The 57,671-nt window shown below is 37.6% G+C and carries 57 protein-coding genes and 8 tRNA genes (2 of these 65 cut by a window edge); 19 read left to right on the plus strand and 46 right to left on the minus strand.

From position 1 onward, the window contains the following. Positions 1 to 351: the 5' portion of a DNA alkylation repair protein gene (locus BN1068_RS18740; RefSeq protein WP_260051977.1), read on the minus strand. Its footprint begins 15 nt before the window's first position; 351 of the gene's 366 nt are visible here — the first part of the coding sequence; it begins with the start codon at positions 349 to 351; the stop codon falls past the left edge of the window. A 228-nt stretch (positions 352 to 579) separates the two neighbouring features. Between BN1068_RS18740 and BN1068_RS23735 the strand changes: the two genes are divergently transcribed. Further along, positions 580 to 750: a hypothetical protein gene (locus tag BN1068_RS23735; protein ID WP_175637199.1), complete on the plus strand. Its 171-nt coding sequence runs from the start codon at positions 580 to 582 to the stop codon at positions 748 to 750. 107 nt (positions 751 to 857) lie between these two features. On the opposite strand, the gene BN1068_RS18745 is transcribed toward BN1068_RS23735, so the two are convergent. The 3 genes from BN1068_RS18745 to BN1068_RS24220 form a co-directional block, all read right to left on the minus strand. Next, positions 858 to 1,283, minus strand: a complete 426-nt coding sequence (locus BN1068_RS18745; RefSeq protein WP_175637200.1) for a DUF6157 family protein — start codon at positions 1,281 to 1,283, stop codon at positions 858 to 860. 81 nt (positions 1,284 to 1,364) lie between these two features. Further along, positions 1,365 to 2,234, minus strand: a complete 870-nt coding sequence (locus BN1068_RS18750; protein WP_175637201.1) for an SDR family oxidoreductase — start codon at positions 2,232 to 2,234, stop codon at positions 1,365 to 1,367. Between the two features lie 21 nt (positions 2,235 to 2,255). Next, positions 2,256 to 2,381, minus strand: coding sequence for a hypothetical protein (locus BN1068_RS24220; protein ID WP_260051960.1), 126 nt, complete (start codon positions 2,379 to 2,381; stop codon positions 2,256 to 2,258). Positions 2,382 to 2,803: 422 nt separating this feature from the next. Between BN1068_RS24220 and BN1068_RS18755 the strand changes: the two genes are divergently transcribed. Further along, a complete protein-coding gene (locus BN1068_RS18755) occupies positions 2,804 to 3,685 on the plus strand; it encodes a putative RNA methyltransferase (protein ID WP_077604365.1) in 882 nt (293 codons plus the stop codon). Positions 3,686 to 3,774: 89 nt separating this feature from the next. Here BN1068_RS18755 and allB read toward each other — a convergent pair whose 3' ends face one another. Beyond that, positions 3,775 to 5,130: an allantoinase AllB gene (gene allB / locus BN1068_RS18760; RefSeq protein WP_077604366.1), complete on the minus strand. Its 1,356-nt coding sequence runs from the start codon at positions 5,128 to 5,130 to the stop codon at positions 3,775 to 3,777. Between the two features lie 235 nt (positions 5,131 to 5,365). Then, on the minus strand, positions 5,366 to 5,749 hold the full coding sequence (locus BN1068_RS18765; RefSeq protein ID WP_077604367.1) for a winged helix-turn-helix transcriptional regulator: 384 nt from the start codon (positions 5,747 to 5,749) through the stop codon (positions 5,366 to 5,368). Positions 5,750 to 5,941: 192 nt separating this feature from the next. On the opposite strand from BN1068_RS18765, the gene BN1068_RS18770 reads away from it, so the two are divergent. Continuing rightward, positions 5,942 to 6,523 carry an NADPH-dependent FMN reductase gene (locus BN1068_RS18770; protein ID WP_077604368.1) on the plus strand — a complete coding sequence of 194 codons (582 nt, stop codon included), beginning with the start codon at positions 5,942 to 5,944 and terminating at the stop codon, positions 6,521 to 6,523. Positions 6,524 to 6,596: 73 nt separating this feature from the next. On the opposite strand, the gene BN1068_RS18775 is transcribed toward BN1068_RS18770, so the two are convergent. Beyond that, on the minus strand, positions 6,597 to 7,217 hold the full coding sequence (locus BN1068_RS18775) for a CGNR zinc finger domain-containing protein (protein WP_077604369.1): 621 nt from the start codon (positions 7,215 to 7,217) through the stop codon (positions 6,597 to 6,599). Positions 7,218 to 7,392: 175 nt separating this feature from the next. Between BN1068_RS18775 and BN1068_RS18780 the strand changes: the two genes are divergently transcribed. Beyond that, positions 7,393 to 7,854: a hypothetical protein gene (locus BN1068_RS18780; protein ID WP_077604370.1), complete on the plus strand. Its 462-nt coding sequence runs from the start codon at positions 7,393 to 7,395 to the stop codon at positions 7,852 to 7,854. A gap of 222 nt (positions 7,855 to 8,076) precedes the next feature. Here BN1068_RS18780 and BN1068_RS18785 read toward each other — a convergent pair whose 3' ends face one another. Next, a complete protein-coding gene (locus BN1068_RS18785) occupies positions 8,077 to 8,637 on the minus strand; it encodes a GNAT family N-acetyltransferase (RefSeq protein WP_077604371.1) in 561 nt (186 codons plus the stop codon). A gap of 279 nt (positions 8,638 to 8,916) precedes the next feature. Between BN1068_RS18785 and BN1068_RS18790 the strand changes: the two genes are divergently transcribed. Further along, positions 8,917 to 9,333 carry an ester cyclase gene (locus BN1068_RS18790; protein WP_077604372.1) on the plus strand — a complete coding sequence of 139 codons (417 nt, stop codon included), beginning with the start codon at positions 8,917 to 8,919 and terminating at the stop codon, positions 9,331 to 9,333. A 223-nt stretch (positions 9,334 to 9,556) separates the two neighbouring features. Here the strand turns inward: BN1068_RS18790 and BN1068_RS18795 are convergent. The 9 genes from BN1068_RS18795 to BN1068_RS18835 all read right to left on the minus strand — a co-directional run bounded on the left by BN1068_RS18795 (position 9,557) and on the right by BN1068_RS18835 (position 11,213). Beyond that, positions 9,557 to 9,640, minus strand: a tRNA-Leu gene (locus tag BN1068_RS18795). 12 nt (positions 9,641 to 9,652) lie between these two features. Next, positions 9,653 to 9,740 (minus strand) — tRNA-Leu (locus BN1068_RS18800). Positions 9,741 to 9,750: 10 nt separating this feature from the next. Further along, positions 9,751 to 9,826 (minus strand) — tRNA-Lys (locus BN1068_RS18805). Between the two features lie 236 nt (positions 9,827 to 10,062). Beyond that, positions 10,063 to 10,137 (minus strand) — tRNA-Gln (locus BN1068_RS18810). Positions 10,138 to 10,144: 7 nt separating this feature from the next. After that, positions 10,145 to 10,221: transfer RNA gene (locus BN1068_RS18815), tRNA-Asp, on the minus strand. A gap of 26 nt (positions 10,222 to 10,247) precedes the next feature. Beyond that, positions 10,248 to 10,319 (minus strand) — tRNA-Glu (locus tag BN1068_RS18820). 16 nt (positions 10,320 to 10,335) lie between these two features. After that, positions 10,336 to 10,426 (minus strand) — tRNA-Ser (locus BN1068_RS18825). 8 nt (positions 10,427 to 10,434) lie between these two features. Next, positions 10,435 to 10,506: transfer RNA gene (locus BN1068_RS18830), tRNA-Asn, on the minus strand. 254 nt (positions 10,507 to 10,760) lie between these two features. After that, complete coding sequence (locus BN1068_RS18835) at positions 10,761 to 11,213, minus strand: SprT family protein (RefSeq protein WP_077605165.1); 453 nt, start codon at positions 11,211 to 11,213, stop codon at positions 10,761 to 10,763. Between the two features lie 429 nt (positions 11,214 to 11,642). Between BN1068_RS18835 and BN1068_RS18840 the strand changes: the two genes are divergently transcribed. Next, the gene (locus BN1068_RS18840; protein WP_077604373.1) at positions 11,643 to 13,130 is read left to right on the plus strand and encodes a catalase; all 1,488 of its coding nucleotides are present in this window, start codon (positions 11,643 to 11,645) and stop codon (positions 13,128 to 13,130) included. Positions 13,131 to 13,244: 114 nt separating this feature from the next. On the opposite strand, the gene BN1068_RS18845 is transcribed toward BN1068_RS18840, so the two are convergent. The 15 genes from BN1068_RS18845 to acpS all read right to left on the minus strand — a co-directional run bounded on the left by BN1068_RS18845 (position 13,245) and on the right by acpS (position 26,499). After that, entirely contained in the window at positions 13,245 to 15,404 is a 2,160-nt protein-coding gene (locus tag BN1068_RS18845) for a Tex family protein (protein ID WP_077604374.1), read from the minus strand. 131 nt (positions 15,405 to 15,535) lie between these two features. Then, complete coding sequence (locus BN1068_RS18850; RefSeq protein WP_077604375.1) at positions 15,536 to 16,141, minus strand: PP2C family serine/threonine-protein phosphatase; 606 nt, start codon at positions 16,139 to 16,141, stop codon at positions 15,536 to 15,538. Further along, entirely contained in the window at positions 16,138 to 16,929 is a 792-nt protein-coding gene (sigB, locus tag BN1068_RS18855; protein WP_077604376.1) for an RNA polymerase sigma factor SigB, read from the minus strand. Before sigB ends, BN1068_RS18850 begins: the two co-directional genes overlap by 4 nt. After that, positions 16,901 to 17,377, minus strand: a complete 477-nt coding sequence (gene rsbW / locus BN1068_RS18860) for an anti-sigma B factor RsbW (protein WP_077604377.1) — start codon at positions 17,375 to 17,377, stop codon at positions 16,901 to 16,903. The genes sigB and rsbW overlap by 29 nt, the downstream gene beginning before the upstream one ends. Then, positions 17,377 to 17,709 carry an STAS domain-containing protein gene (locus BN1068_RS18865; protein WP_077604378.1) on the minus strand — a complete coding sequence of 111 codons (333 nt, stop codon included), beginning with the start codon at positions 17,707 to 17,709 and terminating at the stop codon, positions 17,377 to 17,379. Before BN1068_RS18865 ends, rsbW begins: the two co-directional genes overlap by 1 nt. Positions 17,710 to 17,901: 192 nt before the next feature. Further along, positions 17,902 to 18,915, minus strand: coding sequence for a PP2C family protein-serine/threonine phosphatase (locus tag BN1068_RS18870; protein WP_077604379.1), 1,014 nt, complete (start codon positions 18,913 to 18,915; stop codon positions 17,902 to 17,904). Between the two features lie 368 nt (positions 18,916 to 19,283). Next, positions 19,284 to 19,685, minus strand: coding sequence for an anti-sigma regulatory factor (locus tag BN1068_RS18875; RefSeq protein ID WP_077604380.1), 402 nt, complete (start codon positions 19,683 to 19,685; stop codon positions 19,284 to 19,286). A gap of 3 nt (positions 19,686 to 19,688) precedes the next feature. Further along, positions 19,689 to 20,045 (minus strand): STAS domain-containing protein, encoded by a 357-nt coding sequence (locus BN1068_RS18880; protein ID WP_042532428.1) that lies wholly within the window; start codon positions 20,043 to 20,045, stop codon positions 19,689 to 19,691. Positions 20,046 to 20,048: 3 nt separating this feature from the next. Next, positions 20,049 to 20,918: an RsbT co-antagonist protein RsbRA gene (locus BN1068_RS18885; protein ID WP_077604381.1), complete on the minus strand. Its 870-nt coding sequence runs from the start codon at positions 20,916 to 20,918 to the stop codon at positions 20,049 to 20,051. A 297-nt stretch (positions 20,919 to 21,215) separates the two neighbouring features. Next, on the minus strand, positions 21,216 to 21,917 hold the full coding sequence (locus tag BN1068_RS18890; RefSeq protein ID WP_077604382.1) for an HAD family hydrolase: 702 nt from the start codon (positions 21,915 to 21,917) through the stop codon (positions 21,216 to 21,218). Positions 21,918 to 22,188: 271 nt separating this feature from the next. Then, the gene (locus tag BN1068_RS18895) at positions 22,189 to 22,551 is read right to left on the minus strand and encodes a type II toxin-antitoxin system PemK/MazF family toxin (RefSeq protein ID WP_042532419.1); all 363 of its coding nucleotides are present in this window, start codon (positions 22,549 to 22,551) and stop codon (positions 22,189 to 22,191) included. Positions 22,552 to 22,556: 5 nt separating this feature from the next. Further along, on the minus strand, positions 22,557 to 22,820 hold the full coding sequence (locus tag BN1068_RS18900; protein WP_371863303.1) for a CopG family ribbon-helix-helix protein: 264 nt from the start codon (positions 22,818 to 22,820) through the stop codon (positions 22,557 to 22,559). A gap of 604 nt (positions 22,821 to 23,424) precedes the next feature. Further along, a complete protein-coding gene (locus BN1068_RS18905) occupies positions 23,425 to 24,462 on the minus strand; it encodes a LolA family protein (RefSeq protein WP_077604384.1) in 1,038 nt (345 codons plus the stop codon). 68 nt (positions 24,463 to 24,530) lie between these two features. Further along, positions 24,531 to 26,045 (minus strand): bifunctional ADP-dependent NAD(P)H-hydrate dehydratase/NAD(P)H-hydrate epimerase, encoded by a 1,515-nt coding sequence (locus tag BN1068_RS18910; protein ID WP_077604385.1) that lies wholly within the window; start codon positions 26,043 to 26,045, stop codon positions 24,531 to 24,533. 97 nt (positions 26,046 to 26,142) lie between these two features. Then, positions 26,143 to 26,499: a holo-ACP synthase gene (gene acpS, locus BN1068_RS18915; protein WP_077604386.1), complete on the minus strand. Its 357-nt coding sequence runs from the start codon at positions 26,497 to 26,499 to the stop codon at positions 26,143 to 26,145. Positions 26,500 to 26,629: 130 nt separating this feature from the next. Here acpS and BN1068_RS18920 point away from each other — a divergent pair, with 130 nt between their 5' ends. The 3 genes from BN1068_RS18920 (at position 26,630) to nagB (ending at position 29,365) form a co-directional block, all read left to right on the plus strand. Next, positions 26,630 to 27,415, plus strand: coding sequence for a rhomboid family intramembrane serine protease (locus BN1068_RS18920; protein WP_077604387.1), 786 nt, complete (start codon positions 26,630 to 26,632; stop codon positions 27,413 to 27,415). A 153-nt stretch (positions 27,416 to 27,568) separates the two neighbouring features. Further along, entirely contained in the window at positions 27,569 to 28,327 is a 759-nt protein-coding gene (locus BN1068_RS18925; RefSeq protein ID WP_077604388.1) for a prepilin peptidase, read from the plus strand. Positions 28,328 to 28,633: 306 nt separating this feature from the next. Beyond that, the gene (gene nagB, locus BN1068_RS18930; protein WP_077604389.1) at positions 28,634 to 29,365 is read left to right on the plus strand and encodes a glucosamine-6-phosphate deaminase; all 732 of its coding nucleotides are present in this window, start codon (positions 28,634 to 28,636) and stop codon (positions 29,363 to 29,365) included. Positions 29,366 to 29,438: 73 nt separating this feature from the next. On the opposite strand, the gene BN1068_RS18935 is transcribed toward nagB, so the two are convergent. Next, a complete protein-coding gene (locus BN1068_RS18935; protein ID WP_077604390.1) occupies positions 29,439 to 30,908 on the minus strand; it encodes a degradosome RNA helicase CshA in 1,470 nt (489 codons plus the stop codon). A gap of 839 nt (positions 30,909 to 31,747) precedes the next feature. Between BN1068_RS18935 and BN1068_RS18940 the strand changes: the two genes are divergently transcribed. Both BN1068_RS18940 and BN1068_RS18945 read left to right on the plus strand, forming a co-directional pair. After that, positions 31,748 to 32,659: a DMT family transporter gene (locus BN1068_RS18940; protein WP_077604391.1), complete on the plus strand. Its 912-nt coding sequence runs from the start codon at positions 31,748 to 31,750 to the stop codon at positions 32,657 to 32,659. Positions 32,660 to 32,682: 23 nt separating this feature from the next. Continuing rightward, positions 32,683 to 33,537, plus strand: a complete 855-nt coding sequence (locus BN1068_RS18945) for a DegV family protein (RefSeq protein WP_077604392.1) — start codon at positions 32,683 to 32,685, stop codon at positions 33,535 to 33,537. A gap of 109 nt (positions 33,538 to 33,646) precedes the next feature. Here the strand turns inward: BN1068_RS18945 and BN1068_RS18950 are convergent, their stop codons facing one another. The 9 genes from BN1068_RS18950 to BN1068_RS18990 all read right to left on the minus strand — a co-directional run bounded on the left by BN1068_RS18950 (position 33,647) and on the right by BN1068_RS18990 (position 40,993). After that, positions 33,647 to 34,342, minus strand: coding sequence for an alpha/beta hydrolase (locus BN1068_RS18950; RefSeq protein WP_077604393.1), 696 nt, complete (start codon positions 34,340 to 34,342; stop codon positions 33,647 to 33,649). 255 nt (positions 34,343 to 34,597) lie between these two features. Then, the gene (locus tag BN1068_RS18955; RefSeq protein ID WP_077604394.1) at positions 34,598 to 34,933 is read right to left on the minus strand and encodes a YppG family protein; all 336 of its coding nucleotides are present in this window, start codon (positions 34,931 to 34,933) and stop codon (positions 34,598 to 34,600) included. 75 nt (positions 34,934 to 35,008) lie between these two features. Then, positions 35,009 to 35,296, minus strand: coding sequence for a glutaredoxin family protein (locus tag BN1068_RS18960; protein ID WP_077604395.1), 288 nt, complete (start codon positions 35,294 to 35,296; stop codon positions 35,009 to 35,011). Positions 35,297 to 35,693: 397 nt separating this feature from the next. Then, positions 35,694 to 36,305 (minus strand): PepSY domain-containing protein, encoded by a 612-nt coding sequence (locus BN1068_RS18965; protein ID WP_077604396.1) that lies wholly within the window; start codon positions 36,303 to 36,305, stop codon positions 35,694 to 35,696. A gap of 254 nt (positions 36,306 to 36,559) precedes the next feature. Beyond that, on the minus strand, positions 36,560 to 37,192 hold the full coding sequence (locus BN1068_RS18970) for a PepSY domain-containing protein (RefSeq protein ID WP_077604397.1): 633 nt from the start codon (positions 37,190 to 37,192) through the stop codon (positions 36,560 to 36,562). 155 nt (positions 37,193 to 37,347) lie between these two features. Further along, complete coding sequence (locus BN1068_RS18975) at positions 37,348 to 38,754, minus strand: sensor histidine kinase (RefSeq protein WP_077604398.1); 1,407 nt, start codon at positions 38,752 to 38,754, stop codon at positions 37,348 to 37,350. Further along, entirely contained in the window at positions 38,751 to 39,440 is a 690-nt protein-coding gene (locus BN1068_RS18980; RefSeq protein ID WP_077604399.1) for a response regulator transcription factor, read from the minus strand. The genes BN1068_RS18975 and BN1068_RS18980 overlap by 4 nt, the downstream gene beginning before the upstream one ends. Before the next feature lie 184 nt (positions 39,441 to 39,624). Next, the gene (locus tag BN1068_RS18985) at positions 39,625 to 39,945 is read right to left on the minus strand and encodes a thioredoxin family protein (protein WP_077604400.1); all 321 of its coding nucleotides are present in this window, start codon (positions 39,943 to 39,945) and stop codon (positions 39,625 to 39,627) included. A 235-nt stretch (positions 39,946 to 40,180) separates the two neighbouring features. Further along, positions 40,181 to 40,993 carry a DUF368 domain-containing protein gene (locus BN1068_RS18990; protein ID WP_077604401.1) on the minus strand — a complete coding sequence of 271 codons (813 nt, stop codon included), beginning with the start codon at positions 40,991 to 40,993 and terminating at the stop codon, positions 40,181 to 40,183. A 286-nt stretch (positions 40,994 to 41,279) separates the two neighbouring features. Between BN1068_RS18990 and BN1068_RS18995 the strand changes: the two genes are divergently transcribed. The 3 genes from BN1068_RS18995 (at position 41,280) to mqo (ending at position 44,595) form a co-directional block, all read left to right on the plus strand. Continuing rightward, entirely contained in the window at positions 41,280 to 41,471 is a 192-nt protein-coding gene (locus BN1068_RS18995) for a hypothetical protein (RefSeq protein WP_077604402.1), read from the plus strand. A gap of 472 nt (positions 41,472 to 41,943) precedes the next feature. Continuing rightward, positions 41,944 to 42,804 (plus strand): dimethylarginine dimethylaminohydrolase family protein, encoded by an 861-nt coding sequence (locus BN1068_RS19000; RefSeq protein ID WP_077604403.1) that lies wholly within the window; start codon positions 41,944 to 41,946, stop codon positions 42,802 to 42,804. Between the two features lie 285 nt (positions 42,805 to 43,089). Next, entirely contained in the window at positions 43,090 to 44,595 is a 1,506-nt protein-coding gene (mqo, locus tag BN1068_RS19005) for a malate dehydrogenase (quinone) (protein ID WP_077605166.1), read from the plus strand. 306 nt (positions 44,596 to 44,901) lie between these two features. Here mqo and BN1068_RS19010 read toward each other — a convergent pair whose 3' ends face one another. Then, a complete protein-coding gene (locus tag BN1068_RS19010) occupies positions 44,902 to 45,498 on the minus strand; it encodes a TetR/AcrR family transcriptional regulator (RefSeq protein ID WP_175637202.1) in 597 nt (198 codons plus the stop codon). A 230-nt stretch (positions 45,499 to 45,728) separates the two neighbouring features. Here BN1068_RS19010 and BN1068_RS19015 point away from each other — a divergent pair, with 230 nt between their 5' ends. The 3 genes from BN1068_RS19015 (at position 45,729) to BN1068_RS19025 (ending at position 50,227) form a co-directional block, all read left to right on the plus strand. Then, positions 45,729 to 48,938, plus strand: coding sequence for a YhgE/Pip domain-containing protein (locus BN1068_RS19015; RefSeq protein WP_077604405.1), 3,210 nt, complete (start codon positions 45,729 to 45,731; stop codon positions 48,936 to 48,938). Positions 48,939 to 49,179: 241 nt separating this feature from the next. Next, a complete protein-coding gene (locus BN1068_RS19020; RefSeq protein ID WP_139344889.1) occupies positions 49,180 to 49,548 on the plus strand; it encodes a CidA/LrgA family holin-like protein in 369 nt (122 codons plus the stop codon). Continuing rightward, complete coding sequence (locus BN1068_RS19025; protein ID WP_077604406.1) at positions 49,541 to 50,227, plus strand: LrgB family protein; 687 nt, start codon at positions 49,541 to 49,543, stop codon at positions 50,225 to 50,227. The genes BN1068_RS19020 and BN1068_RS19025 overlap by 8 nt, the downstream gene beginning before the upstream one ends. Positions 50,228 to 50,624: 397 nt before the next feature. Here BN1068_RS19025 and typA read toward each other — a convergent pair whose 3' ends face one another. The 3 genes from typA to BN1068_RS19040 form a co-directional block, all read right to left on the minus strand. Next, entirely contained in the window at positions 50,625 to 52,445 is a 1,821-nt protein-coding gene (gene typA / locus BN1068_RS19030) for a translational GTPase TypA (protein ID WP_077604407.1), read from the minus strand. Positions 52,446 to 52,767: 322 nt separating this feature from the next. Then, positions 52,768 to 54,135 (minus strand): sensor histidine kinase, encoded by a 1,368-nt coding sequence (locus BN1068_RS19035; protein ID WP_077604408.1) that lies wholly within the window; start codon positions 54,133 to 54,135, stop codon positions 52,768 to 52,770. Positions 54,136 to 54,137: 2 nt separating this feature from the next. Continuing rightward, positions 54,138 to 54,827, minus strand: coding sequence for a response regulator transcription factor (locus BN1068_RS19040; RefSeq protein WP_077604409.1), 690 nt, complete (start codon positions 54,825 to 54,827; stop codon positions 54,138 to 54,140). A gap of 299 nt (positions 54,828 to 55,126) precedes the next feature. Between BN1068_RS19040 and BN1068_RS19045 the strand changes: the two genes are divergently transcribed. Continuing rightward, positions 55,127 to 56,479: a S1C family serine protease gene (locus tag BN1068_RS19045; RefSeq protein WP_077604410.1), complete on the plus strand. Its 1,353-nt coding sequence runs from the start codon at positions 55,127 to 55,129 to the stop codon at positions 56,477 to 56,479. Between the two features lie 621 nt (positions 56,480 to 57,100). Then, positions 57,101 to 57,671, plus strand: the 5' portion of a protein-coding gene (locus tag BN1068_RS19050) for a DUF6574 domain-containing protein (protein ID WP_077604411.1). 302 nt of this gene lie beyond the right edge of the window; 571 of the gene's 873 nt are visible here — the first part of the coding sequence; the start codon lies at positions 57,101 to 57,103; the stop codon falls past the right edge of the window.

Below are 57,671 nucleotides of genomic sequence, written 5' to 3' on the forward strand. Positions count from 1 at the left end.
ATTTTTCTCTTCATTTCCTTTATTTTTCTTAATAGCTTTTAAAGCTTCTGTTTTACTGAGCCTGGACAATGGTGTTTTATCAACAAACTCAAGTACAGACTGTGGATTTGTTTTGGAATATTCTCTCAGCGCCCATCCAATAGCCTTATTAATGAAAAACTCCTCTGATCCCAGACATTGATTAATATAACTATATAGCTGTTCCTCGTCTGTCCTTATTTTATATTTTAATTGGAATAAAATTGCTGTCCTTTGCAGCCAGATATTCCCCGAGTCTATCCATTTCCCGGTGACAGCTTTTTTATTTTGTGGATATTGCATAAAATATTGCCCAACATGTTTCGTTGCAATCCAATCTAAAGATTCTTTTGAATCGTCATTGAATCACTGCAACATAAATTACTACTACCATTCAGTATTTAACAATATTTCCAGTAGTCTGCCCGGATTTTTGTTATATAAAAACAGTTATGTTAGAATTTGAAATATACAATTAACTCGACTTAAATATTCTTTTACAAGAAAAGCACGCCTATAACTTCTCCATCCACTGATAAAGACAAAGGAGGTCTCAGATAAATGAAATATGTGAATGGTTTATATGCATCACTTGTATTGATAATGTTAGTTCATTTAATCGATAATACTCTATTGGATAATAAGTATTCTGGTATAGCAATTTTTATCTCTTTATTTATTTTCTTAGCTGGAACGATGTTTTTTATCAATGCAAAAAATCATATTAAATAAATACATAAAAGTATCAAGAGCCAAGGAATCTTGATATAGCCTTTTTTTTAAAATTAATAAGTCCATATTTTATGGGGTAGTTCCTCATCTTTCTCTATGATCGTCCATTATTTTTTCCTGCTGCTTCGCATGGCTGGGATTACTTTTAACTCTCCACTTTCATTCTCAGAAAACTGCTTATACTCAGGTGTCCCGATACCGTAAAGCGCAATTTTTCCTTCTTTGTTAAAATGAATCCCCCAGCCCAGCTTCTTCGGCAAGGTAGAACTTCGTAAACAAGCTTGGGATTTTGCAAAAAAAGCCTCTTCTTCCGCAGCTAGATTTTCTTTTGAAATCTCTTTATGCCTTACATGTACCTCAAAGAGCAGCTCACTTTGACTATATATATAAGGATTAGCGGATAAGAGTTCATATTCGATTTGTGCTTTCGTCGGCTTCTTGCCACGAGCTGCTGGAAGCTGTCCCGCTGTTGCCGTGCTATCCGGGGCTACAGTTATAAACGTCTGATAATAATTCAAATCCTTCTTCACCATTTGCTTGCCTCCCTGCTATTGATGTTTTCTTTATCATAAAGTTAGTAAATCTCCCGTCAAAACGGAGCTTTGTATAAATTTTTATCGTATCCATTCATATTCTGTGAAATCATCTGTCTTCAAGCCCGTCCACTGCATACTTTTGGTATATAAAATCTTTTGAAGCTCTTCATTATACGAGACGGGTGATGTCCGCTCTGTCTTATTATCTTTAAAAAATTCCCCAGTAACACCTTTTACTTCACTGGAAGCAGCTAAATAAACCGGACGAGCTGCGCCCTGCTCAGGATTTTTTGAAAATAACTTCATTAATGGTCTAAATAATTTAGGCGACATCCGTGTTGCCTGCGGTGTATATATAAATCCCGGATGCAGTGCATTAACAGTTATACCACTGTCTGCCAATCTTTTCCCCATATAATACGTCATCATAAGAACGGCTGTTTTTGCAGTTTTATACGCCTGCATTCCTGAATAGCTGGAAGAAGTCTGGTTTATTGCATCATCCGGATTAAAATTTTTATCCTGCATGACGGACGCAATATTAATGATTCTTCCTGACCCGGACACCTTTAACTTATCAAGCAGCAGATGACTTAATAAAAACGGAGCCAGATAATTGACGGCAAAGGTCATCTCAAAACCATCCTCACTGACTTGATATTGACCAAATACACCGCCCGCATTGTTTATAAGAACATCTATTTTTGAATAATGCTCCTCAACCTGCTCTGCCAGCCTTCTGATATCCTGCTGTGAAGACAGGTCAGCAACCAGCAATTCAATTTCCCTATTGCCAGTAGTATCTATTATATTTTGGCGTGCTTCTTCGCCTCTTTTCTCATTTCTGCACACTAAAATAATGTGACAGCCTTGTTCGGATAAATTGCGCGCTGTTGCAAATCCAATACCTGAATTAGCCCCTGTTATTAAGATAGTCTTTCCTTCCACCTGTATCCTCCTTTTTATTAACTATGGATTTAAAATTTCTCTTAATTCCTGTGTGGTTTCTTCAGTTGTAAAAAAATCATTATTAAATTTACCAAAACTAGTTGATTCAGAAATAGAAATTGCATTTATATTGTATGTCTCAATCATCAGTATTTCCTCCTTTGGTTGACATCCTGTTAATACAAAAACAAAGGAAAATGATATCAAAACGATAAATAAAAATCGCAAGTTCACTTCGTCCTCCTCCACATACAGAATAATTCATTCTAGCTTGTTTATTTTTTTACAATTTAAGGTACGCTTATCTATCAATAATAACAGAAAATTTAAATTCATACGATTATTCCTGTTTGAATCAGAAGTCCAGCTATGCTAATATATTCATGAATTAGATTTCTATAATTCATTTAAATTTAAAGGAGTTTTTTTATGTATTTTCAACCTCTTCTTTATAGCTGATAACTAGATGTAGATTGTTTCCAAACCCAGTTCATATCATTTTTGCATGTATGACAGGGGTTTATTTGTCTATGTCTTTTTTCTGTCTAAATAAAGAATGAGGTGGCTAAATGAATAAAAGAACATTGGCTGCAGAATATGCAAACCATTCTGAAGCTATTTTTAAATGTCCTGTCTGTAACTCATCGATGAGAGTTTTCGAGCTGAAAAGTTTAATCTGCTCAAATAATCATACATTTGACTTTGCCAAGCAGGGATATATCAACCTGATGACTCACCCTGTAAAAAATAAGTACAGCAGAAAGCTTTTCGAAGCGCGCAGAAAACTTATTGCAGAGGCTGGTTTTTTCGAACCATTAAGTCAAGCAATTACTGAAATCGTCTATAAGCACGTTGATATTAATAAGAAAAGTCTTTCGTTAATTGATATGGGATGTGGTGAAGGTTCGCATCTCTTTAACATCTGCAAGAGTATTCGTTCTAAGTATCAAAAAATAATAACAGGAATAGGGATTGATATTTCTAAAGAAGGGATTCTGGAGGCTTCTAAAAGCTATACCAATAAGATTTGGACTGTTGGTGATCTTGCGAATACGCCTTTTATGAATGAGCAATTCGATGTTATGCTGAACATCTTGTCACCATCAAATTATAATGAATTTAACAGAGTCCTAAAAGCGGATGGTTTATTAATAAAAGTCGTTCCGCAAAGCAGCTACTTAAAAGAACTAAGAGAAATTATTTTCAATCAGCCTGAAAAACAATCCTATTCTAATACAGATACTGTTATAAGATTTAATGAAAATTTTCAAATGGTGGATAATTCAAGGGTAAGTTATACTGTTCCTCTTGATAAACTATCCATTCAATCACTGGTTGAAATGACTCCCTTATCGTGGGAGGCGCCAAAGGAAGAGGTTAAATCCTTCTTGAATGGAGATACAACTCAAATAACCGTTGCTTTAGAAATATTAATTGGCAAAAAACAATAATATACAGTTAAAAACCCTATAAAACAAACCTGTCCGTTTTGTTTTATAGGGTTTTCTGAGAAAGTAATACTCAACAATTAAAATGGCTGTTATTTTGTCAATAGTTCACCTTTTGGTTCACCAATAATACCCTTTTCAAGGTCAAATACGACATTCCCCCGTAAGATTGTTTTAGTTACACGGCAGCCGATTTTTCTTCCTTCATAGGCGCTGTGCTTGTTCTTATAGTATAAATTTTCTCTTGTTACAGTATAAGACTCGTCCGGATCCAAGAAAATGATATCCGCATCCTTTGCAATTGCAATTTCACCTTTGTTTGTTAAATTGAAACGTTTAGCAGGAGTTGTTGCGATGAGTTCGACAAATCTTTCAATAGGAAGTCCGCGCTGCTTTACTGCAAGATCGAACATTAAGTCAACATTGTTCTGTGCTCCGCTGATACCGCCCCATGCTTCAAAAAGATTATTGGCCTCTGTTTTTAAGTTCTCTGTACACGGTGAATGATCAGATGTTAACCAATCAATATTGCCATTTAATAATTCTTCCCATAACTTGTCATGGTCTGCTTTCTTTCTTAGTGGCGGCTGACATTTTGCATATGCGCCAATCTCTTCTACATCCTCTGCAGACATTGCAAAGTAATGCGGACATGATTCTACGGTTACATCTAAACCTTCTGCGCGAGCTTTTAAAATTTCCTGTACTGCTTCAGAGGTACTAATATGGACGATATGAAGCCGGCACCCTGTTTCTTTTGCAAATAATAACGCGCGCTGTACTGCCTCAACCTCTGTAAATACTGGACGTGCATCCGGATAATCCATTGCAGAAACCTTTCCTTCACGGATGAATTCTGCCTCTAGTTTCGAAGTTATATCCGGATTTTCTGCATGAAGGCAAAGGATTTGATCTAATTCTGCCAGCTTTTTCATGCCTTTATACAAGGTGAAATCATCAACGCTTTCAAAATCACCCGGAGTATCACTGCCCACATTAGATAGAAATGCTTTAAATGCAGGAACTCCAGCCTTATCCAATTCTTCCAGATCATCTATATTTCCAGGTACAAGCCCGCCATAGAAAGCATAATCAACATAGTTTTGTGTTTTAGCTGCTTCCAGCTTTAAATCAAGTGCTGCTTTATTTGTTGTAGCTGGCAATGCATTTAAAGGCATTTCCACATAGCTTGTCGTACCCCCGGCAGCTAATGCCTTTGATCCGGTTTCAAACCCTTCCCATTCCGTTCTCCCGGGCTCACTAATATGAACATGCGTGTCCACCATACCTGGCAGCACATACTGTCCGGAAGCATCTAGTATGTCTGCAGATGCTTCTGTAATTTCCTCGGCAATCACAGTAATTTTCCCATCTTTAATACCAATTTCAATCTTTTTCGGACCATCAGCTAATACTACTTCACCATTCCGAATAATTAAATCTAACATGTTGATTCCACCTCTTTATAAAATGAGAGCAAGAGTAATTGTTACTGTTATCGTTGTTGTACTTCGAAATCTTTTCATGAAATCTAACTTAAGAGCGGCGTATAATAATCCAGATCTTTTTAATCATTCATTGATTTTCCATCATTACACTTTCTTTATTATGTGATTAATCAATATCTTCCATCAATGATACATTGTCTAACCTGCTCGTATATCATTTCCCCTAATATGACAATTAGTTTGAACCTGCTTTTCCTTCCTGTTCCTCATTATCTTCCCCATGCAATTCCTTTAAATGCTTGAGATGCTCCGTCCCCCAGCTCCTCATGGATACTAACAATGGTGTTAACCCGTGTCCATATTCCGTCATCGAATATTCCACTTTTGGGGGCACCTGTTGGTAGACTTCACGATGAACAATGTCATTATATTCTAACTCTCTTAATTGTGAGGTTAACATTTTTTTAGTGATTTCCGGAATAGCCCGCTGCAGCTCACTAAAGCGTAATTTTTCATTTTCCATAAGATGAAATAAAATAATCGGTTTCCATTTACCAACAATAATATCTAATGCAACTTGAAGCTCTCCACAATTTTCACCCACAGTTAGATTCGCCATTTTTAAATTTCTCCTTTATAAAGACATGCGTAAAATCCTTTTATATCAATTGGTTTCCTAAAAGTAACTAGGTATATTTAAAGTGCCTTCTTCTCAAAAAGAAACTTTAGGTTTATTATAACTCTAGTAATCAAATTAATACAAACTTATTATTTGATTCATTTCATATAAATTTATACGGAGGGTTACAGCATGACTAGAATTGGTATTATTACAGGAAGCACACGTGACGTACGTGTTAATTTACAGGTTGCAGAATGGATTAAAGATTTTGCAGATAATAGAGATGTGGATGCAACATTTGAAATCGTTGATATTAAAGAAAGTGGTCTTGGACGCTTTAATGAAGCAATTCCACCGCTTATGACAAATAAAGAATATACAACAGAAGAGCAAAGTGTCTGGTCAAGAAAAATTGATTCGTTTGACGGCTTTATTTTTGTTACACCTGAATATAATAAAAATTTCCCGTCAGGTCTTAAAGATCATTTAGATTACCTAGGTTCAGAATGGCATCATAAAGCAGCGGGTATCGTAAGCTACGGTTCCACCCTTGGTATTGCAGCTTCCCTTGCACTGCGCACCACTTTATCAAACTTAAAAATTGCAACGGTAGAACCACAAGGTGCATTCAGCTTATTTAATGATTTTGAAAACATGGCAACTTTCAAACCAATGGAGGTTCATAAACCAAGATTTGGTGAAATGATTGATGATGTTGTTGCCTGGTCAAATGCACTTAAATCAGTTAGAAAAGAAAAAGCTTTAGTGTAAAACTTAATGAACAAATAAAAGGAGCTTTCGTCAAATACATGTTTATACATTTGATGAAAGCTCCTTTGTTTTCTTATTTCAGGTTACTCTTTTTCTTGTAATACCGCCGCGCTTTTTCCCTGTTTCCACAATCCGCCATTGAACACCAACGACGGCTTTTGTTCCGGCTTGAATCAAAGAACAGCCATCCGCACGGTTCTCCTTCACACTGCTTTACTCTGTCCAATTTTTCCGAAAGTAAAAGGTCTATTGCTGACTGCACAATTGGCCAAAGCATATAATCAAGCTCGTGTTCTCCTTTTTGAAAGCTTAAAATATACGTACTTTCTTTTGGAATAATTTCAGCCAAACTATACGCCCTTGTCAAATATTTATTTAAAATAGCACGATCAAGTGAATCAGGCTCTAAACCAGCAGCAATTGATCTGAATAAACGAAAAATAGCTTCCCTTAATTCAATGGCTTCTTCTAAAACCTTTGCAGCCTGATCTGGATGATGTTTTGCCTTTTCAAGTAAGCTCTTTTGTTGAGGACTGCTTAAAATATCCGCATATCGGCTCCATTCCACTAATTTTTCATAATTTATTAACCAATCCTTTGCGTTATCGCTATTATGCCAGCTGACAGTATTGGCAAAATCTAAACATAAACGCTCTCCAATTAAATTTTCAGCACTTGTGTTTAATTTAGACATTTTCCGCATCCCTCCTTTTTATAACCATTATAAAGTTTATTGACAGTTATAATCAATCCTTTTATAATATAACCATTAAAAGTTATTTAGAAGGTTATACTTAATCAGGGGCATTTTTCATGGTTTAATTCAAAATAATTTGTAAGGGGTTACAAAAAATATCGGAGGGATGAAGATGAGTGACGCATTAAGAAATGCAATGGAAACGATGATAAAGGAAACATTTGAAGGACCACCTGGTGAAGGCAGTATGTTCACTGAATCACGGCCAAACAGCGGGCTCTTCGGGAGTCTGAATCAGTTAACCGCAAATGAGGCTTCCACTGCAGTTAATGGAACGACAATTGCTGCACATGCTGATCACACCCGGTTTTATTTATGGGGGACCAATGTCATCCTGAAAGATGGTAAACAGCCGGAAATGGATTGGGGAGAAAGCTGGAAGATTAATTTAGTTGATGAAAAGAGATGGAATCAAATTCAGGAAGAATTGCGGCATGAATACGTAACATTTTTAGAAAGACTCAATACGATTGAATGGAGTGAGCCCCCTACAAAAGAGGTATTAGGTTCTTTGGCTCATTCAGCATATCATCTTGGAGCTATTCGACAGATGTTGAAGGTGATTAAGGGGTAGGTTTTTAAACCACATTATGAACTTTAGTCCTGTATAAAACAATCCAACTGCACTCTTTAATTGTGCTATTTTTACTTGAATATTTTCAAAAGAAAAGGAGTTCATTTAAGAATTCCTTTTCTTATTTATATTGGTATAATGCTTTTTGAAATAAAACTGGGTCATTTTTCTTGTGTTATTCTATAAAAGTGACTGCTAACTGAAGTTTAACCTACGTTAGCTTTAGCATCGATTCCAGTCACTTTTTAATAAAGAAAAAGAATAATGATCATAATACTTACCTCTGAATAAATGCTTTTCCCGATAGATCCCTTCTTTTTTAAATCCAAGTTTTTCTAATAATTTTATAGAATTGACATTCCCTAAAGCGACATATGCATTAATTCTATTTAATTTCATATTGTCAAAACCGCTTTTAATTGCACTTATTAATGCCTCTTTCATATAGCCCTGTCCCCAGTATTCATACCATAAGTCATAGCCTATCTCAGCTATATTGTTCGCTCTGTCCCAACAGTCATAACCACATGTGCCAATTTGTTGATGATCGTTATCCTTTGTAACTAATATCCAGCGGTTGTACCCTTTTCTTTCAGGCTCTGAATTCCAATCAACAAATTCTGCCGCTTCATTTTTAGTCGTAAATAATTCTTCATCATATAAAAATTCACATACTTTTTCGTTGCTGAATAACCGATAAATAAAATCAATATCCTCCCTTCCTATATTTCGCAAAATTAATCTGTCAGTTTCTAAATCTGGAAAATTTTTAAGTACAGTCATCAGAAAACTCCTTTGGAACTTTTTATCTTAAACAATGTTGAAGTAACTAGTTGAAACACTTCTTCAATTAAACGGGCAGTTTGTTGCATTATTTCAAAATCTAACCTGCCAGCATAATTGTACCAAATTTTTCAAACATTATGTTAATTATTTTTAAAGCCGAAGAAAACTTTTATAATACGAGAATGTAGAATTAACTATGCAGCTTGAACATTACTTGAAAGATAATTAGAATTAAATGTAGATATCAAAATTTTTTATATATTGAGGAGTTTTTAGATGAACGGAAAAGAAATTTACCAAGCTTGGATGAATGCCTGGAACAAAGACATATCTGTTCTTCATGATATTACAGATGATAATTGTACTGTTCATCAAGCAAGAACAGATGGCAATGATTCAAACAGTAAAAAAGGAGCACAAGCATTAATAGATGTTGTTGAATCTGCTAAATATTATTTTGAAAATGTACAAATGTCGCTGGTGGTTCAGCCAATTGAAGAAGGAAATTATGTCTCCGCCCGTTGGAATTTCAAGGGGACTTATAATGGAAATATGGAAGGAGCAAAAGCTGAAAAAGGAAAGCTTGTTTCTTTTGACGGAACCGACATCTTTCGTATGGAAAATGGTAAAATCAAAGATTATTGGGTTTCTTCTGATGTTATGGATTTTATGAATCAGCTGGAAGTATTTTAAAGATTTTTTCACTTTGCATTCACTGAAAATTGAATGGTCTAATACTATTTTTGCACTTTCAAAAAGCATCGAGTAGAACATTCTAATAAGTTTCAATGCAAGGAAGCGCTGACCAACAAAAAAGCCCCCATTTTAAATAAAAAAATGAGTTCGCAAAAAAGGGGCTGTTGCACTTTCAGTTACCTGATTGTGCAACAGCCCCTTTTTTTATTATACCTATTAATGCGGTCAAGAGGATTTGAACCTCCACGGGTTATTCACCCACCAGGCCCTCAACCTGGCGCGTCTGCCATTCCGCCATGACCGCATTATATATAAATGGTGCGGATGAAGGGAGTCGAACCCCCACGTCCTTAACGGACACTGGAGCCTGATTCCAGCGCGTCTGCCAATTCCGCCACATCCGCAAAAATAAAATGGTGAGCCATGAAGGATTCGAACCTTCGACCCTCTGATTAAAAGTCAGATGCTCTACCGACTGAGCTAATGGCTCCTATGTTAAATGGAGTATTGCTTTATTTAGTGCTTCTCATTTTGGTGGACCCCTGCATCTGCAAGCATATTCTTTGAAGTAAATGCTTCGGGGTTACTCGAAGCTTATTCGGCAGAAGTGTTGCTCGTTGCTCTACCGACTGAGCTAATGGCTCCTAAATAAAATACTGCTTTTGAAATAAAAAAATACTATTAACGTGAATAGTATTAGCATGTATTCCTTCTAAAAAATAAAAATGGCTGGGCCACTAGGATTCGAACCTAGGGTACACGGGATCAAAACCCGATGCCTTACCGCTTGGCTATGGCCCAACTATAATGGCGGTCCGGACGGGACTCGAACCCGCGACCTCCTGCGTGACAGGCAGGCATTCTAACCAACTGAACTACCGGACCGGATATTTTTTAATTTTTAAGAAAGATGACCCGTACGGGATTCGAACCCGTGTTACCGCCGTGAAAGGGCGGTGTCTTAACCGCTTGACCAACGGGCCATTATGAAAATTTAAATGGCGGAGAAGGAGGGATTTGAACCCTCGCGCCGCTTACACGACCTACACCCTTAGCAGGGGCGCCTCTTCAGCCACTTGAGTACTTCTCCATAAAAGGCTCCACAGGTAGGATTCGAACCTACGACCGATCGGTTAACAGCCGATTGCTCTACCACTGAGCTACTGTGGAATGTAAAAGTATACAGTCACTTGCTATGTAATAATTCAATTACGCAACAACAAGAAATATCATACAATATATCCTGTTTTTTGTCAATAAAAACATCTAAAGTTTTTCTATGCTCAAAAGGTTAATCAAAACTCTGTGCAATTCGACAATGCCTGAAGACAGGTTATTCTCAAGGAACAAGAACTGTCATTTCGTATCAGCTTCATTAATTTATCATGGAAAATATTATTCGTCAATACTTATTGCAAAAAAATTTAAATCAGCTTCAATTTCCCTCTGCATTTGCCGCATCGGTATCTGGATACATCTACTTTTCTTACCCTTTTATAAACAGCGTTACAGTTTCGGCACGCATATGTATAGCGGTAACGCTTCTCTTCGGAAGGCAGTTGTTTACAATGACGGGGAGATCCTGTTTTTGCAAGCAATTCTCTGAAATCTCTATCCCGGTGCCCATACCCTTTTCCTTCAATATGCAGGTGATAATGACAAAGTTCGTGCTTAATAATACCGTAAAGTTCTTCCTTTTCAAATTCCAAGACATATTTAGGGTTTAATTCAATAATCCGTCTGCTTGGTATATATCTTCCGCCAGTGGTCCGCAAACGGGCATTAAATTGCACTTTATCAATAAACGGCTTATTAAAATAAATCTCTGACAATTGGTTTACCAGCTCATATAATTCCTTATCTGAAATTGGATTCATCATACATTCCATCTCCTGAAAAATAAAATCACACTTTGTTCCGAAAAACTTTCTCTGCCTTATCGCAAATTCAAAAGCTTCCTTCCTATATATTATTGATTATACTCTCTTAGCCACCTTACTAAAAAAAGAAATATCTTTAAGAACGTCTATTCTATTATAATATGATTTATATCAAAACTCAATTCTCATTTGTTTTATCTAATTGAGAATAAATAGAATCTTTCATTTAAAAACTTATTTCTTTACAAAAGAATATAAAACTTTTCCTTTGTTTATTAGTAGATACACTTTTCCCTGTCAACACAGAACTCTAATATACTATTAATAAAAATTCATATAAATAACACAGAATATTAATAGCAATCTACTAGTAATTATGTTATTATAATAATTGTATTTAATATCTATTTAGGAGGGAAACTATTTATGAGTGAGAAAAGAAAAATGACCACTGCATTTGGGGCTCCTGTTCCAAATGATGATGATTCCAAAACGGCCGGTAAACGTGGTCCATTATTAATGGAAGACTTCTGGTTCCTTGAAAAACTTGCACACTTTGATCGTGAAGTAATTCCTGAACGCCGTATGCACGCAAAAGGATCTGGTGCTTATGGAACATTAACAATTACAAACGACATTACAAAATATACAAAAGCAAAAATCTTCTCTGAGGTTGGTAAGAAAACAGATATGTTTATCCGTTTCTCCACTGTAGCTGGTGAGCGTGGTGCAGCTGATGCTGAACGTGATATCCGCGGAACAGCTATGAAGTTTTATACAGAAGAAGGCAACTGGGATTTAGTTGGTAACAACACACCTGTATTCTTTATGAGAGACCCTAAACGTTTCCCAGATTTAAACCACGTTGTAAAACGTGATCCAAAAACAAATATGAAAAACGCTGATGCAAACTGGGATTTCTGGACTAACCAGCCAGAAGCACTTCATCAGGTTACCATTGTTATGTCTGACCGCGGTATTCCAAAATCTTACCGTAACATGCATTTATTCGGAAGCCATGCATACAGCTTATATAATGAAAATAACGAACGCGTATGGGTAAAATTCCATTTTAAAACGCAGCAGGGTATTGAAAATCTTACAAACGACGAAGCTGCAAAAATTGTCGGCGGAGATCGTGAAAGTCACCAGCGTGATCTATATACTAATATTGAAGAAGGCAATTTCCCTAAATGGAAAATGTATATTCAGGTAATGACAGAAGAAGAAGCTGCAAACATGCCTTACAACCCGTTTGATTTAACAAAAGTATGGTATAAAGATGAATTCCCGCTTATTGAAGTTGGTGAATTAGAGCTTAATAAAAACCCTGAAAACTATCATGAAGAGGTAGAACAGGCAGCATTCGCTCCTACTAACATTGTTCCCGGCATCGGATTCTCTCCGGATAAAATGTTACAAGGACGTTTATTCTCTTATGGAGATGCACAGCGTTACCGTCTTGGCGTTAACCATTGGCAAATCCCGGTCAACTATCCGAAAAACGCGAAAAACTTCCATCCATATCACCGTGATGGTGCAATGCGTGTGATGCCTTACCAAGGTGGGCAGGTCAGCTACAGCCCGAACCAATATGGTGAGTGGGAAGATAGTAAAGAGCATCAGGAGCCTGCATTACAGCTGGGTGCAGATGTTGATTACTATGACTTTGATGAAGATGATAGTCTTTATTATGAACAGCCAGGCAAGTTATTCCGCTTAATGTCTGATAAGCAGAAACAACTGCTTTTCCAAAATACAGCGGATGATATTGCTCCTGCATCAAAATCAGTCAAACTTCGCCACATCAACAACTGCTATAAAGCAGATCCGGATTACGGTAAAGGTGTTGCAGAAGCAATTGGCATTTCTCTTGATGAAGTGGAAGCAGCAAACGAAGCATCTGTAAAATAATTATAAATAAAAAAACGAAGATTTCTCCCTTATCCAAGGTGAGAGTCTTCTTTTTTTATGAGAAAAGGAACTTCATACTGCAGAAGCTCCTTTTCTTTTTATCAATAATTATATTTACTGAACCATAGAAAGTGCAATTCTCCCTTTTTGGACATTTACGTCGTCTACCCAGACAGTGACTACATCACCCACAGATGCAACATCCATTGGATGCTTGACGAACTGCTTCGACATTTTAGAGATATGCACAAGCCCATCCTGTTTTACTCCGACATCAACGAAAACTCCAAAATCAACGACATTACGAACTGTTCCCTGAAGCTCCATGCCAGGTTTTAAATCCTCCATATTCATTACGTTTTTCTTCAATAATGGCTGTGGAAAATCATCCCGCAAGTCGCGCTCCGGCTTGCTTAATGCTTCCAGAATATCCTCCAGCGTCGGTAAACCGATCTCCAGTTCTTCTGCCGCAGCTTTTTTATCCATCTCTTTAATTTTTTGCTGTAAAGGCTCTGTCCCCAATGCCTGCTCATCTAAGCCAAATTTGTTCAGTAAAGCTTTCACATGTGGATAGCTTTCCGGGTGAATTGGTGTGCGGTCAAGCGGTGTATCCCCATCTACAATTCTCAGGAAACCAATTGCCTGCTCATATGTTTTTGCACCAAGCCGCGGAATCTTCTTTAATTGCTTTCGATTCGTAAACTTGCCTTCCTCTTCCCGTTGTTTAATCACATTATTTGCGACGGCTTTACTTAACCCGGATACATATTGTAAAAGGGAAGAAGAGGCTGTATTTACATTTACACCAACCTGGTTGACAGCTGTTTCAACGACAAATGTTAATGAGTTGGACAGTTCTTTTTGACTGACATCATGCTGATATTGCCCGACACCGATAGACTTTGGATCAATTTTCACAAGCTCAGCCAGCGGATCCTGCACCCTTCTCGCAATAGAGACAGCACTTCTTTCCTCTACCTGCAGATCAGGAAATTCTTCTCTTGCCAAAGCGGAAGCAGAGTACACACTTGCACCAGCTTCATTGACGATAATATATGGCATATCTAATTTATTATTTGTTAACACATCCGAAATAAATTGCTCTGTTTCCCTGGATGCTGTACCATTTCCAATCGCAATCAGCTCGACACCAAACTGATTAATTAAGTCCATAACAACCTTTTCTGCACCCTTCACATCTTTTCTTGGAGCAGTTGGATAGATCACATTTATTTGATGAACCTTCCCTGTTTCGTCCACAACAGCAAGCTTACAGCCTGTACGGAAAGCGGGATCAACTCCCAGAATAACCTTTCCTTTTAATGGCGGCTGCAGTAACAAGTTTCTTAAGTTAACCGAGAAAACTTCAATTGCCTGTGCTTCTGCTTTTTCAGTCAGCGCACTGCGTATCTCTCTTTCCACAGAAGGCTCAATCAGTCTTTTATAGCTGTCTTCCACAGCTGCTGTCAGCAATTCCTTGATATTTTGTGGACAAGCCTTCTTAATCACCTTTTGTTCTAAATAGGAGATTATTTTATCCACAGGAGGCTCCAGCTGCACTTTTAAAATGCCTTCTTTTTCACCGCGGTTAAGCGCAAGAATACGATGGGAAACCAGTGAACGTACTGCTTCACTGTATTCATAATACATCTCAAAAATTTGTTTTTCATCAGCTTCTTTATTTTTATCATGCGACCTGATCATTCCTTGTTTCATCGTTGTATCACGAATAAATTCACGGTAAACAGGTTCATCAGAAATCCATTCAGCGATAATATCATTAACTCCCTGAAGCACTTCTTCTGCTGTATTTAACTCATGTTCTTCCGAGAAGAATTCTGCTGCTTTCTTTTCTAAATCAATGGATTCCTTCTGCTCCCAAATAATTTGTGCCAGAGGCTCTAATCCTTTTTCTTTTGCAATAGTTGCTCTTGTCCGGCGTTTTTGCTTGTATGGACGGTATAAGTCCTCTACTTTTTGCAGCTGTGCAGCTTTCTCGATTTCATTTCTTAATTCATCTGTTAATTTTCCCTGTTCTTCAATGATACGGAGAACTTCCTGTTTTCGCTCAGACAGGTGAAGCACATATGCCCATCTATCCTGTATTTCTTTGATTTTTACTTCATCCAGTCCACCTGTTGCTTCCTTTCGATACCTTGCAATAAATGGAACTGTATTCCCCTCATCTAAGAGAGAAATTACTTTAGAAACAATTTTATCTTGTACTTTTGTATCCTTTGATACGATTGTAATTAATTTTTCATCTAAGTTCACTGCTGCTTCTCCTCCTTACTCTACTTTCTATTGTATCAAATTAAGCGAAGCAATGCTTTCTGACACATAAAAAAAGGCTGATTTGTAATCCAATAACAACTGAAACAGTGTTCATGTTATTTTCATACGAATCAACCTTTTTCTCCTTTGTATCTAATTGCCATTAATGTGGTATCATCCTGTCTGGTATTGTCACTATAATGTGCATAGGCTTCTGTAATCCTGCCAACATTATAATCTTTGAAAAAATACTGGGATAATTCTTTATCCATTACTCCATCAGAAAACACGATAAAGTTTGTGGCTTTTTTTAATTTTTCTGTCATGACCTTGACACCGCGATAACGTGAGCCCAGGTATCCGGAGCTTGGGATATTTCTCTTTTTTTTAACTCCATCCTCCAAAATAATAATCCCTATATTCCCAATGGAAGAAAAAGTAAAGGTTTGATCCATGAAGTCTAATTTTAAAATACCCATGACTGCTCCACGCATGCCAACCAGCCGCTTGTTGCATAGCTCAATGATTTCTTTCACTGTTCTGTATTTATGCTGTCTCACAATATCTATGACAGCCTGCGAGGATTCCTTTGCAATCTCTCCGCTTCCAAGACCATCTGCGAGCACTCCTAAAAATATTTGGTCTTCTTCGACAAAAAAGTAACTATCTCCACAAAAATGGTTACCTTTCTTCGATTTTTGATAAACGGAAACATCTACATACTTGCCAGAAATCAATCGAATACCTCTGCGCTTTCTGTCTGCATAGTTTCTCGTAATTTACGGAGTGCTCTTCTTTGAAGGCGTGAAACGTGCATTTGTGAAATTCCCAGCTTTTCTCCTGTTTCTTTTTGACTCATATTTTTGAAATACGTATATTCCAAAATTAATTGCTCCCGCTCTGATAAAACAGGGAGTATTTTTTCAAGCATCATTTTCTGTTCAAGATTTTTAAAGCTGTTATCTTCATTTCCAATTAAATCTAAGATAGCAACTGTACTGCCATCTGAATCAGCCTCAATTTTATGATCGACAGATAAAGCTTTATAGCTTTTGCTCATTTCCATCGTCTCTAAAACTTCTTCTTCTGGTACACCGATATGATCTGCGATTTCTTTAATGGTAGGAGATTTTTGATTTTCTGTCGTCAGTTCATCAGCACTTTTTCGAATTTTTGGCCCCAATTCTTTAATACGACGAGGTACATGAACGCTCCATGTTTTATCTCGTATGAATCGTTTTATTTCACCAATAATTGTCGGGATCGCGAATGATTCAAACGACTTACCATAAGATGGATCGTACCTCTTAATTGCTCCAAGCAATCCAATCATGCCGACTTGTACAAGGTCTTCATGAATGGCACTGTTTTTGGAATACTTCCGGGCAATAGATCCAACAAGATTCTGATAGGTTAAAACAATTTTTTCCTGTAATTCTTCGTTTGTCGGATCTTCCTGAAGAGTACTTATCCATTGGTAAACCTCATCTCCCCCTCTATTGAATGGTTGAGATTTGGTCGTCATCCATGTCCACCTCTTCTTCTCTATTGTATTTAGTCATAATGACCATTACACCATATTTGTTGTTAATTTTTACTTCATCCATTAGTGCTTCAATCAAGAATAAACCAAACCCTCCTTCCCGTATTTTCTCTACAGGCTCATCGGAACGGTATGGTCCAGTTTCGCTTTTTACCTCTCCCAGATTAAAGCTTCCTCCACGATCGGCTACCATTATTTCAATCCTGTCTTCGTATAATCCAAAGCCGACAGTGATTTCACCAGACTCATTCTCTCCATAGGCATGCTCTACAGCATTGGTAACAGCTTCTGATATAGCAACCTTCAAATCTTCAATAGCATCATAGGAAAAACTCATCCGATTAGCAATGCCTGATAGTGTTAAGCGCATTACTCCAATATATTCCGCTTTGGCCGGCACCTTCATTTCGATATAATCAAATGCTTCCATCACTCATTGCCACCTCGAATCGCTGCTTTTATATCTATAATTTCACTAAGACCAGTAATTTCAAAAATACGGTAAACCCGTCCTTGAACATTTCTCAATGTAAAATGACTTCCACTTTCTTTAGAGGCTTTTAAAGCACTGACAAATACACCTAAACCAGTACTGTCCATATATTGGACGTCTTCTAAATCCACTTCAACCTGGTTGCCGCCTTCTTTTATTAAAGGCATTAATGATTCCTTGAGCTCAGGTGCAGTGTATGCATCAATTTCTCCACTTACTTCTAATACTTTCAAATTGCTGTCCTCATTGATTTTCACTGATAAATTCATAATGACCCCCTCTGTCATCAAGCTCTTGGATAGATGACTATACAATCTAAATTCATTTTAATCTTGTTTTTCATTTTATATACGGTAAATAAAAAGTTCTTTTCAAAACTTTTCTTTACTCTCTCTCAAGCTTCTAAATGATAATTTAATCACTTTGCAGGCTAATATACTATATTCCCGGCTTTTCTATCTTTAAACCTCTTTACGAAGAACAATTAATGTAAAATCGTCCCGCAACTGAAAATCCTGCAATTTCTCAAAATATTGATATACATTATCCACCAGCTCCTGAGCAGGTAAATCAATATATTTCCGGATTACTTCTAAAAGTTCTTCCGTTTCAATAAAACGGTCCCCGTCCCGGCATTCCGAAACCCCGTCTGTTAAAAAGATAATCAAATCATCTTTATCAATATCTAATTCATATTCCCGGTATTCTGCATCAGGCATCACACCGAGAACAATACCTTTCGTGCTGATCTCTTCAAATTCTCCGGTTTCCGCACGATAAATATACCCCGGCTCATGACCTGCAGATGATAATTTTAATTTACTTTCCTTTGGCAGATAGTGTGCATAACACATCGTGATAAACATGCTTGAATCAATATTTCTCTCTACGACCCGATTCAAATTTTCCAGAACCTTATTTGGCGACATCGTTGCCTCCGGGTAGCTGTCAATTGCATATTTAATCATTGACATACATAATGCAGCCGGTATCCCCTTACCAATAACATCTGCAATGGCAATTCCGATTGTTCCATTACTGCCTACTGTAAAATGATGATAATCTCCATTCATCTGATGAGCAGGTACACTAATGACTCCTATATCAACACCATTTCTTTCCGGTTTTTGCGTTCCCAATAATGTCTTTTGCATATTGGCAGCAACAGAAATCTCAGCGGTCAGAACATTTTTTTCCTGTCTTAAATAATCTACTTCCTGCAGTGCCAGTCCATAGAAAACAGTAGCTTCTAATAAAAACTCCATTGAGATTTTATATTCATTCATCAACTGGGGATAAATATTCTCCATTGCCTGGATATGCAAATTAATTAACTCTTCCGGTAAAATATTCTTTTTGATAAAAGCTTTACTAATTAGCTCAAGGTCATATAAAGCCTTCTCATCTTGTGTGTTTATATATTTTCTTAATAGCTCCTGATATTTAATTGTATTTTTTTCAATGGTCTCTTTCACTATAGTTACTCCCCCTATATTCCACAAAAACCAGGAATCTTTTTTCTCATTTATGCTTTCCCAGAGATTGGCGGCAGGCGTGTACCGCTCTTATACATACATTGTCTTTATTCAGGTTGTGTAACTCTTCTGTTATACCCTCAGCTGCCTATTTATCCTGTAGTCTTATCCAAAACCAATAGCTAAATTCTTCAGCCTGGCAGAGCTAAGATTGCCCGTCTTATCAGAGGTCATTTCAGCCTAAATGATCCAGAAAGTCAGTGCCTGTAACCCTTCCGCCCATCCTCACTTTAAAAGAGAAAGTGAGGATGGGCGGAAGGGTTTCTCTGTGATAAAACAAGAAAAGTTACTAAAATTAAAGGATTATCCTATCTGATCCATTTGATCGCTTTAATCTTAGTTCCTTCTCCAACGGTGGATTCTATATCAAAATCATCCATTAAACGCTTCACTCCGGGCAGTCCGGCACCGAGCCCCCCAGAGGTAGTATAGCCATCTTGCATAACGCTGCTTATATCCTTAATTCCTGGACCAGTATCAACAGCAGTCATTAATATACCCTTCTGGCTGTTTGTATAGATGTATTCAAAACAAATCTGCCCATTTTCAGCATATAAATATATATTACGAGCTAATTCAGATACTGCAGTAGCAATTCTAGCCTGATCAACGGTGCCAAACCCAATTTCTTTGGCCATTTCCCGGCCAAGCTGTCTTGCTCCAACAATATCCCACTCTTTATGAATATTGACACAGGATCTTGGGTTCATATATTAACCTCCCAATTCCTGGTGCAGCTTCACTAATCCTTGTTCTAAATCTAATGCAGTAGGGACATTTTGCAGATGTATTCCTAAATCAATTAATGTCATTGCAACCGCAGGCTGAATTCCTGTTAATACGACACGGGCCCCCATTAAATCCGACATGGATACAACATCACCAAGCACTTTTGCAATGAAAGAATCAATAATATCTACAGATGTCAAATCAATCACAACACCAGTGGCACCTGTTTTATGAATTTTTGCTAATAAATCCTCCTGAAATTTAATAGCCGTTTGATCATCAATCTCAGTCTGAATAGAAATCAGCAAATAATTATGTAGTTTTAAAATAGGTATCCGCATTTTCTACTCCCCCTTAAGTGAATGCATTATATCTTCAATCCCTTGATTCTTAACATGTAAATCAACTACTTCTCTCTCCGTAATCTCCAGCGCTTTTGTAAAACCCTTCTCCAGCGTGCTTCTTGTTGGAAATTTACTTAAATCAATGCCAATGTTTACAATGGTTTGGGCAATTTCCGGACGAATTCCTACAAGGATGCACGTTGATCCAATCAGTCTGACCGCCTCTGCAGCCTGGATAATATGATGTGCGACCATCGTATCCACCACTGGAACCCCTGTGATATCAATTAATACAACTTCGGAGTTATGTTTAATTGTCCCCTCCAGTAAATTTTCCATAATCAATTTAGCTCTATCTGTGTCAATAGTACCAATCAAGGGCATTACAGTAATTCTTTCCATCACTGGAATTAACGGTGCTGATAGTTCCTGCAGAGCTACCCGCTGCAGAGAAAGTATATTTTCCCAGCTCCCTGAATACTCATTAACAAGCTGGCGGATTAACGGTTCTATCCACTCATCCACACTTGTTAAGACATTTGAAAAATGGTTCGAATCAACCTGATCTGCCTGTGCAAGTAAAAAATCAATAGTTACACGACGAAAAATCTGCAGCCCATCCGTGATGTAACTGAGCGGCCAGCCAAGGTTAATAATTTTCTCTGAGAACTCTTCTACTACCTTTGAAGACCCCTCGTTTTGAATACTTGTAAAAATAACATTCACAAATTCGCGGTTGGTATTTTCGTAAAGCTCATCAGATATACTTGCTGTATAATTACCAGCCTTTATCCTTCCAACCTCATCCATCCAATTATCAACAATAGAATCACTGTTATTGATAATTAATTCTTTCAGATTTTCATCCATAACTCGTTCCCTCCATATTTTCTTTTTACTACTGCTACTGTTGCCTTTACTACAAAAATATACTTATAGTTTTAGAAGGTTTTCACGCTAAACATCTCTATTGTAACACACATAGAATATATCTAGCATTGATGTACCTGCTATAGACATTCCTATCAAACTAGCTGGTTTTTAGCAATTAATACGAGTAAGCATCAACTTATATATCACTTTTTGAATATCCTTATTCATTATAGTTTTTATAGCATATTTTAAGCGTTCTGCAAAGGTGTATGCCCTGCTTTTCGTACTACATTATTAAGACTCCAGGAACAAATCCAGCAATTCTTTTGCGCTGTAGACAATTTTATCTGGTTTTACAGCAGCTTCCGGCATTTGTCTGTGGCGATGATTCATCCAGACAGCCTGCCAACCCGCCTGTTTTGCACCGACAACATCATTTGCAAAGGAGTCTCCAACATAAATTGTTTTTGCTTTCGTTAAATCAAGCTTATCTTCAATAAAATGAAATGCCTCCACGGAAGGTTTGGCATGCCCAATCGCTCCTGAAATGAATAAATAATCCTCAGGTATCCACTTGTTCAGCTTTAATTGCTTTATTTTCATGGCCTGATGATCTTCTGCACCATTTGTTAAAACAGCCAGCTGCTTTTTATCTGCTGCAAGATAGTCCAACAGTTGGACAGCTTCTTCAAATAATTCAATTTTCCCCTGCTCCTGGACGTAGGTATTCTGAAATTCTACAGCCTGCTCTGCCGATATCTCTATACCCATATCTGCACAAGCGTCTTTTATACGGCGGATGTGCATTTCCTTCATCGTTATTTTTCCTGCTGTCTGATCGTCAAATAATTCATCACTATACTTACGGCTAAGCAGATATAGATTATCCAGCTCGCTATCCTCCAGGGATATATTCAACACTTTTTTACATGTAGTTTTAAATGTTGCTGACTGATCATATAAAGTATCATCCATATCAAAAATAATCGTATCCACAATTATCGACCTCCTTCATCCTCCTTCATCATTTTACTATATTTTCTAAAGAAGGAGAAATACTTACTGTTACAGGAACAGATGAAGCTTTTTTCGAAGAGACGAGCCCGGGGCCACGGAAAGCGGAGTGTATTTATAGGGGCCTAAGATTACTCGCCTCCATAAAAACCGTTGCAGCGGATATCTTTCAGAATTTTTATATACTTTCCTATCCTAAAAAAAGACGGCTCTGTAAAAGAACCGTCTTTTTAATCTATTTATCATGAAATTATTAATTATTACTGTACACATCTCTTAAGCCAAGGCTTATTTCTAAGGATTGATTGATTTTTTCCATCATTTCTTTGTCCAGCTTTGTAATTTTATCAGTTAATCGCTGCTTATCTAATGTGCGGATCTGTTCTAACAGAATGACTGAATTCCGGTCAAATCCATAACGTTTTGCATCGATTTCAACATGCGTCGGTAATTTAGCCTTCTGAATTTGAGCTGTAATAGCCGCTACAATAACAGTCGGACTAAATCGATTACCGATATCATTTTGTAGAATAAGAACTGGTCTTACACCGCCCTGTTCCGAGCCAACCACAGGGGATAAGTCAGCAAAATAAACCTCGCCTCTTTGAACGATCACAAGTGTTACACCCCGATCACGGAGCGCTCTAGAGTTATTTCAGCCTCCTCTTCAGCTTGAAAAGCCTCTGAAGCAATCGTCAGATTAATTCTTGCCATTTCTTCATATCCACGTTGCATCGTTTCATGAAAACGCTGGAGGTGTTCTTCTTTTTTATGGTTTAAATAAATTTGAGTTGCTTCACAAATAAAATCGCTTAAGTCGGAGCTATTCTCATATTTCATTAACCCATCCACCTCACTCAATAAATTTTTCGGTATTTTTACCATGATTTCTTCTTTATTTTCAGCCAAAATCAAGCACCCCCGCCAACAATTAACGTTCATTATTAAATTTAATATCATAATAGCATTGTGAGCCTACTTTTGCAAAGGGGTTATGGCGAATTTGTAAAAAAATCATGTAAATTTGTCGTTTTAAACCTTAATTTATGTGGTATTTAATATATTTGAAGTATAAAAAAATAATATTTTACCCTTTCGCTAAAAAACATTATTTACCATATTTTTAATTTCCTGTAAGCTTTACATCAGCTGCTCAAAAAAATACATACTAAATTACAATGTTTAATTACGGAAAATATTTGTGTTTTTGTTAAAAATAAACGCGTCATTTTACAATTCAAATAATACAGTGCAGATATAATACTCCCATTTATCTATTCAACGAAATAAATACCTGTCTATCTAATTATATGCCAATATGTTAAAATCATACCTCTATAAGACAATGTTCAAAAATGAACCCATTGATAAGCAGCAGATTTCTTCACCAATGAATCTTTTCAAACATTTATCTTAAGGCAGCTTTAACGAATTCGAAGTAGAACAAAAGCAGGCCCGTTCACACGAAGCCTGCCAATATATAATCGTATCATTTAATTGTTTGCCCTTGAACAGATTGTGCTACTTCAATCATTTCTTCTTTTGTCAGCTCCGTACTTGCCAGTTGGTAATCAACGCCTTGATAAGTCCATTTTAATGTATTATCTTCCAAGGCCCCAACGGTAGTTCCAAGATTGACAATATCTCCGTTTACTTCTTCCGGAGCTGCACTCACCGGTGCGGTTTCTCTAATTTCCTGAACAAGCGTGAAGTTTTTCTCTCCTTCAAAGGTAGTAATAATGCGCTCGCCATCCTCTAAAGCAACCTCTTTCTTTTCGGCAGCCTCTGCTCCAGCTGTATATGTCGGATACAGTGTACGTACTTCCTGCGCTGCAGTTTCTACTGCTTCTCCTTCTTCTGCACCGGAGGCTTCATCATCTGTTTCTTTTTCCATATTTTTCTCCATTGAAAAATCATCTTCTGCAAAGGTTGCGTCTAAATCAAAGTCATGAAAAGTCACATTAACCAGCGGCTCGCCGTCTTGATTTAAAACATTGACCATTACCGGGGTATAGCTGGATTTATCAAAGTAAATTTCTTGAGCAGGCAAATTATTGTTGCTTTGGTAATTTGTTTTTGTCTTAAAAATATAATGGTCTTCTGTTGTTTCAAATTGTGCTTCCGGATCATTTATAACATCATTCACCAGAGATTGAAATAAATACGGCTGACTGCTATTTTCCGGCCATTCTGATTGGAATTTGAAGCTTTTCTCCAATGCAGGTGTCAGCACAAAGACACCATCTGTATTTTTTAAAATCACTTGACTTTCATTCTGCTCCCCTTCATTTTCGAGCTTTACCCGATATTGATCATCTGCCTGATACCATATATCAATTAAAAAAGTTTGTTCCTGATCATTTGTATTCATCGTCATATCCGCAGTCGCTTTGTAGCTATCTAAATCTGCAACTGTCTTCTGCAATTTTTCCACAACATCTTCCTGTGATTTTTCTCCACATGCTGAAAGCAATAAGCTAATTGCACTTAATAGTAAAACGACACCGAAAAAACGTTTCTTTATCATTAGCATATCTCCCTTGTCTCATTTAACAGAGGGAACAATTTGTTTTCATGAAAAAATATACACCGTGTTTAAGAAAATGTACGGATTGCTTTTGGAATCCCCTGAATAACATCTCCTGCAAGCAGGTCCTGTTCCGAGTGTTTTTCCTGGACTAGTAAGTCTGCAGATTTTCCGTGCAGAAAGCAAGCGTTATTTATCCCTGCAAAGATGGATTTACTTTGCATAATCATAGCTAAAATCATTCCAGTCAATACATCCCCGCTGCCTCCTTTGGCAAGTCCTGGATTTCCGCTCGATTCGACTGTCTGGTTTCCCGCCGGGTCAGTAATAATCGTATGCTTTCCTTTTAAGACAAGATAGCAGTTATATTTCTTTGCAAATTCAGAGCTGTACCGAAAAGGCTCCAAAAGTAAATCAGAGACAGACATATCCATCAATGCTGCAAGTTCACCAGGATGCGGTGTTAAAATAAGCGGAGCTTGTCTTGCGCCGAAATCTGTTAAATACGATTTCAGATGGTAAAGGCCGTCAGCATCGACAACGATTGGCCCTTTAAACCTGAGCAATGCCGGAAGAATTTCTTTTCCGGTTTCTTCCCTTCTGCCCAAACCTATTCCAACAGCAATCGCATCAAAACTGGACAAGTCAATATTATCGATTCCAGTAATATAACCATTTTTTTCTGAAGCAGAGATATACATAGCCTCCGGATTATTCCCGGCAATCATGGAAATAACATCTTTTACCGATGCAGTCGTTAATAAACCTGCTCCAGTCCTCAATGCTGCCTTTGTCGTCATCAGAACAGATCCTGGCATAAACTGGCTGCCGCCAATAATCAGCCCTCTCCCATGATCTCCTTTATGTGAATTCACTTCCCGCTTTGGAAAAGACTTCTGAAAACTGGATGTGGTCCACAAGCGCCTCTTTGTTTGCTTTTCAAAAAGACTTTGAGGAAATCCGATATCAGCTATAATCCATTCTCCAAAATAAGAGGACGTATGCTGACAGACTGCTGATTGCTTTACTGCACCAATCATAATCGTTGCATCTGCTTTGACTGCTTGAAAAACCGGAATGCCTTCCTCTGCTGGCAGACCGCTCGGTATATCAATGGAAATAACATAAGCATTTTTTTCATTCACTTGTCTGACTGCAGTTAGTACATCTCCTCTTAATTCACCGCGTACACCAATACCAAGCATCGCATCAATAATAACATCCGCTTCCATTAAAGCAGCTCCTGATACACCTTCTTGATACTGCTCGATCCGGCCGCCAAATTGCCGATAAATTTCCTTATGATAAGCTGCATCTCCTGTTATTTTTTCATCTGGTGCAACCTGGATTGCTTTGACAGGATAACCTGCTTCTGACAGCACGCGGGCAATGACAAATCCGTCTCCGCCATTATTTCCGCCACCAATCAAAATAACTGCTCTGTCTTCTTTGGATATCCGTTTCTCTATTTCTCTGCTCGCTTCTCTACCTGCATTCTCCATGAGTATTTTTGCGTCAAGTCCAATCGTACCAGTTGTTTCCCGGTCAACCTTGTACATTTCTTCCGCGGTAACAATATACAATTTTGTTCCCTCCTACCGCAATAAAATATATGAGACAAACTATGCGTTTATGCCTTTCCTCTTTGTATTTATTTTCTTTAAAAGGATATTTAAAAGCTTATCGCTTCTCTAATAAAACCTGCGCAACCGCATGCTCTCTGCTGTGAGATATAGACAAGTGGATATGTATATCATCCATGCCCTCTACCTCCATTTCAGGTGCTCCATTGAGATCATTTTTAATTTCAATTTGTTGAAAGCCTATTTTCCCTATCCCTGTTCCATTTGCTTTTGCAAAGGCTTCTTTTGCAGCAAATCGCCCTGCTGCATACTCCACCCGCCGATGGGCAGATAAAACTGCCACTTTTTCTTGTTCTGCTTTTGTTAACACCCGCTCTAAAAAACGGTCATTTTTCTCCAGCAGCCGTTTAATCCTTTTTAATTCGATGATATCAATGCCTGTTCCAAGTATCATTTTCACTGCTCCTAAAAGTTATTTCATGTGTGAAAACACCTTTTTAATGGTCATAATCTATATTATTTCTTATTATATTATATAGGATATCTTATCAACTTTAAAAGCTTTGACTATGAGGGGGCACGCTATGTTTATCAGAACAGAACGAAGCGTAAAGGAATTTTTCCAGCTATATCCCGTTGTAACGATTATTGTCGGGATTAATATATTACTTTGGCTTATTATCGACTTTTTAAATTTAAGAATTGGCAACGAATTAAGATTCTACGGAATGGGGATTAATGCCGGTATTGCTGCCGGAGAATGGTGGCGGCTGATTACACCAGTTTTTCTTCATGCCGGGGCCATGCACATGCTGTTTAATTCCTTTTCGCTTGTGTTATTTGGTCCTGCCCTCGAGCAGATGCTTGGTAAAATCAAATTTATATTAGCTTATTTCGGGACGGCTGTTACAGCAAATATTCTTATCTACTTCATAGAATCACCTAACTATGCACATTTAGGTGCATCCGGAGCGATTTTTGGTTTATTTGGGATTTACGTTTATATGTCTATTTTCCGAAAAGATTTAATCGATCCATCCAGCATTCAAATCGTCGGGGTGATTGTAGCCATTGGACTGGTTATGACGTTTTTAAGGAGCAATATTAGTGTGTTAGGGCATTTATTTGGTTTATTCAGCGGTTTTATTTATGCCCCGCTGCTCCTCGCTGGTGTGAAAAGTTATTCTCCCTGGGCACGGCCCCGTCCGCGAAAAAGAAAATACGCAGATGATGATAACGGTCCACAATTTGACCCGGACCGCTGGAATAAAAAACGAAAAATGCCAGAGGCTATCCGAAAAAACATGCTGTGGATAATTGTAGGTATCATTGCTGTTTTATGGTTATTAGGACAGGCAAATATATTATAAGCTTTGGATAAAATAATCAGCTGGACATGCTATTTTCTCATGTTCAGCTTTTTTATTTTGTTGAAAACTTGAAACCTGTATAAAAAAATTACCTCCCTATGCTATAATAATGACACCTCGTACTTCCCTCAAATTAAACAAAGGAGGTTTCCTATGGAAATCTGCACTTCATTAATCTTTTTCCTGATTGGAATCATTTTTGGTTCATTTTTTATGGTTGTAGGTATTCGTCTTCCGCAAAAAATCTCATTTACTCGCGGGCGCTCCAGATGTCCTTCCTGCAGCTTTCAGCTTGCTTGGTATGATAACATTCCCATTCTATCTTACATCTTTTTAAAAGGCCGCTGCCGGAAATGCCGCTATAAAATCCCTTGTTTATATCCACTGACAGAAGCTTTTACAGGCTCCCTCTTTGTGATCTGTTACTTACATGCAGCCTCTTCTATGGAACTGCTTCTTTCCCTTATTTTTATGTCGTTATTAATTATAATTATCGTAACGGATTTATGCTATATGCTCATTCCTAATAAACTGCTTGCTTTTTTCCTTCCTGCTTTTATTCTCTTCCGTATAATAGAACCATTAGATCCCTGGTGGAACTCTGTCGCAGGAGGACTTGCCGGATTTCTAATTATCTTTATTGTAATATTATGGAATAAACAAGGGATGGGAGCCGGAGATATGAAATTAATGGCTTTGCTCGGCATTATATTAGGACCGTCTCATATGATAGCAACTTTTTTGCTGGCTTGTATTTCCGGGGCATTAATCGGCAGTATTTTATTATATTCGGGATTCATTCAGCGGAATAATCCCTTCCCTTTTGGACCTTTTATTGCTTTTGGAGCTATCCTTACTTATTTTCTTGGAGAGGACATGATTCAATGGTATTTGAATTTATTTACCACGTAAAAATGCCAGTAAACTAAGTGGCCAGACCCCTATAATATATTTTCTTCAAGTAAAACAAATAATACAAATATGACGATTAAGATTTTAGCTTAATTCGCGATAACTCTAATATATTTATAATGATAAAGCCTTTGTAAATTTGTTACTACAAATTTACAAAAACATATGTACAAATACCATTATTTATGTCTATAATAATATTGATTAAAATATAACAGGATAAATAAGTAGTGGCAGAAGCACGGAACAAACGGTACAATGAAGGTAAATAATATTATCTATTCTATAATTAGAGGGGGAAAAATAATGAATATTATCCAAGCAAAAAATTATCAGCAGATGAGTGAGCTTGCTGCAAAAAAACTGATAGAGCAAATAAATAGAAAATCAGATAGTGTACTTGGTCTGGCAACCGGTTCAACACCGGAAGGTCTATACGAAGAAATTATTAAAGAGCACAAAGAAGGCAATGTTTCCTTCAAGGATATTACAACCTTCAACTTAGATGAGTATGTCGGGCTCTCTAAAGACAATGATCAAAGCTATTACTATTATATGCACAAGCTTCTGTTTGACCATATTGATCTAAAAACCAATCAGGCTAACCTGCCCAATGGGGATGCAAAGGATTTACAAGAAGAATGCAGCCGATATGAAGCGTCTATTCAACAAGCCGGCGGCATTGACATTCAAATCTTAGGAATTGGCTTAAATGGCCATATCGGGTTTAATGAGCCGGGGACACCATTCTCCATACAAACACATATTGTTGACTTGGATGAGTCAACTCGACATGCCAATGCCCGCTTCTTTGATTCCATTGATGAAGTACCATTACAAGCTATTACGATGGGTATTGATTCTATTATGCAGACGAAACAAATTATTCTCTTAGTATCTGGTTCAAAAAAAGCAGAAGCATTAGAAAAATTGGTAAACGGCCCAGTAACGGAAGATTTTCCGGCTTCCATTTTACAAAAACATCCAAATGTAACGATTATTGCTGACCGCGAGGCATTGTCTGAGCTTTCTCAATAAGGAAATATAAAAATTAAAGCATTGACCAACATATGATGGCCAATGCTTTTTTCATTGTATTTATTATTTACTCTTAACGGTCATCCCGTCTTTTACGCTGGAAATTCCCTTTCCCTTTGCGATTTCTGCCGCCTTGGTTTCTTCCACCTTGGCTGCGCCCTCCGTAATAGCGTTTGTTATTACTGCGTCGATTATTATCCTTTGAGCTCTTAGCTTTTTTCACACTGATTGGTGCTGCTGAAGAAATACGTACTGGTGTATCTCTTCTTTCTTTTGTCATCATACTGATTGCAGCAGCAATCACTGTAACAGAATCATGATCATCTAATAATTCCTTCGCAGCATCAAAATAAGGCTTCAAATCTTTTTGATCAATGGCTTTTTTCATTTTATCAATGGTTACTTGCTGCTGTCCGCGTTGCGCATCCTGATTAGTAGGCGGTGTCAGACGCTTCATTTTACTTTTTGTTGTTTTTTCAATCAAGCTTAAATGAGCCATTTCTCTTGGTGTGATGAAGGAAATAGCTTCCCCGGTTTTCCCTGCTCTGCCAGTTCTTCCGATACGGTGAACATAGCTTTCAGGATCCTGCGGAATATCAAAGTTGTAAACATGGGTTACACCGGAAATATCTAATCCACGGGCTGCTACGTCTGTTGCAACAAGAACATCCACACGTCCCTGTTTAAATTTATTTAATACAGACATACGCTTGCCTTGTGTTAAATCTCCATGAATCCCTTCAGCACGATAGCCTCTTGCTTGAAGTCCTTCTGTAATTTCATCCACACGTTTTTTTGTTCTGGCAAAAACGATAGCTAATTCCGGAGAATTGATATCCAAATGATTATTTAAAGTATCAAACTTGAATTTCTCTGGAATTTCAATGAAATATTGGTCAATATTTTCTACTGTCATTTCTTTCGCTTTTACTTTTACTTCTTTTGGCTCTTTCATCAGTGTTGTAGCAATATTACGAATTTCTTTCGGCATTGTTGCAGAGAAAAGCAACGTTTGTCTGTCTTCCGGAATACCTTTAAGAATTTCACGAATATCATCAATAAAACCCATGTTAAGCATTTCATCCGCTTCATCAAGAACAGCTGTATGCACCTCATCAATGCGAATGGTTTTGCGGCGCATATGGTCCATTAAACGTCCTGGTGTAGCCACCACAATTTGCGGGCCGTCTTTTAATGCACGAATCTGACGGTCCATTGGAGATCCTCCAAAGATTGCAAGTGCCCGTATACGCTTGAATTTAGATAGACGGTTAATCTCTTCGGCTACCTGAATAGCAAGCTCACGCGTAGGTGCAACAATTAACCCTTGTACCTTTCTCAGCTTAGGATTAACTTTATTAATTAATGGAATACCGAATGCAGCAGTTTTCCCTGTACCTGTTTGCGCTTGTCCAATAACATCATTTCCTTCCAGCGCATATGGAATAGTTTCTGCCTGAATAGGAGTTGCTTCTTCAAACCCCATTTCTTCTAAAGCTTTCATTATTGGCGCAGAAACACCTAGTTCATTAAATTTAGTCACGTAATCGTCGACTCCTTTTTGTTTTTTATTGCAAAAGAGGCCTTATAAAGAGTTTCTCATACTTTTCATCTTATTATACAAACCAGTAAAATCCCTGAGTCACCCGGACAAAGAAGCAAAGAGTTATTTACATCATTCTGCTTTTATATAAATTTATCATGGAGGATCGTCCATAAAATTTTTATCTCGAGTCAATCAGGATGTTGGTCACACAAGTGTCTTCAACGGCAGAGTAATTACAAATATTTTGACGGAACAAGTGACCTGAGCCCTGGAGCGTGAAGTTCTCAGCTTGTGTTCCATGCTGATTTAGACGGGAGATAACGGACCCTGGCTCCCTGAATCACTCAACTCATCTTCAGCGGAAGAAAAAATGAATTCCTTTACTGAAGGAAGCTTCGCTATATCATATTTACTGATTTACTACCTAAAAATTGCTGATTGAATGAATATTTCACTCCACATCAGCAATTAAACGAATAACGTATTTCATGTGCGTATTCATTATCAACGTTTAAAGTACAAAAAAGGCATAACCAATTTCAATAAGGTAAGAGGCCTCTATAAAAATGCTCCCTTAATCATACCATACTTATAAGCCATATATCCAGTACACAGATTAAAATGATTTTTTTTTCGTAACATGATAAAATGTAATTGGATATGTATGCGTGTACACTAGGAATTTCCAGCTTCATTTTATATAAAAAACGCTCTTTTTTCAATGAAGCTTATTAAAAATACACGATACGCTCACATATAGTTCTTCGCGTTGAACGAATTATTCTATCAAGAAGAACAATCCATAATGATGAAAATGCGAAAAGGGAGTTATCACCATGCGTCAGTCCGCTTTCAACCCCAAAGCAGCAATTGTAATTGGGGTTCTTTCTATATCTACATCAGCAATTTTCGTCCGGCTTGCTTCAGAAGCATCTGCTTCTATCATAGCAAATTATCGTCTTTTATTTGCTGTTTTACTCTTATTGCCTTTTATTTTATTTCATTATAAGCATGAGTTTAAACGTATTACCACAAAAAATTGGTGGCTCTCCATTCTTGCCGGCGTCTTTCTTGCTCTATTTTTTATTTTGTGGTTTGAATCATTAAATTATACCTCTGTTGCCAGCAGTGTTGTGCTTATATCACTCCAGCCAATCCTGGCCTTTGTTGGGACATACTTTATCTTTGGCGAACGTTTTTCATCCGGAGCTGTTATTAGCATATTCATTGTTTTACTTGGTGGATTAATCATAGGCTCTGGAGATTTTCAATTATCTGGAGACGTACTATACGGAGACATCCTTGCTTTACTTGGGGCAATTGCTGTAACGATTTATTTTTTATCTGGTCAGCATGTCCGGAAAAATGTTTCTCTGATCACCTATACATTTATAGTTTATAGTATCAGTGCCGTTACATTAACGCTATTTAATGTAATACAGCAGGAAAATTTCTTTTCTTATCCGGCCAGCCATTGGTGGATTTTTATCGCTTTGGCGATTATACCAACTTTTTTAGGTCATTCTCTTTTTAATTGGTCGTTAAAATGGTTAAGCACATCTACCATTTCTATGGCTGTTGTATTTGAACCTGTCGGAGCAGGTATCCTTGCTTTTCTTATTTTAAATGAAGCACCAACCTGGGCCCAATTTCTTGGAGGAACGATTATCGTAATCGGATTATTTCTGTTTATCCTCAGTACTTCACGGAAAAAAAAGATTACCATTTCAACAAAAAATCATAAGTAAATACTCATAAAGTAGGTGAAGTAATGACAATTCAATTAATGACAGACAGCTCTGCTGATTTACCCGTACTCTTAAAAAATAAACTTCATGTAGAAATTGTTCCTTTGTATCTTCATTTTAGTGACGGTCAGTACACTTGCGGACAAACGATGAATATTGAATTATTTCATAAGAAAGTGAAGAAGCTGGGCGAAGTTCCGCGTTCAGCGGCACCCAGCCCAGCCGATTTCTATGAAGCATATAAAAAAGTTTCACCGGAGAAGAAAATTCTGATGTTAAGTATATCAAGTGAGATAAGCAGCACTTATGCAAATGCAGTAACAGGAAAAAACATGTTATTAGAGGAAGAACCTGATCGTGTTATCGAGGTACTCAATACAAAAACTGCTTCCTGTGGTATATGTCTGCTTATACATGAAGCGAATAAAAAAATAGAGGAAGGGTATTCATTCAACGAACTTGTCAGTCATTTAACAGAACGCATTGAACAGACAGCTACTTTATTTGTATTAAAAAGTTTAGATAATCTTGTTTTAGGCGGCCGTTTAGAGAAAATTAAAGGAAAAATTGCAAAGACATTAAATATAAAAGTGCTTATGAAAGCGACAGATAAGGGCGCTATTGATGTCGTAGAAAAAGTACGCGGAGAAAAGAAATCATTACAGCGGTTCATTGATCAAATCGGAGAATACGCAGAGGATACGGAAAATAAAATTATTACAATGACCTATTGCCGGGATAAAGACAGAGCGCTGAATGTCTTGGAAAAAATTCGCGGCAAATATGCTTTTTATGATGCTATTTTAGAGGAGTCCGGTCCGCTTATTTCTACATATGGCGGAGAAGGTGCCCTCGTTATTTCATTCTTTAAAAAATAACATGGAGCCAATTTCTCCAAGCAGCTGGTTAAAGCCTGGTTCCAGAATGTTCTTTTTCTTTACTTTGAAATAAATGAAGAAAGGCCGGGGTTTTGTCCCGGCCTTTCTTTTATGCAGGTGATTCTGTCAGAAAACCATAAATCATATTGTTTAATGTGTCTTTATCGGTACCCAGGCAAATTAAATGTTTTGACCTTTCAAAAAAGACAACTTCTTTTTTTTCAGAGTGAATTAACTTATCTAAATAGTATGCTGTTTTATAAGGCACCATTCCGTCAAGCTGCCCCTGGGCAATTAATACCGGCGATTTTACTTTGTCCAGATATTTTCTTGTAAACCGGACAAGCTTCATGAATTCAAAATGCGCTTTTAACGGTACAACTCCCATTTTCTTTTTATAGTGATTAAATAGCTGATTTTCTTTTAAATGACCTCGCAGTCCATCACCAATTACTGCTGCAGCATCCAGTCCAAGCTGCTTTAAGCATAGATATTTTCCTGAAGTAGCCAGGAGTACAAGTCTGTCAATTTTATACTTCGCTGCTAAATAGGAGGCAATCATTCCTCCCATAGAAAATCCGATAACATAAATTGTTTCAAACTGTTGGATAAGCGTTTGCAGCTCTTCTTCTGCTGCTTGAATCCAGCTCTCATAAGAAGCATTCTCCAAATTTAACTCTGTGCCATGTCCCGGCAAGGTTGGCACCTCAATATGCCAGTCCGTGTTGTCTCTTAAATAATTTGCTAATGGCTCCACTTCATAGGGCCCTCCAGTGTACCCGTGAATAATTAAACATCCAATCATGATTTTCTACTCCTTCTCGTAAATTACACTTTAAAGTGCATGTTCAAAAAAGACCTGAATGGGTTTCAGAAGATTAAGACGGCGCAGTGTTATGATGACTTCTGCATTACCCGCGTGGGGCAGGCGGTATGAGTAGAAGACCCATTACCTCACCGCTAATCATTGGGATATTTTTTAAACATCTTCTTAAAGGAATCTCCTCCTGACAATTTCAGGAGGATAACCTTATCATCTCTTGATTTTGTTGATATATACCTACATGAACCCTTTTACAAAAGTGCTAAATTGTTTCACAATGGGAGAAACTTGATGGTAAGTACTTGCTATTTGCCCAACTTTACTGATTACAGTGTCAAAATTTAATGGATTGCTCTCACTTGTCCCTCCATTGTTTATGCCTTGCTGCGATTGACTTTGCTGTTGAGACATCAAATATTGTGTTGGTAATTCCGGCTTTGAAAATAATTCATATGGAGTAAACTCTTGCCTCGTATTTCGCTGATTTATATTTGAAGAAGTTGGTATATAAGGATTATCTTTATTCAATCCGTTGGGGAAAGTATGCCTTTGGTTCAATGGCCGATGTTGCACATCTATCACCTTCTTCTGCCTTTTTGAGTTTAAGATTACTGCCATTTTATGCATTAGAAGGCTTACATGTGCAAATCACTTTCTATACTTAAACACATTTTCAAATGAAAAAGTATCATCACTCGAATCACTAATTACTCCTAATTCATAAAGGATTTTATTTTCCTGATTTCCTTCTATTTTCTTACCATCGATAAAAATTGTCGGTGTTCCAAAAACCTTCATTTCCTGCAATTCTTTTAAATAATCTTTATTTTTCGTCACGTTTTTTAATTCGTAGGTAACATCATTTTTATCTAGAAATGCTTTCACCTTGTCAGATGCCTCACTGCCTTCGCTGACAAATAATGTAACCTTCTTCATAAAAATCCTCCTACCGGTTCCTGCTTTGTAGTGCGTGTTCAAAAAGTACGAAGAAAAGGACCAAGAAGTTCAAGGCGATAAGCTTTTCCCAAACGGAGCATATGCTTTATAATACGTGAGTAACGCTTTTGGTGGAGCGAGTAATCGCAGTCCCATTGGAAAAAGCTTATCAACGCAGAAATTCGCCGTGTCATTTTTATTGGACTTTTTGAACATCCTCTTATATTCACTTATTTTTAGTTACCCTATTTTTTTATGTATAAAACTTACTCAGCAGATTTTTTCATCTAAAAGAACAATCCATTTTATGGTTATTCAAAAGGCTTCCGTTGCTCTTTTTTCAAGCTGCATACAAAACACCAAAGCAGTGTAAACTTTGGTGTTTTTAAAGTTATTATCAATCATCTTCATAATCTATTTCTAAAGAAAGAATGTCTCCAGTTTCTCCATGGATATCAATATCAGCTTCTTGATGTCCATTAACGAGCTCCAGTTCATAAACATATCTGCCATCATCAAAGTCTAATTCAATTTGTACGACTTCTCCTTCAAATTCCTGTTTCGCAATCTCAATTGCTTTCTCCTGCGCTATCAGATTGCTTTTATTCTCCCCGCTGCTATTTTCTGCATTAGTTTCCTGCTGTCCAGCAGCTTCCAGATTTCTATCATCGTTGTCTCTGTTCTCATTATTTTTATAATCATCGTCAATTTCTTCGTAGACAACTTCTCCTGATTCAGCATCTATTACTACATCATACTCTTGTTTATCGACGATAATTTCTGCTTCATAATAAAACTTATTTCGTTCTTTATCCAGCTCTATTTCTTTAACTGTTCCCTGATATGCTTCTTCTAATTTTTTAGTTGCCTCTTCAATGGTTATATTTTCTCCTGCAACAATTTGCAGTTCTCCTTCTTTTGAACTTGACGCTTCTGTATGATAAACCCCAGCTCCGACAACTCCTGCTAATATAGCTGCTCCTGTAATCATTCCAATTTTTTTATTCATTTGTTTTTCCTCCTTATTTCTTATTAATTACATCTTACCCGGTAATAATGACAACACCATTTGAGTAAGATTAGAATTTCATGAGAAATGGATTGTCAGGAAATTAAAATCGAAAACAGGAGCTTTTTACTCTTTTCTTAGTATTATTATTCCGCTGTCTAACTATGTTACTGTCTGACAGTAAAAAATCTGGGCGAATTTAAATTCTAAGCGCAGAATTTTGAATTCATCCAGATTTTTCAAACACATATTTATTAATCATCTATATCAATTTCAATCATAACTATGTTTCCCGTATACGCATTAATCTCAATCGATGCTTCGTCTTCCCCGTCAACAATTTCAATTTCATAAATATAAACACCGTCGTCCGAGTCCAATTCCAGATCTGTTACTTTACCCGGAAATTCCTTGAGAGCAATTTCCTTAGCCTCTTCATGTGTCAGCATAGCATCATTTTCTGTTTCTTGATTATCTGATTCGGATTTCGATTTTTCTTCGGCAGGCTCTGAATCACCAGATTCCGAATTACCCTCTGCAGCATTTTCTTCCTTTTTCGTCTCACCTTGTTTTTCTGTATTGTCCTCTTGATTATTTGCTGTTTTTTCTACAGCTGTTAAGTCAATCACCTGTCCAGTATCTCCGTTCAGCTTTAAGAAATATACACCTTGATCCTGTGTGACTTCCATCTGGTATACAGGCTCCCCGTCTTCAACACTCAGCTCCGGTTCCGAGTGCTGACCAGGATATTGAATATTAACAAGTTCGATAATTTCTTCTGAATTAAGTTCCGGGCTGGAGGTTGTAGCACTTGTCTGGTATACAGTTAAACCGGCGATACTGAGAGCAATCAGCGTACCAATCACCCAAATCATTTTCTTACGCACGTCAAATCACTCCTTTCTTTCAGTATAAGCGGTATTTTTTATGAAAGCATGGCAATTAGATTAGAATTTGATGAGAATGGCTAACATCCCTTTATTTAGTAAGTTTTTAAAAACGTGATATTTCTTAAACCTTTTGGGAAAAGCTTTTGCTGTACTTATTGTTTATGATTTTGTCCCAGCTCCCAAGTAAATGTTGAGCCTTTCCCTACTTCGCTTTCCACGGTAATATTCCCCCCATGTGTTTCAATAATTTCTTTAGCAATAGCCAGTCCCAGACCAGTTCCGCCTGTTTCTCTATTTCTCGCCCGGTCAACACGGTAAAAACGGTCGAAAATCTTCTCTTGCTCTTCCTTGCCAATTCCTTCTCCAAAGTCCTTAAATTGGATAAAGCTCTTTTCCGCATCCGAATACATCGATACAAGAACATCCTCTTCACTATATTTCAAAGCATTTTCAATTAATATATACGGGATTTGCTTTAATTGATCTATATTTCCGTAAATTTCATAATTTCCATTCTCTGCATCAAGCTGAATTCTCCGCTTGGGATAGGCGTTTTGAATGGTCTGAATAACTTGTTCTACTACCTCACGTACATTTACTTCCTGCTTTTTGTTCTCGTTCTTATGCTTTGCTAATAGAAGCAGCTGCTCTACAAGCTTTTGCATCCGATCAGCTTCTGAATCAATTGCTCCTACAGATTCATCCAGTAATTCAGGACGGCTCTTCCCTTGACGCTCAATAAGCTGTGCGTAGCTTTTTATAATCTGGATAGGTGTTTTTAATTCATGGGAAGCATTGGATACAAAGGCTTCCTGCTTTTCAAAGTTTTCTTTTAACGAATCAATCATTTCATTAAATGTGATTTCCATTTCATAAATTTCGTCCCTGGAGCGTTTTTCAACGTCTATCTTCTCCCAGTTTTCGCCTTTATAACGTCTTTCCATATCAATCTTTTGCCAATTTTTATTATGGATATTCCGCTGCATTGTATCCTTTAACTTTTGAATAGGTGTTAATAGAAAGCGGCTGAGTACGATACTTGCTATAATTGTCGGAATTAATATTACAGCACTGGAGAAAAGAAGAACATAAGTTAAGGTTCTCATCGTTTCATCTAAATAGACCAGTTTATTAGCTACATGTACGGTGACAATATCTCCGTTTTCCCAGATAATCGGCTTTTCGATTATAGCGTAATTACTTCCTGCATCATCCTGAACAATACGACTTGTTTCCGATGTTGTGTAGTTTGCTTCCAGACTTGCGTACTGACTTGATTTTGTTTGCGATCGAACAACATTATTTCCTGTCTCATCAATAATCCGAATGATTCCGTTTGCTGGCAGATACGCAGTCAATAGATCCCGCATTGTCTCCGTTGAGGTAGAATTACTTTGGGAAACAGCAGCAACAAATGCATCTGTCTGTACGCTCAGCTGATCAATCTCTCCATTTGATGCTGTACGATTAAAGAGAAAATAAATCGCTGTATGAGAAATAACGATTGCTAAAAACATAAAAACAGAAGAAAATAAGATAATTTTTTTTCGTAATGTCATTGGCTTCCTTCCTTAATGGAGTAGCCTACTCCACGAATCGTTTGAATAAATGCCTTATCATATCCCTTATCAATCTTTTGGCGCAGGTAACGGATATATACATCTACCACATTCGTTTCACCAATGTAGTCAAAGCCCCAGACTTTTTCTATTAATTGATCCCGTGTAAGTACTCTATTTTTATTTTCCAATAAACATACTAATAAATCATACTCTCTTGGTGTCAAATCAATAAAGTCCCCTGAACGGGTTACTTCATGGGCTGCTGTATCTACCAGTAAATCTCCTGCCTGCAGAGTTTCCTTGCTGGAACCGGCCTGAACCGTTTTTCGTAAATTAGCACGGATTCGGGCCAACAATTCTTCAATTTGAAAAGGCTTCGTAATATAATCATTTGCTCCAAGATCAAGGCCGTTTACTTTATCATATACTTCATCGCGGGCAGTTAATAAAATAACAGGTGTTTCATTCCCCTGCCTGCGGATTCTTCTTAACACTTCTAAACCGCTCAATTCAGGTATCATAATATCTAATAAAACAAGTCCCCACTCTTCTTTTTCTATATATTCCAGAGCTTGTTTGCCATTTGATGCAACTGTTGTTTCATAGCCTTCATAATCTAATTCCAATTGCAAAACACGGCTGATTTTTTGTTCATCCTCTACAATCAGTATTCTTTCTGACATTGGCCGCGCCTCCTTCTCTCCCAGATAATAAATGATTGTACAAAAAAACTGTCACCAATAGCTGCTTGAACAATTATCTTTGGAAATAGTTCTACTTCATAATAAAGCAGAACTGCATATTCGTTCAATATCTTTTGGAGACAGTTTATTTCAATGTAGGGGCTAAAACTATGTCAGCAATCGCTTAGCCTAATTGCTGATTTAAGAATTCTGTAACAGAATCCGGTGTTTTGGTATACGCACTATGCTGATGTGCTATTTTTTCACCGTTTTGAAACAGAAGAATACTTGGGATACCCATTACTTCGTATTTTTCAGCTAACCCGGAGACTTCATCACTGTTTACTTCATACCAATCATAGTTCTCGAATTCTTCCATTACTTCCCCGATAAACATATCCATCCGCTTGCAATCCGGACACCAATCTGCAAAGAATTTTATAATTACGGGTTTCTCACTTTGAATAATTTCTTGAAATTCTGCTTCTGTATTAATTGTCTGCATCATTATCTCTCCAATCCTTATTTTATCGCGGTGTAACTGACTATAAGACTCCAACTTTAAGAAATGGAGGAAATATTTCATTTCTAAGTGGGAGATCCAACAGCCAGTAACGGCCCGATTGGTTCGGGCCTACAGGATGTAGGTCACAAAGGCATTGCGACACGACGTCGCGAACTTAGCCTTTGTTCCTCGAATAGCGGGGAATGAAAGACCCCCCACTCAATGAAGTTTCACTTTATTTATATTCTAATCTTCCTAATGCCAAGGCTGCAATCAATCCGCCTATAAATAAAAGTACGGATACGATAATATTTCCGGCACCAGTTGGAATACCTGGAAAGACAATGGTTATCGCACCAATAACAAGCCCGATGATAACTGCGTACGTACTTGTAAAATAATTCCTTAAAAAGTAAGTAATAATTTTACTCATAGTAATAAATCCAATTGCAATCCCCGCACCCGCTACAATAATAATAGAAAACTGAAAATTACTAATCGCTCCCATTATCGTCGGATATACACCGAGCAGCATCATTATCATCGATCCGCTTATTCCCGGAATAATCATAACACTACTGCCGATAAAACCTGCTACAAATAATAAGATATACGTACTTGTACTAATATCTTCAATAACCTGTCCTTCATTCGGATTTAAAATTCCTAATCCACTGACAATAACAAACCCGATAACCAGCAAAATATAATGCTTTGCCTGAAATTTTGTTTTTCCTTCTGCCTTTTGGTATAAGAAGGGAATCACACCAATTACCAGCCCTAAAAAGAAAAATTGGGTTTGCATTGGAAAATGGGTAAACAACCAATCAATCACTCTGGCAAATAAAAATATAGCTGTAACCATACCAATCCCTAATGGAACTAAAAAGCTGAGGTGTTTCTTCCAATCCTTACTGAAAAAACCGCTTATCGATGCAATCAATTGTTCGTAAATGCCTAATAGTACAGCAATCGTTCCTCCGCTTATTCCCGGAACAACTTCAACCGATCCCATAATTAAGCCGCGATATACATTTTTCCACTCCATATATTCTTTTTCTCCTTCATCTTTCGTTACTCCCAAATCATTTTATCAAAAGTAGTTCAAAAAATATACTTTAGAAAAGGTTTCTTATTAATTACTTCTCCACCAGTTCAATCATCTTGTAAAGAAGTATTAAAACATTTACATATCAAAATGCTTCTATCATGACGATAGTTAATAAATCCTTTATAATATTTGTATATATTAAAACGTGAAAAGAAACAATACGAAATAATCATCATATATTATCATATGTATTACTGTGTTCGATTTTTTAGGGGGCAGAAGCATGAAACGCTATTTGACAGTAATTCTATTTGCAGTAAGTATTCTTATTATCTACATTGGGGCTAAATTACAAATTTATTGGAGCGGTATTCTTGCATGGGGACTCGCATTGATTTGTCTTATTTTTGCAGTACACTATTCGAAGTATATCCCAAACGAAAAAGCCTCTAAAAAGAAAAAGAAGGAAATATGAAAAGTCTCCCCGCTATCCATTTTGCCGGCGAGGAGATTTTTTCCATGTCCTCCAGTTTATTCTATTTCCCTCAAGCTGCTAACCCTTTTATCCATCTCAAGTACATTCAATTTCGTATAAATAAAAGTATATAAACTATCATCGCCTAAGTATGCTCTTCCTGTCTGTATATGCAGCACCCCCATCTTACTGTAAGTGAAATGGATTTATTTTAAGAAGTGCGTAATAATAAAGTGAAGCTTTATTTTCTGAGGCCTTTTTGGAAAGTATGGGCTGATTACTCGTCAAGACTGTCGGGGTTGTGATTACTCGCCCCATCAAGACCGTTGGGGTTGCGATTACTCACCCCATGAAATGCGTTGGGACTGCGATTACTCGTCCCATCAAGACCGTTGCATCATGTTGAAATAATAAATATAATGAATTTATTGGAGAGAGTTTCCTAAAGCAGAATTGGGGGTTCAAAGTACACATGATTAAAGATATAAAAGAAAAATATACAATTCACTGTCAAAATGAATATGACCCATTACAGCAAGTAATTGTTGCTCCGCCAGATTATATGAAAATCACAACGGTTATTAATGAAACACAGTCCCATTATGCAAAAGAAAATATTAATATTAGCAAGGCAACGAAGCAGCATCATTTTTTTGTAGAAACATTGGAGTATCACGGGGCAGAAGTGATCTCCCTCTCAACAAAGCCTGACTTAAATGAGCAAGTCTTTACAAGGGATATTGGTTTTACGCTCCATGACAGATTATTCGCAGCTAATATGGATCGGGATATTCGTAAAGAAGAAACAAGAATTCTTAAAAATTGGCTTCATGAAGAGCAATTGGACTATACTTCTTTTATAAACACAAGTATAGAAGGCGGAGATGTAATTATTGATAACGATCAGATCTGGGTCGGTTTAAGTCAACGTACAAAGCAAGCAGCCGTTGACTATCTTCGCGAACAATTTCCTCATTTACAGATTACAGCCATTCCATTGCGGTCAGATATCCTTCATTTGGATTGTGTATTTAATATCCTGGAGGGTAAACACGCGCTGATTTATCCTGATGGATTGAGCAAGAGCGCCTATCAGATATTATCAGAACAATATACATTAGTGGAAGTAACTAAAGAGGAACAATTCAGCATGGCCCCGAACATTCTGTCTATAGGGGATAAAAAAGTGATTAGCCTTCCTGAAAATAAACGGGTTAATAATACGTTGAAGGAGCTTGGTTATCATACTATAGAAGTCCCTTTCTCTGAAATTATCAAATCTGGAGGGTCATTCAGATGCTGTACACTTCCTCTTTATCGTAGAAAATCATAAAAAATTACTTAAAAAGAGCGGGAACGGATTCAAGATGGATGAATCCGTTCCCGCTCTTTTTACAACACTATATACACGCGTTTAGACAGCTGCTTTTCAACCCTCCTTCGATACTTATAACCATCCGATTACTTCAAACATCTTTTTTCTTTTATCAAAAAGGAGTATAATAAAATAATATGGATAAATATTTATTTGTAGACAACTAAATCATTATTTTTAGAGAATTCTATTTTGTAAGAGTATACATAGAAGAATTTTAGATTAGGAAGGTTTGTGACAATGATGAGGAAAGATACGAATCAAACAGATGTCATTTTAATCGGCGGTGGAATCATGAGTGCCACGATTGGTTCCTTATTAAAGACACTGCAGCCTGAATGGCAGATTAATGTTTTTGAAAAGCTTGGCCAGACAGCACAGGAAAGTTCTGATGCCTGGAATAATGCCGGGACGGGTCACTCCGCTCTATGCGAGATGAACTATACACCTGAACAGGCCGATGGTTCACTCGATATTACAAAGGCAGTAAAAATAAATGAACAATTCCAATTATCTAAGCAATACTGGTCTTATCTTGTTAAGCAGGGTGTATTGGATAATCCAAGTGACTTTATTCAAAACGTACCGCATTTAAGCTTTGTAGAAGGTGAAAAAAATGTGGAATTTCTAAAAAAACGTGTAGAGTCTCTTGTTAAAAATCCATTATTTAAAGGTATGGAAATAACAGATAATGAAGAAACCTTAAAAGAGTGGATTCCTCTTATGATGGAAGGCCGCAGTAAAAGGGAACCTATCGCTGCTTCCAAAATTGACTCTGGAACAGATATTAATTTCGGAAGCCTGACACGTAAGCTGTTTAATCAATTAGAAGAACAGGGAACACGCCTTTACTTTAAACATGAGGTAGAATCCATCGGACGCACGAAGGATAACTTGTGGAAAGTAAAGGTTAAAAATCTGTTCAATGGAAAAGTTTCTTATCACAAAGCTAAATTTGTATTTATTGGAGCAGGCGGCGGCAGTCTTCCATTATTGCAGAAAACAAATATTCCGGAATCGAAGCATATCGGCGGCTTCCCGGTGAGCGGTTTATTTATGGTTTGTAATAATCCGGAAGTTGCAGAGCAGCATCACGCTAAGGTTTATGGAAAAGCTAAGGTTGGAGCACCGCCAATGTCAGTGCCGCATTTAGATACACGATTTATCAACGGTAAACGTTCCTTACTATTTGGACCTTTCGCAGGCTTTTCTCCTAAGTTTTTAAAAACAGGTTCAAACTTCGATCTGTTTGGATCCATTAAACCTAACAATGTAACAACGATGCTTGCAGCTGGAGCAAAAGAGATGGCACTTACAAAATATCTTATTCAGCAGGTACTCCTCTCTGACGAAAAACGTATGGAGGATTTACGTGAGTTCATCCCTAATGCCAAACAGGGAGAATGGGATATTATTGTAGCTGGACAGCGTGTACAAGTTATTAAAGATACAGAAACAAGCGGAAAAGGAACTCTTCAATTCGGTACAGAGGTAATTACTGCAGAAGACGGTTCCATCGCAGCTTTACTTGGAGCCTCACCAGGGGCATCTGTTTCTGTTGATGTAATGCTCGACGTCTTGCAGCGCTGCTTCCCGCATCATTTTAAAAAATGGGAGCCAAAAATTAAAGAAATGATTCCATCCTATGGTATTTCTTTATCAGAGCATCCTGACTTATTTGCTGATTTAAATAAGAAAAATAATGAGATGCTTCAATTGGATGCGGAAAAAGAAGTGTTATTAAGCTGATCATTTAAGCACTATATATTCCAGTGGTTATTAAAAAAGGCTGGAATATCACTAGCAAAAAATAAAAAGGAAGGAAGTTCACACCGGATTGTAATGTGAACTTCCTTCCTTTTTTAATCATTTATAGGCAGATATATATAAAAACTGGTAGAAATAATGTATCTTCTCAGATCGGCTGCCATAAGGGCAGAGCTTCGTTCATTTTCCGCTTTGAATCTTCCTTATACATAAAAACGATAGTGACTTTTTATTGAAAAGTCACTATTGTTGTTTTTATTAGGCTTTGTCCCAGCCTCTTTACTTTTATCAAACTACTTTCACCGGCGCCCAGGAAACAGCATTTAATATAAAGGATGATAATTCTTCTTTATATTTTTCAACTTCCTCTGAAGAATGCTGAAATAAAATTAAACCTCTTGCCGTAGATTCAATTAACGATATAACAAATTCACTGTAATAGCTGGTATTGATATTTTCCCTAATCTCTCCGTTCTCTTTCGCAGCTTCAAGATAATCAGCAATGAGATCGTATAAAGGACGATAGATAACCTTCCATTTATCTACATCTCCGCTTCTTGTAATGCCTGCATAAACAATAGAAGGAATGGTTCTATCCTCCTGATTTACTTCAAAGATACGGTCTATCGCTAATCGTAAATTAATATCCAGTCCAGCCTTTACATTCCCGTGCTCTGTGAGGTATTGTGTATAATTGGAAATGATTTGCTGGGCCAGATCCGGGAGAACATCCATTTTACTATTATAGTATAGATAAAAGGTACCTTGAGCAATTCCAGCATTCTTTACAATCTGAGATACACGGGTTTCCTCCAGGCCTTTTTCTTTAAAAATATGATAAGCACTTTCCAGAATAAGTTCTTTTTTATTCGCCGTTTTAGCCATTTCGACGCCACCTTTTAAAAAAATTAAAACTGACTGATTGTCATTCATTTATATTTATGATACCATACTTTTAGGAAAAGTTGAACACAAAAAATAAATTGGAGCCGTTTTGGGCACCCTGAACTGCACACAGCTATTTTCTTGATTAACCATTAAATAATGAGACCTGCGATTACTCGGTCTATTAAGATCGTTGCTATATTTTTGTTTGAGAAAAGAGGAGAATTTTTTTGAAAAAAGCTTTTAAAATTACAAAACAAGATATGAAAAACATCATTCGTGTTCCTTCTGTTCTTATTTTGATTATCGGATTAGCGATCCTCCCTTCTTTTTATGCTTGGTTTAATATAAAAGCATCCTGGGATCCATACTCCAATACACAAGGAATCAAAATCGGCGTAGTCAGTGACGATGCCGGCACAGAAGTAGAAGGCCGGTCCATAAATATGGGAGACGAACTGGTAGAAAACTTAAAAGAGAACGACTCCTTAGGGTGGCAATTCGGTGATTCCATCGAAGAAGCAGATGAGAAGGTTTATAAAGGGGATTACTTTGCAACGATTCATATCCCGGAAAGCTTCTCTGAGGATGTAGTCAGTATACTTAATGACGAACCAAGGAGTGCGATTGTCCAGTATAAGGTAAATGAAAAAATCAATGCCATTGCTCCTAAAATGACAAGTGCCGGGGCAACACAAATCACGGAAACCATTAATGACGAATTTGTCCAGACAACGGCAAAAACATTACTGGAAGAATTTAATAATGCAGGAATTGAGCTTGAACAAAATCTGCCGACTCTGCAAAAAATTAAAAACGCAGTTTATAATCTGCATGACCATATTGGAGATATAGATAAAGCAGGCGATCTTATTGTCGAGCTGGATGAAGACCATGATAATATTCAGGGCTATGCCGATAAATTGGAGAGTCTTGGGGAGTATGAATCGAATATCAGAGAAGGCGGAGATCAGATTCTGACTGCTCAATCCCACCTGGATGACATCAATAGACTGGGAAGTGCTGTTGTTGAATTAAATCAGGCAATGCCTGATATCGAAAACGCGTTAACCCGGATCAGCTCTATTCAGCAGTACTTCCCTGAAATTAATCAGGGACTGCAGGACGCCTATGCAGCGAGTATTACTGCCGGTGATACGTTATCGAACGTACAGGCACGTATTCCGGAAATTAATAATCAGATTCACGATTATCAGAATCAGGTGGACCAGGCTCAGGATACATTAGATGAAGCAGAGCAGGCAAAAGACGAAGTTGCAGAGCTTATTAACAGTCAAATAAACGACGCCGGAGAGATAATCAATGGTCTTCCTTCTTTTGATTTTGGTACAGAAGAATCCGTTACACCTGACTTTGTAAATAACGTAAAAGACTCTGTCGGTGATTCTCAAAATACAATTGAGAATATTCTAGAGGAGCTTCGTGATTCTAATTCTATAGAGCCAAATGAGTCTATTGAAAAATTAAGCAGCTCTGCAGACGCTGCAAGAGAACAGGGAAGCGAGCTTTCTGCCGGCCTGGATGACATGCTTACAAAATTAGAAGAGGATAATGTTACAGAGGAAGATGTAAATACTTTAAATGAGGCAATTGCTAATTATCAGACCTCCTTCAATAATGCTAAAGAAGATTTAGCAAGTGCTGAGTTTGTTCCAGACACACAAAACAATGAAGAAAGCAACGACAATTCTGAAGAAGACACGCAGCAGGATGGTGAAGAGACAGATAATCCTGCAGAGGATACACAGCAGCGTGATGAGGAAATTGATAATGCAATCAATGATCTTCATGAAGATACCGTCAAAGCCTTTGATGAAATTTCAACCGTATTAGATCAAAATATCGACCTGGCAATAAGTAATATCCGGGCATTGCCTACATTAATTGCCATGAAAGAAAATCCGGATACAGAGGAATATGCAAATGAACAGATTAAAGCTGTTCAAGAAAGTATCGAAGGTCTTCAGTCTTCCGTTACAAGTACTCAGGACTCGCTTGCATTACTTGAGGCTCCTGAAAACAAAGAAGACTTGGAAAAAATCAAAGATACACTGGAAAGCAATGGTTCTAACTTAAATGAATTAGTTGACTTTCTGAATAACAGTGATTTTGATCTTAATCAATTAGAGGATATGAAAGACAACGCAATAACTAATTTAGAATCATTGCAATCCTTTAATGAAGACACATTGAATCCCTTTATGAACAATGCGTTCACTACATTGGAAAATAAATTAAATGATGCAGATTCAAAATTAGACGCTGCTTTGGATTATACAGCTTTAGCTTCTGATTATTTAACGCAGGCTTCAACCATAATTAATGATTCACAGTATTATTTAAACCTTTTAAATGAGAATTTACCATACTATGAAGAACAGTTCAGTGATGTATCTGATACCGTAAATCAATACTTCCCCGACTTTAAAAATGGTGTGGATATGGCAAGTTCATTTTTCCAAAATGATATGCCGCATTTAGAGGATGAAGTAAATAATCTAGCTGGATTTGTTACTAATGATATGGATGATTTAATTGAACAATATAAGAATTTAAATTCTCTTGTTCAGGATAATTTACCAGAGGCACAGGAAGCAATTGCTGAAATGGCAGATTTCATCCGCAATGATTGGCCGGGTTACAAAGAAGATATCCAAAATGCCTATGACCGGATAAAGCAGATGGAAGATGATCAAATTATTGAAGAATTGATTTCGGCACTGCAAAATGATTTAAGCGACGAAACGGAGTATTTCTCACGTCCCGTACAGCTGGATGAGGAAAAACTCTTCCCGATTCCAAACTACGGTTCTGCCAATACACCATTTTATACCGTACTGGCACTCTGGGTGGGTGCATTATTGCTTTGTAATCTGGTTACAACAGAACTAAAAGATAAAAACAGAGAAGAATTCAGCTTAAGGGATATTTATCTCGGAAGGATGGCTCTATTCTTAATAGTAGCTGTTTTACAGGCAGTGATTGTTTCACTCGGTAATATCTTTATACTGGATGCTTATATGGCACACCCGGCATACTTTACACTCTTTAGTGTTCTGATTGCACTGGCATTTATGATTATTGTCTATACGATGGTTTCCCTATTTGGAAACGTCGGAAAGGCGATTGCGATTATCTTTATGATCCTGCAATTGTCAGGCGGCGGAGGAATGTTCCCGATTCAGGTAGCGCCGGAATTTTTCCAGGCAATTCACCCGTTCCTTCCTTTCACATATGCTATCGACATTCTCAGGGAGGCAACCGGAGGAATTGTATGGTCTGTTGTATTTAACAGATTCCTGATACTCGCCATCTTCCCGGCTATCTTTATTCTATTAGGATATACATTCCGTCCATGGATTGCGCCACGGGTTCATAAAGCCTATGTAAAAACGAAGAAAAGTAATATGGTTGATTAATCTTTAAAAATGAATTCAAACAGCCCGGCCATCTATTGTTTTAGAAGCGTCGGGCTGTTTTTTTACCCAGTTAATAGCCTGGACTTCAGATTATAAAGGATTCTAAGAAAGCAAAATACGTTGCCAAGAAGTTCTTTAACAATGGCCGGTTTTCTAATAAAATGAATAGTATCGTTTCTTTTTAAAAGCCTTTTTCCCTGCTACGCTCTGAAAATGTAATAAATAACAACGGAGGTTTATTGTGAAGTATTTCATCATGGTTCTGCAAATCAGTGTATTATTTCTTTTTAATTTTATTGGACAATTTATTCAAGGATACTTCTCTCTCAGTATTCCCGGCAGTCTGATTGGCATGCTGCTGCTTTTTAGTCTGCTGATTTTAAAAATCCTTCCTCTGACATGGATTCAATCTGGTGTTGATTTTCTTTTAAAAGATATTCCTTTTTTCTTTATCCCGGTTACGGTAGGCGTTGTTCAATACTTAAGCTTTTTTTATGGTAAAGGCAGTCTCACGATACTGCTGGTTGTCATAAGTACCTTCTTTGTTATCGGCGTCAGTGGAACAGTAACGAATTTCTTATTAAAAAAAGAGGTGAAATCATATGAGTAGCTTCTTTATCGGAATAGTTTCTATTGCAGGCGTATTTATTCTTTATCAATTTTCAAAGAAGATGTACAGTATGAAGCCCAGCCCGTTTACGATGCCTATTTTCCTGTCAACAGCCAGTATTGTCATCTTTTTAATTTTAACTGGAATTCCTTATGAAACATTTATGATTGGCGGTCAGTGGATTGATATTTTTCTCGGCCCTATTGTTGTTTCTTTGGCAGTTCCTTTATATAGGGAGATTCATTTAATTAAAAAATATGCAGGAGCGATAAGCATTGGCATATTCGCCGGTTCCCTGACAGGTATCATTACTGGAATAGCAGGAGCAAAGCTATTTGGGTTTGAAAGCTGGCTGATTCAATCTGTCGCAGCCAAGTCCGTCACAGCTCCAATTGCTATCAGTATTACAGATACAGCAGGAGGGAATGTTTCATTGGCTGCTGTCTTCGTCATGATAGCAGGTGTCAGCGGTGCAATGTTTGGACCTGTTATTTTGAAAATTTGCCGGATCCAGCATCCTATTGCCAAAGGTCTTAGTTTCGGGACCGCTTCCCATGCTATCGGGACGGCAAAAGCTTTAGAAAACAGTAAAATAGAAGGTGCTATCAGTGTTTTATCTATGACGATCAGTGCGGTGGTTGTTTCTTTTCTTGTTCCTGTTTTCTTATTTGTTATGTAATATATATATCCAAGCAAATCTGCACAACATCTATCTATAAATATTGTCTCCATTGAAAAAAAGGCTGTTGAGATTTTTATCATTATATAAAAATCTCAACAGCCTTTTTCTTAATCATAAGCAAAAATAAACCATAACATCTAATAATTCAAATTATTTTGTCTTTTACTCATTCATGTTAAGATGAAAAAAAGTCATATATTTAGAAAGGAGTAATAGACTTATGCACTTTTTAACCTTTCTTATTTTAGGAGCACTAGGTGTAATTTTGATAGTTATTTTATCCGTTTCAGGTTTATTACGTTATTTTAAGTCTTGATTTTCATTTAAACGAAAAATAAGTCAAATTAAAAACCTGGTCAGATCTTAGGATAGATATCTGACCAGGTTTTTTACTTTATTTTTTCTTAGCTGCTTTTTCACGTTCATTTTTATTTAAGATTTTTTTGCGAAGACGAATAGATTCCGGTGTAACTTCACAATACTCATCATCACTTAAATATTGTAATGCTTCTTCCAGAGACATGTCTTTTGTCTTACGGATTGTTGCTGTCTGGTCTTTCGTTGCTGAACGAACGTTGGTTAAGTGCTTTTCTTTTGTGATATTAACGGTTAAGTCATTTTCACGATTATGCTCTCCAACAATCATTCCGGCATAAACCTCTGTACCAGGAGTGATAAAGATAACTCCGCGGTCTTCTAAGTTCATAATTCCATAAGTAGAAGCTCTTCCATTTTCAAGTGCTACAAGTACGCCCTCACGACGTCCGCCGACCTGTCCTTTAATAACAGGCTCAAATGCTTCAAACGTATGGTTAATGATTCCATAGCCGCGTGTTTGTGACATAAATTCTGTTGTATATCCTAAAAGTCCGCGAGACGGCACTTTGAATTCGATACGAACTTGTCCATTACCCTGGTTGACCATATCAAGCATTTCGCCTTTACGCTCTCCCAGAGACTCCATAACAGATCCAGTATACTCTTCCGGAACATCCACTTGAACACGTTCCATCGGTTCGCATTTAACACCATCAATTTCTTTAATAATTACTTCCGGTTTAGACAATTGAAGTTCATAGCCTTCACGACGCATGTTTTCAATAAGAATGGATAGATGCAGTTCCCCGCGTCCTGATACCGTCCACGCATCTGGCGAACTTGTAGGTTCAACACGTAAGCTTACATCCGTTTCCAACTGTTTTAACAAACGTTCTTCGATTCTGCGGGAAGTAATATATTTCCCTTCTTTTCCTGCAAATGGGCTGTTATTCACTACAAATGTCATTTGCAGAGTCGGCTCGTCAATACGCAGCCAAGGAAGCGGATCCGGATGCTCAACCGGACATACTGTTTCACCGACATTTAAATCTTCCATACCGGAAAGGGCAACAATATCTCCTGCTACCGCTTCTTGAATTTCAATCCGTTTTAACCCGATAAAACCAAATAGCTTGGAAACACGGAAGGATTTCTGTGATCCGTCTTCTTTTAAAACAACAACCTGCTGTCCAACTTTAATGGTTCCACGGACAACCCGGCCAACGCCGATACGTCCAACATAATCATTATAATCAAGTAAAGTTACTTGAAATTGTAATGGTTCATCTCTTGTGTCAACTGGCGCCGGGATATGATCCATAATCGTTTTAAACACTGGATCCATCGTTTCCTGCTGATCGTCAGGCTCTAAACCGGATGTTCCATTTAATGCAGAAGCATAAACAACCGGAAATTCTAATTGGTTATCATCTGCCCCTAATTCAATAAATAAATCTAATACTTCGTCAATCACCTCTGCCGGTCTGGCATTGGGGCGGTCTACTTTATTTAATACCACAATTGGTGTCAATTTTTGTTCTAAAGCTTTTTTCAATACGAAACGTGTCTGCGGCATAGTTCCTTCATAAGCATCAACGACCAGGGCAACACCGTCAACCATTTTCATAATACGCTCAACCTCACCGCCAAAGTCAGCGTGACCCGGTGTATCAAGGATATTAATTGTCGAATCTCCATATTTTACAGCTGTATTTTTAGCCAGGATTGTAATCCCGCGCTCACGTTCTATATCTCCAGAGTCCATTGCACGCTCATCTACGTGCTCATTTTCCCGAAAAGTCCCAGAATATTTTAATAGCTGATCCACTAATGTTGTTTTCCCGTGGTCAACGTGTGCAATAATTGCGATATTACGAATATCATTTCTTAATTGCATAAATAGTACGCTCCTCTAACATATCGAATGTAAAACCAATTTATTATATCATATTTTGAAGAATAATGTAAAACTTTTTTTATTTTAGTATGTGTCCGTTTTATATTAATTATTATGGCAGTATTGTCCGATGTTATCATTCAAAGAATAAAAGATGGTTTCAATGTGGAAAGATATACTGATCCAGGAGCTGCTGCAGCAATTTTCTCTTTTATCATGTTTCTTTCCAGTAAATACGCAGAAAAAGTCAATGCTTGAATTTTTATAGAAAAGACTTCTTTCCCGCCTGGTTAGGCATAGAAAGAAGTCTTTTCTTAATTCTCTACGGCTTTAATTTTTTATTCCCTTTAGGTTTATTGGGTACAGGGAGGCACATTGTAAATTTTGCTCCGCCCAATTTTTTGGATTTTCCGGCGTATATTTTACCATTTGACTGTTCAATAATTGCCCGGGCAATAGCAAGTCCCAGCCCAGTTTCTCCGCCTTTTCCTTTGATAAATCGATGGAATATCTTATCCATATCTTCATCGGAAACTCCTTTTCCATCGTCTTCAATATCAAAGAAAATGTAATTCTTTTTCTTATACACATGGATAGATACCTCTTCATGAGCATATCTAATAGCATTAAATACCACATTTGAAACAGCTCGCAGCAATTTTTCTTCATCTGCATAAACTGTAATCGAACCGTCCACCTTCTGCTGAAGCTTCAGCTTATTTTCATTGACAATCGGCAATGCTTTACTCAAAATCCCATCAACGAAAGCCTGCACGTCAATCTCTGTTTCTTCATACACATCAGGCTGGGAATCTAATTTAGCAAGCAGAATCATCTCATTAATAATTTTCTTCAGCCGGCTGACCTCTGTTACCATCACATCTAACCCTTTTTCTGTGTCCTCTTCATCAAATATACCGTCACGAATTCCTTCTGCATAGCCTTGAATCGTCATAAGGGGTGTTTTCAGCTCATGGCTCGCATTCTGGAAGAAGGTTTGCTGTGATTTCATATATTGCTCCAGTGTCTGTGCCATATCGTAGACAGTCTGCTCTACTTCTTTTATCTCCCCGCTTGCCCGGATCCGTTTCATTTGATCAAATTGGCGATTTTCCACCTTTTTCAGCTCTTTCTTCAGCAGGGACAATGGCGTAACCAGTTTATTCGTCATAAAATAGCTTAAAATAACAGCAGCCAATGCGCCGATTAAAAATACCCATGCCAGCCGGAAGAAAAAGTTTTGCTGTACAGCTCTTAAATCATTAATCGGTGTTAATAAGATTAATTCCAACCCCGACTGCTCCGGGGAAAATATAATTCTTTGTGTTACGAAACGGTCATTTCCATGCTGCCACAGTGTTTCTTCATTATCTTCAAAGTTATTTTCATCAAAAAATTCATTTACTACGGAAATGGACATAGTAGAGAATAAAACCGTATCTAAATTCCGGTCATACAGGAACAGCTGTAAATCCTGGTCCTGTAAAAAGTCATTGATATTCCGGTACTCACTTGCATCATCGTATTCTGAAAGAAAATTAATCAATAATTCTCCAGTCTCAGCAAGCTGGCGCTGTTCATCTTGAATTAATACATCCAAAACGAGTGAATAAATAACTAAGCCTGCAGCTGTCATGATTACAAGGAGCAATGCTGTAAAAGCAGCATTTAATTGTGATTGTAATTTCATTGCTATGCTTCCTCATCTTTTCTCAGACGATAGCCAAATCCCCATACTGTTTCAAGAGGAATATTCTCCATCTTTTTGCGGATTCGTTTCATTAGATCATCCACAGCACGGTCGCTGCCAAAATAATCATCGCCCCATACCTTAACCAGTAATTCCTCACGGGAAAAAGCACGGTTGGGGTTCTCTGCTAAAAGCAGCAGCATATCATATTCTTTTGCAGTTGTTTCATACTCTATTCCTTCAAAAAATACCCTGCGCTCATTCTTATAGACAAGGAGCTGGTCCACCTTGACACGATCATCGGCTTCCTTATCCATGATAGACTTTGGCTGAACCCGTTTGAACAGCCTTTTCATACGGGCAATTAATTCTCTGGGGCTGAATGGCTTTGTTAAATAATCATCGCCTCCGAGCTCTAATCCCAGAATTTTATCAATTTCCTCATCTTTGGCTGAAATAATAATGATCGGAACGTCGCTTTCATTCCTGATCTTTTTGCAAAATTCATAACCGTCCATCCCCGGAAGCATAATATCTAATACCCACATATCGGGAGGATTGTTTTCCCATAATGTCCAGCCGTCTTCTGCGTTATCTAACACGGTTACCTGGTATCCTTCTTTTTTCAAATAAGCAACGACAATATCTTGTATGTTTTTATCATCTTCTATCAAACCGATATGGTATGACATATGTTCTTCACCTCTTCAAATACAATATAAACTGGAAGTTCTTTTCCTGCAAATAAGGCTTGCATACTGAATATAGTTATAGTTTAGAAAGAGCTATGGAATATTTCTGTCAGCCTGTATACATCTTTCCAAGTATACATTTTATAGAATTTCATTTTACACTATCTATTTTTACATGAATATACATCCAATGACAAATCAAGTTCAAGATTACACAGTTTTTACACAATTATACCAAAGGATTTCCCACGGTACGCACTATAATAAAGATAAATCAAATAACTTGGAGGTGCTTTACAATGAGTAATAACGATTATCAAAATGAAAAAAATGAACATGTACCGGGTGAGATGGAAAATAAAGATACTTATCCTGACGATGAAGCATCGACAATTGAAGAAAATAGATCAGAGCAAGATTCGACAAATGAACAGCAAACAACATATACTGCTTCATCAGAAACAAAACCGGAAAGACCCAAAAAGTCTAAAGGCTGGGTCCGCGGTTTTTTTAGCGGAGCGCTTGGAGGAATTGTTTCTGCCGTACTCGTTATCATGCTCCTGGGAAATCAATTATTGTCAGCTTCCAGTGATGCGGTGAATCCGGCTGGAGAACAAAGCGCAACATCCGGCGAGCCGTCGGAGTCCGTCATCCCTACCCTGGCCTCAGATGATGCTGATGTGTCTGCTGATGTCTCTGAGGTATCCAAAGCGGTGGTCGGAGTCATCAATATGCAGCAGCAAAACCTTTGGGAAGACAGCCAGGAAGCTGGAACCGGATCAGGAATCATTTATAAAAAAGAAGACGGAAAGGCTTATGTTATCACGAATAACCACGTTGTAGAAGGTGCTGAGCAAGTCCAAGTGGCTCTGGATGAAGAACATCAGGTAGATGCAACAGTACTTGGAAAAGATGCTTTAACAGACTTGGCAGTACTTGAAATTGATGGTGAATACGTCGACACAGTAGCTAATTTAGGATCCAGTGAAGATACGCAAGTTGGGGAAACAGTACTTGCTATTGGGAACCCTCTTGGAATGGACTTTAATAACAGTGTAACAAAAGGTATTATCAGTGGATTAAACCGTTCTGTAGAAGTAGATACAAATGGGGACGGGGCTGCTGACTGGGTAACGGAGGTTCTGCAGACAGACGCAGCAATTAACCCTGGTAACAGTGGCGGAGCATTAGTAAATTCAAACGGGGATGTTATTGGAATTAACTCTATGAAAATTTCTCAAAGTCAAGTAGAAGGTATTGGTTTTGCTATCCCAATTAACGAAGCTCTCCCAATCATTGAAAAACTGGAAACAGACGGTGAGGTATCCCGTCCATTAATCGGTATTTCTACTGCGCCATTAAGTCAAGTACCGGCAGAATATCAACAGAAAATTCAGCTTCCTGAGGATGTAGATGGCGGCATGGTAATTGCAAATGTACAGCCAAATTCTCCAGCAGATAATGCTAATCTGCAGCAATTTGATGTCATTACCAAAATCAATGGAAATCCTGTCACATCTATTATCGATCTCCGGAAAGAGCTTTATGCTCAAGGTCAGGCTGGGGAGCACGTAGAAATCGAATTTATACGTGACGGTGAAGTACATTCCATTACATTAAAAATGGATGAGCTTCAAACAAATGAATCTTAATCAAAAATAAGAAGTGCAACTGGTATTTACAGAAATATTAGAAGCGGCATGCAGGAGCATATCACAACTCTGCATGCCGCTTCTTTTTATGTATGATTTTTTTCAGAATAATATTGATTTCTGCGCATAGGATACGTTGAATTGGTAATTATATCGGAAAAACCAAGAAAGTCACTTTGTCTTTAAAACGGTGGTGTTCTTGCCAAGGAGATGTGTTTTTTTCCTTCTTTCAAAGAAAAGAAACTAATTCTAGCGGAAGAAATACACGGAGACTCCTGTGGGAAAGCGCAAAACGGAAAAGGAAGTTCGGTTAAGTTCGCGACGTCCTGTCGCAACACCGAACTGACATACATCCTGTATGCCTCCTCGAAAAAAAGTGCTCTTCTTTTTTTCGAGGAGATGAGCTCGGGGCCCACGGAAAGCGTAGTGTATTTCTGGAGCGGCTATTCTTAAGCATTTTTATATTCTTTCTTATTCTTCAAACAAGTCTATTTGAACATCCTCTTTAATAAGAAAATCAATCCAATAACCCCTACCTTTCCTCCTAAAAATCCTATATAATTAACAATCAAAGCAGGATTTATCTTATCTTGTCGAATTATTTTGAAAGGAAGTGATTTTTTGATTTGTCCATCATGTAATCAAGAAACGGAGGAAGGAAAGTTTTGTACGAAATGCGGGCAGCCTTTACAGCAGGAAAGCACATCTAATCAAGCTGATGAGCCTGTAGAAGCTGTTAAATCAACGAATGAGCCTGCTTACACAGAACAGATAAATGAATCTGTAAATGCACAGTTCAGTCAAGAACAGGCAGCACCAACTGCAGAAACAGCAGGTCAAACTGCCCAACAACAGCAGCCGGCAACAACTCCTTACACCATGGGTGATTTAGGTGAAGCGGTTAAAAATGCCTCAGGCGGATTTGGCCGGTTCGCGCTTAATCAGCTGAAATCCCCCGGGAAAGCAAGAAGCCTTACAGAACAAAGCTGGGTTTCCGGAGCAATAACAATTGTATTAACAGCACTTTTATATACGATCATATTGTACATTACACTTAATGAAATTTCTTCCTCATCACCACCATTTGTGGAATCTTTTTTAGTGCCTTTTCTTAAATTCTTACTATTCTTTGTTATCTCTGTCGCCGTAATTTTCGGCACAGGAAAACTTATGGGCAGCCAGGACAATTTCT

It is taken from the genome of Oceanobacillus sojae (assembly GCF_900162665.1).
Classification (GTDB): Bacteria; Bacillota; Bacilli; order Bacillales; family Amphibacillaceae; genus Oceanobacillus; species Oceanobacillus sojae_A.

Excerpts from the sequence above, each read along its gene's own strand:
- BN1068_RS23735 (WP_175637199.1), top strand. The coding sequence starts at position 580 with ATGAAATATGTGAATGGTTTATATGCATCACTTGTATTGATAATGTTA.
- BN1068_RS18745 (WP_175637200.1), bottom strand. The coding sequence starts at position 1,283 with ATGGTGAAGAAGGATTTGAATTATTATCAGACGTTTATAACTGTAGCC.
- BN1068_RS24220 (WP_260051960.1), bottom strand. The coding sequence starts at position 2,381 with ATGATTGAGACATACAATATAAATGCAATTTCTATTTCTGAATCAACT.
- BN1068_RS18755 (WP_077604365.1), top strand. The coding sequence starts at position 2,804 with ATGAATAAAAGAACATTGGCTGCAGAATATGCAAACCATTCTGAAGCT.
- allB (WP_077604366.1), bottom strand. The coding sequence starts at position 5,130 with ATGTTAGATTTAATTATTCGGAATGGTGAAGTAGTATTAGCTGATGGT.
- BN1068_RS18765 (WP_077604367.1), bottom strand. The coding sequence starts at position 5,749 with ATGGCGAATCTAACTGTGGGTGAAAATTGTGGAGAGCTTCAAGTTGCA.
- BN1068_RS18770 (WP_077604368.1), top strand. The coding sequence starts at position 5,942 with ATGACTAGAATTGGTATTATTACAGGAAGCACACGTGACGTACGTGTT.
- BN1068_RS18775 (WP_077604369.1), bottom strand. The coding sequence starts at position 7,217 with ATGTCTAAATTAAACACAAGTGCTGAAAATTTAATTGGAGAGCGTTTA.
- BN1068_RS18780 (WP_077604370.1), top strand. The coding sequence starts at position 7,393 with ATGAGTGACGCATTAAGAAATGCAATGGAAACGATGATAAAGGAAACA.
- BN1068_RS18785 (WP_077604371.1), bottom strand. The coding sequence starts at position 8,637 with ATGACTGTACTTAAAAATTTTCCAGATTTAGAAACTGACAGATTAATT.
- BN1068_RS18790 (WP_077604372.1), top strand. The coding sequence starts at position 8,917 with ATGAACGGAAAAGAAATTTACCAAGCTTGGATGAATGCCTGGAACAAA.
- BN1068_RS18835 (WP_077605165.1), bottom strand. The coding sequence starts at position 11,213 with ATGAATCCAATTTCAGATAAGGAATTATATGAGCTGGTAAACCAATTG.
- BN1068_RS18840 (WP_077604373.1), top strand. The coding sequence starts at position 11,643 with ATGAGTGAGAAAAGAAAAATGACCACTGCATTTGGGGCTCCTGTTCCA.
- sigB (WP_077604376.1), bottom strand. The coding sequence starts at position 16,929 with ATGACGACCAAATCTCAACCATTCAATAGAGGGGGAGATGAGGTTTAC.
- rsbW (WP_077604377.1), bottom strand. The coding sequence starts at position 17,377 with ATGGAAGCATTTGATTATATCGAAATGAAGGTGCCGGCCAAAGCGGAA.
- BN1068_RS18865 (WP_077604378.1), bottom strand. The coding sequence starts at position 17,709 with ATGAATTTATCAGTGAAAATCAATGAGGACAGCAATTTGAAAGTATTA.
- BN1068_RS18875 (WP_077604380.1), bottom strand. The coding sequence starts at position 19,685 with ATGAACCCAAGATCCTGTGTCAATATTCATAAAGAGTGGGATATTGTT.
- BN1068_RS18880 (WP_042532428.1), bottom strand. The coding sequence starts at position 20,045 with ATGCGGATACCTATTTTAAAACTACATAATTATTTGCTGATTTCTATT.
- BN1068_RS18885 (WP_077604381.1), bottom strand. The coding sequence starts at position 20,918 with ATGGATGAAAATCTGAAAGAATTAATTATCAATAACAGTGATTCTATT.
- BN1068_RS18900 (WP_371863303.1), bottom strand. The coding sequence starts at position 22,820 with ATGGTAAAAATACCGAAAAATTTATTGAGTGAGGTGGATGGGTTAATG.
- BN1068_RS18905 (WP_077604384.1), bottom strand. The coding sequence starts at position 24,462 with ATGATAAAGAAACGTTTTTTCGGTGTCGTTTTACTATTAAGTGCAATT.
- acpS (WP_077604386.1), bottom strand. The coding sequence starts at position 26,499 with ATGATACTTGGAACAGGCATTGATATCATCGAATTAAAAAGGATTAAA.
- BN1068_RS18920 (WP_077604387.1), top strand. The coding sequence starts at position 26,630 with ATGTTTATCAGAACAGAACGAAGCGTAAAGGAATTTTTCCAGCTATAT.
- BN1068_RS18925 (WP_077604388.1), top strand. The coding sequence starts at position 27,569 with ATGGAAATCTGCACTTCATTAATCTTTTTCCTGATTGGAATCATTTTT.
- nagB (WP_077604389.1), top strand. The coding sequence starts at position 28,634 with ATGAATATTATCCAAGCAAAAAATTATCAGCAGATGAGTGAGCTTGCT.
- BN1068_RS18940 (WP_077604391.1), top strand. The coding sequence starts at position 31,748 with ATGCGTCAGTCCGCTTTCAACCCCAAAGCAGCAATTGTAATTGGGGTT.
- BN1068_RS18945 (WP_077604392.1), top strand. The coding sequence starts at position 32,683 with ATGACAATTCAATTAATGACAGACAGCTCTGCTGATTTACCCGTACTC.
- BN1068_RS18950 (WP_077604393.1), bottom strand. The coding sequence starts at position 34,342 with ATGATTGGATGTTTAATTATTCACGGGTACACTGGAGGGCCCTATGAA.
- BN1068_RS18960 (WP_077604395.1), bottom strand. The coding sequence starts at position 35,296 with ATGAAGAAGGTTACATTATTTGTCAGCGAAGGCAGTGAGGCATCTGAC.
- BN1068_RS18965 (WP_077604396.1), bottom strand. The coding sequence starts at position 36,305 with ATGAATAAAAAAATTGGAATGATTACAGGAGCAGCTATATTAGCAGGA.
- BN1068_RS18975 (WP_077604398.1), bottom strand. The coding sequence starts at position 38,754 with ATGACATTACGAAAAAAAATTATCTTATTTTCTTCTGTTTTTATGTTT.
- BN1068_RS18980 (WP_077604399.1), bottom strand. The coding sequence starts at position 39,440 with ATGTCAGAAAGAATACTGATTGTAGAGGATGAACAAAAAATCAGCCGT.
- BN1068_RS18985 (WP_077604400.1), bottom strand. The coding sequence starts at position 39,945 with ATGCAGACAATTAATACAGAAGCAGAATTTCAAGAAATTATTCAAAGT.
- BN1068_RS18990 (WP_077604401.1), bottom strand. The coding sequence starts at position 40,993 with ATGGAGTGGAAAAATGTATATCGCGGCTTAATTATGGGATCGGTTGAA.
- BN1068_RS18995 (WP_077604402.1), top strand. The coding sequence starts at position 41,280 with ATGAAACGCTATTTGACAGTAATTCTATTTGCAGTAAGTATTCTTATT.
- BN1068_RS19000 (WP_077604403.1), top strand. The coding sequence starts at position 41,944 with ATGATTAAAGATATAAAAGAAAAATATACAATTCACTGTCAAAATGAA.
- mqo (WP_077605166.1), top strand. The coding sequence starts at position 43,090 with ATGAGGAAAGATACGAATCAAACAGATGTCATTTTAATCGGCGGTGGA.
- BN1068_RS19010 (WP_175637202.1), bottom strand. The coding sequence starts at position 45,498 with ATGGCTAAAACGGCGAATAAAAAAGAACTTATTCTGGAAAGTGCTTAT.
- BN1068_RS19025 (WP_077604406.1), top strand. The coding sequence starts at position 49,541 with ATGAGTAGCTTCTTTATCGGAATAGTTTCTATTGCAGGCGTATTTATT.
- typA (WP_077604407.1), bottom strand. The coding sequence starts at position 52,445 with ATGCAATTAAGAAATGATATTCGTAATATCGCAATTATTGCACACGTT.
- BN1068_RS19035 (WP_077604408.1), bottom strand. The coding sequence starts at position 54,135 with ATGAAATTACAATCACAATTAAATGCTGCTTTTACAGCATTGCTCCTT.
- BN1068_RS19040 (WP_077604409.1), bottom strand. The coding sequence starts at position 54,827 with ATGTCATACCATATCGGTTTGATAGAAGATGATAAAAACATACAAGAT.
- BN1068_RS19045 (WP_077604410.1), top strand. The coding sequence starts at position 55,127 with ATGAGTAATAACGATTATCAAAATGAAAAAAATGAACATGTACCGGGT.